Origin of the sequence: Gordonia sp. UBA7860 (assembly GCF_002500165.1) — a bacterium.
Lineage (GTDB): Bacteria > Actinomycetota > Actinomycetes > Mycobacteriales > Mycobacteriaceae > Gordonia > Gordonia sputi.
The window spans coordinates 1-57,671 of sequence record NZ_DLSO01000031.1 but is presented as its reverse complement, the minus strand read 5'-3'; the positions used below and the strand labels follow the sequence as shown (position 1 = coordinate 57,671).

At 65.4% G+C, this 57,671-nt stretch carries 42 protein-coding genes and 2 pseudogenes; 28 read left to right on the top strand and 16 right to left on the bottom strand.

Going from position 1 to position 57,671, the window contains the following annotated elements; all coding sequences use genetic code 11:
• Positions 1–402: 402 nt before the first annotated feature.
• On the bottom strand, positions 403–753 hold the full coding sequence (locus B3T59_RS04855) for a metallopeptidase family protein (protein WP_005206192.1): 351 nt from the start codon (positions 751–753) through the stop codon (positions 403–405).
• 14 nt (positions 754–767) lie between these two features.
• The gene (locus tag B3T59_RS04850) at positions 768–2,060 is read right to left on the bottom strand and encodes a septum formation family protein (protein ID WP_039855690.1); all 1,293 of its coding nucleotides are present in this window, start codon (positions 2,058–2,060) and stop codon (positions 768–770) included.
• Positions 2,061–2,124: 64 nt separating this feature from the next.
• Here B3T59_RS04850 and B3T59_RS04845 point away from each other — a divergent pair, with 64 nt between their 5' ends.
• From B3T59_RS04845 to B3T59_RS04830, 4 genes are all read left to right on the top strand, one after another.
• Positions 2,125–2,520 carry an ankyrin repeat domain-containing protein gene (locus tag B3T59_RS04845; RefSeq protein WP_039855714.1) on the top strand — a complete coding sequence of 132 codons (396 nt, stop codon included), beginning with the start codon at positions 2,125–2,127 and terminating at the stop codon, positions 2,518–2,520.
• A 54-nt stretch (positions 2,521–2,574) separates the two neighbouring features.
• Positions 2,575–3,843: a serine--tRNA ligase gene (gene serS / locus B3T59_RS04840; RefSeq protein ID WP_287001605.1), complete on the top strand. Its 1,269-nt coding sequence runs from the start codon at positions 2,575–2,577 to the stop codon at positions 3,841–3,843.
• A 56-nt stretch (positions 3,844–3,899) separates the two neighbouring features.
• Positions 3,900–4,814, top strand: coding sequence for an EamA/RhaT family transporter (locus tag B3T59_RS04835; RefSeq protein WP_287001604.1), 915 nt, complete (start codon positions 3,900–3,902; stop codon positions 4,812–4,814).
• Between the two features lie 66 nt (positions 4,815–4,880).
• Positions 4,881–5,735 (top strand): DMT family transporter, encoded by an 855-nt coding sequence (locus tag B3T59_RS04830; RefSeq protein ID WP_064861559.1) that lies wholly within the window; start codon positions 4,881–4,883, stop codon positions 5,733–5,735.
• A gap of 394 nt (positions 5,736–6,129) precedes the next feature.
• Here the strand turns inward: B3T59_RS04830 and B3T59_RS04825 are convergent, their stop codons facing one another.
• A complete protein-coding gene (locus tag B3T59_RS04825) occupies positions 6,130–7,857 on the bottom strand; it encodes a glycerol-3-phosphate dehydrogenase/oxidase (RefSeq protein WP_005206210.1) in 1,728 nt (575 codons plus the stop codon).
• Positions 7,858–7,942: 85 nt separating this feature from the next.
• Between B3T59_RS04825 and B3T59_RS04820 the strand changes: the two genes are divergently transcribed.
• Positions 7,943–8,941, top strand: coding sequence for a sugar-binding transcriptional regulator (locus B3T59_RS04820; RefSeq protein WP_064861558.1), 999 nt, complete (start codon positions 7,943–7,945; stop codon positions 8,939–8,941).
• 26 nt (positions 8,942–8,967) lie between these two features.
• On the opposite strand, the gene glpK (B3T59_RS04815) is transcribed toward B3T59_RS04820, so the two are convergent.
• A complete protein-coding gene (glpK, locus tag B3T59_RS04815) occupies positions 8,968–10,485 on the bottom strand; it encodes a glycerol kinase GlpK (RefSeq protein ID WP_064861557.1) in 1,518 nt (505 codons plus the stop codon).
• Positions 10,486–10,536: 51 nt separating this feature from the next.
• Positions 10,537–11,382 (bottom strand): MIP/aquaporin family protein, encoded by an 846-nt coding sequence (locus B3T59_RS04810; protein ID WP_287001603.1) that lies wholly within the window; start codon positions 11,380–11,382, stop codon positions 10,537–10,539.
• A gap of 229 nt (positions 11,383–11,611) precedes the next feature.
• Between B3T59_RS04810 and B3T59_RS04805 the strand changes: the two genes are divergently transcribed.
• The 6 genes and pseudogenes from B3T59_RS04805 to B3T59_RS04775 all read left to right on the top strand — a co-directional run bounded on the left by B3T59_RS04805 (position 11,612) and on the right by B3T59_RS04775 (position 18,765).
• On the top strand, positions 11,612–12,238 hold the full coding sequence (locus B3T59_RS04805; RefSeq protein WP_287001602.1) for an IclR family transcriptional regulator: 627 nt from the start codon (positions 11,612–11,614) through the stop codon (positions 12,236–12,238).
• The gene (locus B3T59_RS04800; protein WP_287001601.1) at positions 12,147–12,371 is read left to right on the top strand and encodes an IclR family transcriptional regulator domain-containing protein; all 225 of its coding nucleotides are present in this window, start codon (positions 12,147–12,149) and stop codon (positions 12,369–12,371) included. The genes B3T59_RS04805 and B3T59_RS04800 overlap by 92 nt, the downstream gene beginning before the upstream one ends.
• A complete protein-coding gene (gene glpK, locus B3T59_RS04795) occupies positions 12,368–13,873 on the top strand; it encodes a glycerol kinase GlpK (RefSeq protein ID WP_005206219.1) in 1,506 nt (501 codons plus the stop codon). The genes B3T59_RS04800 and glpK (B3T59_RS04795) overlap by 4 nt, the downstream gene beginning before the upstream one ends.
• 273 nt (positions 13,874–14,146) lie before the next feature.
• Positions 14,147–16,731: pseudogene (locus B3T59_RS04790) on the top strand (ATP-dependent Clp protease ATP-binding subunit).
• Between the two features lie 5 nt (positions 16,732–16,736).
• Complete coding sequence (locus tag B3T59_RS04785; RefSeq protein WP_251721559.1) at positions 16,737–17,405, top strand: hypothetical protein; 669 nt, start codon at positions 16,737–16,739, stop codon at positions 17,403–17,405.
• Positions 17,406–17,521: 116 nt separating this feature from the next.
• Positions 17,522–18,765 (top strand): annotated as a pseudogene (locus tag B3T59_RS04775) (lipase family protein).
• Positions 18,766–18,768: 3 nt separating this feature from the next.
• On the opposite strand, the gene B3T59_RS04770 reads toward B3T59_RS04775, so the two are convergent.
• The 3 genes from B3T59_RS04770 to B3T59_RS04760 form a co-directional block, all read right to left on the bottom strand.
• Positions 18,769–20,142: a lipase family protein gene (locus tag B3T59_RS04770; RefSeq protein WP_085941938.1), complete on the bottom strand. Its 1,374-nt coding sequence runs from the start codon at positions 20,140–20,142 to the stop codon at positions 18,769–18,771.
• A 196-nt stretch (positions 20,143–20,338) separates the two neighbouring features.
• A complete protein-coding gene (locus B3T59_RS04765) occupies positions 20,339–20,962 on the bottom strand; it encodes a TetR/AcrR family transcriptional regulator (protein WP_005206229.1) in 624 nt (207 codons plus the stop codon).
• Between the two features lie 53 nt (positions 20,963–21,015).
• Complete coding sequence (locus tag B3T59_RS04760; RefSeq protein ID WP_005206231.1) at positions 21,016–22,659, bottom strand: Rieske 2Fe-2S domain-containing protein; 1,644 nt, start codon at positions 22,657–22,659, stop codon at positions 21,016–21,018.
• A 208-nt stretch (positions 22,660–22,867) separates the two neighbouring features.
• Between B3T59_RS04760 and B3T59_RS04755 the strand changes: the two genes are divergently transcribed.
• The 3 genes from B3T59_RS04755 to B3T59_RS04745 are packed head-to-tail and all read left to right on the top strand — an operon-like array spanning position 22,868 to position 25,366.
• Positions 22,868–23,635 carry a lysophospholipid acyltransferase family protein gene (locus tag B3T59_RS04755; RefSeq protein ID WP_005206233.1) on the top strand — a complete coding sequence of 256 codons (768 nt, stop codon included), beginning with the start codon at positions 22,868–22,870 and terminating at the stop codon, positions 23,633–23,635.
• Positions 23,636–23,691: 56 nt separating this feature from the next.
• Positions 23,692–24,498: a lysophospholipid acyltransferase family protein gene (locus B3T59_RS04750; RefSeq protein ID WP_005206235.1), complete on the top strand. Its 807-nt coding sequence runs from the start codon at positions 23,692–23,694 to the stop codon at positions 24,496–24,498.
• Entirely contained in the window at positions 24,491–25,366 is an 876-nt protein-coding gene (locus B3T59_RS04745) for an HAD family hydrolase (RefSeq protein ID WP_005206237.1), read from the top strand. Before B3T59_RS04750 ends, B3T59_RS04745 begins: the two co-directional genes overlap by 8 nt.
• Positions 25,367–25,390: 24 nt before the next feature.
• Here B3T59_RS04745 and B3T59_RS04740 read toward each other — a convergent pair whose 3' ends face one another.
• Together B3T59_RS04740 and B3T59_RS04735 are read right to left on the bottom strand one after the other, a co-directional pair.
• Complete coding sequence (locus B3T59_RS04740; protein ID WP_005206239.1) at positions 25,391–26,563, bottom strand: acyl-CoA dehydrogenase family protein; 1,173 nt, start codon at positions 26,561–26,563, stop codon at positions 25,391–25,393.
• 75 nt (positions 26,564–26,638) lie between these two features.
• Positions 26,639–27,226 carry a peroxidase-related enzyme gene (locus B3T59_RS04735; RefSeq protein WP_005206242.1) on the bottom strand — a complete coding sequence of 196 codons (588 nt, stop codon included), beginning with the start codon at positions 27,224–27,226 and terminating at the stop codon, positions 26,639–26,641.
• Between the two features lie 434 nt (positions 27,227–27,660).
• Here B3T59_RS04735 and B3T59_RS04730 point away from each other — a divergent pair, with 434 nt between their 5' ends.
• A complete protein-coding gene (locus B3T59_RS04730; RefSeq protein WP_287001600.1) occupies positions 27,661–29,235 on the top strand; it encodes a SpoIID/LytB domain-containing protein in 1,575 nt (524 codons plus the stop codon).
• A gap of 5 nt (positions 29,236–29,240) precedes the next feature.
• Here B3T59_RS04730 and B3T59_RS04725 read toward each other — a convergent pair whose 3' ends face one another.
• Together B3T59_RS04725 and B3T59_RS04720 are read right to left on the bottom strand one after the other, a co-directional pair.
• A complete protein-coding gene (locus B3T59_RS04725) occupies positions 29,241–29,963 on the bottom strand; it encodes a GAF and ANTAR domain-containing protein (RefSeq protein ID WP_005206248.1) in 723 nt (240 codons plus the stop codon).
• A gap of 86 nt (positions 29,964–30,049) precedes the next feature.
• On the bottom strand, positions 30,050–30,898 hold the full coding sequence (locus B3T59_RS04720; RefSeq protein ID WP_005206250.1) for a PIG-L deacetylase family protein: 849 nt from the start codon (positions 30,896–30,898) through the stop codon (positions 30,050–30,052).
• Between the two features lie 299 nt (positions 30,899–31,197).
• Between B3T59_RS04720 and glf the strand changes: the two genes are divergently transcribed.
• The 13 genes from glf (at position 31,198) to B3T59_RS04655 (ending at position 54,251) form a co-directional block, all read left to right on the top strand.
• Positions 31,198–32,412: a UDP-galactopyranose mutase gene (glf, locus tag B3T59_RS04715; protein WP_287001599.1), complete on the top strand. Its 1,215-nt coding sequence runs from the start codon at positions 31,198–31,200 to the stop codon at positions 32,410–32,412.
• Positions 32,413–34,389 carry a glycosyltransferase gene (locus tag B3T59_RS04710; RefSeq protein WP_005206253.1) on the top strand — a complete coding sequence of 659 codons (1,977 nt, stop codon included), beginning with the start codon at positions 32,413–32,415 and terminating at the stop codon, positions 34,387–34,389. It abuts the gene before it with no gap.
• Positions 34,370–35,110, top strand: coding sequence for a phosphatase PAP2 family protein (locus tag B3T59_RS04705; protein ID WP_049700196.1), 741 nt, complete (start codon positions 34,370–34,372; stop codon positions 35,108–35,110). The genes B3T59_RS04710 and B3T59_RS04705 overlap by 20 nt, the downstream gene beginning before the upstream one ends.
• Positions 35,107–36,024 carry a decaprenyl-phosphate phosphoribosyltransferase gene (locus B3T59_RS04700; protein ID WP_287001598.1) on the top strand — a complete coding sequence of 306 codons (918 nt, stop codon included), beginning with the start codon at positions 35,107–35,109 and terminating at the stop codon, positions 36,022–36,024. Before B3T59_RS04705 ends, B3T59_RS04700 begins: the two co-directional genes overlap by 4 nt.
• Positions 36,014–38,347 carry a flagellar motor control protein ZomB gene (gene zomB, locus B3T59_RS04695; RefSeq protein WP_287001597.1) on the top strand — a complete coding sequence of 778 codons (2,334 nt, stop codon included), beginning with the start codon at positions 36,014–36,016 and terminating at the stop codon, positions 38,345–38,347. Before B3T59_RS04700 ends, zomB begins: the two co-directional genes overlap by 11 nt.
• A gap of 472 nt (positions 38,348–38,819) precedes the next feature.
• Positions 38,820–39,836, top strand: coding sequence for an alpha/beta hydrolase (locus tag B3T59_RS04690; protein ID WP_287001596.1), 1,017 nt, complete (start codon positions 38,820–38,822; stop codon positions 39,834–39,836).
• A 286-nt stretch (positions 39,837–40,122) separates the two neighbouring features.
• Entirely contained in the window at positions 40,123–41,643 is a 1,521-nt protein-coding gene (locus B3T59_RS04685) for an alpha/beta hydrolase-fold protein (protein ID WP_376782660.1), read from the top strand.
• 202 nt (positions 41,644–41,845) lie between these two features.
• Complete coding sequence (locus tag B3T59_RS04680; RefSeq protein ID WP_270485310.1) at positions 41,846–42,391, top strand: DUF732 domain-containing protein; 546 nt, start codon at positions 41,846–41,848, stop codon at positions 42,389–42,391.
• Positions 42,392–43,402, top strand: coding sequence for a cutinase family protein (locus B3T59_RS04675; RefSeq protein ID WP_287001595.1), 1,011 nt, complete (start codon positions 42,392–42,394; stop codon positions 43,400–43,402). It begins immediately after the preceding gene.
• A gap of 210 nt (positions 43,403–43,612) precedes the next feature.
• Positions 43,613–44,599 carry an LLM class F420-dependent oxidoreductase gene (locus B3T59_RS04670; RefSeq protein WP_287001594.1) on the top strand — a complete coding sequence of 329 codons (987 nt, stop codon included), beginning with the start codon at positions 43,613–43,615 and terminating at the stop codon, positions 44,597–44,599.
• Positions 44,600–44,873: 274 nt separating this feature from the next.
• On the top strand, positions 44,874–46,793 hold the full coding sequence (gene fadD32, locus B3T59_RS04665) for a long-chain-fatty-acid--AMP ligase FadD32 (protein WP_287001593.1): 1,920 nt from the start codon (positions 44,874–44,876) through the stop codon (positions 46,791–46,793).
• 372 nt (positions 46,794–47,165) lie between these two features.
• Complete coding sequence (gene pks13, locus B3T59_RS04660) at positions 47,166–52,616, top strand: polyketide synthase Pks13 (protein ID WP_287001592.1); 5,451 nt, start codon at positions 47,166–47,168, stop codon at positions 52,614–52,616.
• Positions 52,617–52,700: 84 nt separating this feature from the next.
• Positions 52,701–54,251 (top strand): acyl-CoA carboxylase subunit beta, encoded by a 1,551-nt coding sequence (locus tag B3T59_RS04655; RefSeq protein WP_005208211.1) that lies wholly within the window; start codon positions 52,701–52,703, stop codon positions 54,249–54,251.
• A 25-nt stretch (positions 54,252–54,276) separates the two neighbouring features.
• Here the strand turns inward: B3T59_RS04655 and B3T59_RS04650 are convergent, their stop codons facing one another.
• From B3T59_RS04650 to B3T59_RS04635, 4 genes are all read right to left on the bottom strand, one after another.
• Positions 54,277–55,500 (bottom strand): DICT sensory domain-containing protein, encoded by a 1,224-nt coding sequence (locus B3T59_RS04650; RefSeq protein ID WP_287001591.1) that lies wholly within the window; start codon positions 55,498–55,500, stop codon positions 54,277–54,279.
• 62 nt (positions 55,501–55,562) lie between these two features.
• Positions 55,563–55,925, bottom strand: a complete 363-nt coding sequence (locus B3T59_RS04645; RefSeq protein ID WP_287001590.1) for a hypothetical protein — start codon at positions 55,923–55,925, stop codon at positions 55,563–55,565.
• A 338-nt stretch (positions 55,926–56,263) separates the two neighbouring features.
• Positions 56,264–57,127 (bottom strand): VIT1/CCC1 transporter family protein, encoded by an 864-nt coding sequence (locus tag B3T59_RS04640; RefSeq protein WP_287001618.1) that lies wholly within the window; start codon positions 57,125–57,127, stop codon positions 56,264–56,266.
• A gap of 222 nt (positions 57,128–57,349) precedes the next feature.
• A partial coding sequence (locus B3T59_RS04635; protein ID WP_287001589.1) for an arabinosyltransferase C-terminal domain-containing protein occupies positions 57,350–57,671 on the bottom strand: 322 nt, incomplete at its 5' end.

Here is a 57,671-nt window from a genome sequence, read left to right as displayed (position 1 = left end):
TAGGGGTGCGGGAAGTAGGGGTGCGGGAAGTAGGGGTGCGGGAAGTAGGGGAAGGGTTCTTTCCTCGGGTTGTGTACGTTTCCGTGAGAAACAACGCGAGCAAAGGCACGAGAGTCGGGGAAAGAATCTTTCCCCTAGTTTCTGCGCGGCGCGGTGCACCCACCGCCGGGTTCAGCGCTGCGCCGTGCAGGTCGGCGGGGTTCTGCGCGACGTCGCGCAACTCTTCCCCTAGTTCCAGCGCGCTGGCGTGGCTCTTCCCCGGGTCCCGTGCCCTTGCGCGAGAAACAACTCGAGCAAAGGCACAAGAGTCGGGGAAAGGTTCTTTCCCCTAGTTTCTGCGCGACGCGGCGCGACCTCCGCGCCCCGGCCCGCGCCCAACTCCGACGCGCCGCGCTCCTACCCTCAGCCCCAGCCGTGCGCGTGGAGCCAGGCGTCGTCGATGCCGAAGTGGTGGGCGATTTCGTGGATCACCGTGACCGCGACCTCGTGGACGACCTGCTCGCGGGTGTGGCACATCCAGAGGATCGGCTCGCGGTAGATGGTGATGGTGTCGGGTAGGAAGCCGCCGTAGTCGTGGTCGCGGCTGGTGAGCGCGACGCCCGAGTACAGCCCGAGAATGTTCGGCAACTCGGGGTTGTTCGGCTCGACGAGGATCACCACGTTGTCGATGGCGTCGGTCAGTTCCTTCGGGATGGTGTCGAGTGCATCGGACACCAGGCCCTCGAACTCGTCGTCGGACATGGCGACGGGCATGGGTGTACTCCTGATCAGCCCGCGGGGGCGGGGACCTCTTCGGGGTTCGGTTGGATGCCGGGCGGTAGTGGGACCGGTGTGGGCAGGACTCGGCCGGGGGGTGCCTGCGGCGGCGGTGCCGGGAGCTTGCCGTTGATCAGGAGTGTCTGGCGCGCGTCGCCGACGAGCGTCGCGAATCCGCCGCGGTCGGGCAACCCGATGTAGCAGACCACCTTGCGGCTGCCCGCGAGCCAGCTCGGCTCGCTGATCACCGACCACTGCGTGTTGAGCGTGGTGGCGTCGAGCTTCTCCTTGCCGCCGAGGAATCGCTGCGCCTGCGCGGGGCAGATTCCGGCCAAGAACTTGTTCTGCTCGTCGATCTGCGGCCACGGCTTGCCCGACGTCCGGTTGCCGAAACGTGCAGACAGGTCGACGATGCCGGTCGTCTGGAACGCGTGCGGCTCACTGCAGCCGACGACCGTGGCGGGCACCGTGGGGCGTCGAGTCTGCTGATCGATACCGATGCACGTGCCCGGTGGCCACGAGAACGATTGGTCGTTGTCGACGACGCGGCCGGTCACCTGGTCGGGCTGACCACCCTTGCCGGTCTGCTGCAGTCCGCAGCGTAGTTCGCGAGCGCCCTTGTCCCACTGCGCTTGTGAGGGGAACATCATGCCGACGGAGAAGCGCCCCTGGGGATCGAGTTTGCCCTGCAGATAGTCGTCGACGATGACCGGGCATTGCTCGTCGCGGATCGCGGCGAATCGCTCGGCGCCGGGCCACGCCGCGGAGTCGCCGAATTCCGATCCGGGAAGGACCGCGGTGTTGAGCGGACCGGCAACCTCGAAGCGATGCGGTTGGTCGCACCCCACCTTCGACGGCTGGCCGGGCTGCCCGTCGGGCCAATCGAGGCAGTCGCCCGCGACCGACCGAGTGAACGCGTTCTGTGTCAGGCGCTCGTTCTCGCCGATGTCGGTGCTTCCGACGTTCCCGTTGTCGGTGAACGAGCCGAGCGCAAACGCGATGCCGCCCGCGACGATCGCACCGATCACGATCGCCGCCAGCACCACCCGCATCGGGTTCGCGGCGAGCGCTCCAGTCACCCCGCGTCGACGCGTGGGTTCTGCGGTGGCGGCGTCGTCGGCGACGGGTCGCTCGGCCTCCGGTCGGTCACTCTCACCGGCCCCAGCCTCAACACCCGCTTCGTCGGCGATGGGTTCGAACTCTTCGGTGACCGGCTCGAGCTGCTCGGTGACCGGTTCGACGTGGTCGGTCGCCGAGGGGTCGGGCGTCTCGTCGTCGGACACCTTGTCGGGATCGTCGTTCATCGGCATCCATCATGCACTTTCCGAGCGTCCGGGTGCGCCGATACCTGTGCTTAGACTCGGACGGGTGAGCGCAGACGACCCCGAACCGAGTGCCGACGTCCAGGAACTGGCCGGACGACTCTTCGACATGGCCCGCTCGGGCGACGCCGCATCGCTTGCCGCCTACCTCGACGCCGGAGTGCCCGTTGACCTGCGCAATCAGTCGGGTGACTCGCTGCTGATGCTCGCCGCCTACCACGGGAACGTCGAGGCGGTGACCGCTCTCGCCGAGCGCGGCGCCGACGCCGACCTCGCCAACGACAAGGGCCAGACGCCCCTTGCGGGTGCCGTGTTCAAGGGATTCGACGACGTCGTCGCGGCATTGGTGAAGGCCGGAGCCGACCCTTTCGCGGGAACCCCGAGCGCCGACGACGCGGCGTCGATGTTCGGCCGAGCCGACTATCGCGGGCACTGGCAGTAGGCGCGGCAACGTCCGACGATCCGCCCGCCGGGCGCTCCAGTATCGTTGACAGGCGTGATCGACCTCAAAATCGTCCGCGACGACCCCGACCTCGTCCGCGCCTCGCAGCGCGTCCGCGGAGAAGACCCCGGCCTCGTCGACGTTCTGCTCGACGCCGACTCGACGCGTCGATCAGCCATCGTCGAAGCCGACTCGCTGCGCTCCGAGCAGAAGGCGCTCGGTAAGCAGGTCGGCAAGGCGTCCGGCGACGAGAAGGCAGCGCTGCTGGCCAAGGGCAAAGAGCTCGCCGATCAGGTCAAGGCTGCGGTCGCGCGGCAGAACGAGGCAGACGAGGCCGCGTCGAATGCGCAGCGCGCGATCTCCAACATCGTCGAGGGCGCGCCTCCCGGAGGCGAGGACGACTACGTCGTTCTCGAGCACGTCGGTCAGCCGCGGGAGATCGAGAATCCCAAGGACCACCTCGAACTCGGTGAGTCGCTCGGCCTCATCGACATGGAGCGTGGCGCGAAGGTCTCCGGCTCGCGGTTCTACTTCCTGACCGGTCAGGGCGCGATGTTGCAGCTGGGACTGCTCACGATGGCCGCGCAGAAGGCCACGGCCAATGGATTCACGCTGATGATCCCGCCGGTGCTGGTCCGCCCGGAAGTGATGGGCGGAACCGGCTTCCTCGGCGCACACGCCGATGAGGTCTACCACCTCGACAAGGACGACGATCTCTACCTCGTCGGAACGTCGGAGGTGCCGCTCGCCGGCTACCACATGGACGAGATCATCGACCTCTCCGACGGCCCGAAGCGCTACGCCGGATGGTCGACGTGTTTCCGACGCGAGGCGGGTAGCTACGGCAAGGACACGCGCGGCATCATCCGCGTGCACCAGTTCGACAAGGTCGAGGGCTTCGTCTACTGCAAGCCCGAGGACGCCGCCGCCGAGCACCAGAAACTGCTCGGCTGGGAGAAGGAGATGCTCGCCGCGATCGACGTCCCATATCGGGTCATCGACGTTGCCGGAGGCGACCTCGGGTCGTCGGCCGCACGCAAATTCGACTGTGAGGCATGGGTTCCCACGCAGCAGACGTATCGCGAGCTGACCTCGACGTCGAATTGCACGACGTTCCAGGCGCGTCGCCTGTCTATTCGGTACCGCGATGAGTCGGGTAAGCCGCAGGTCGCCGCGACGCTGAACGGAACGCTCGCGACGACGCGGTGGATCGTCGCGATCCTGGAGAACCATCAGCAGGCCGACGGTTCGGTTGTGTTGCCCGACGAACTCGCGCGGTTCGTCGGTACCGACGTACTCAAGCCCCACGCCAAGACTCAGTAGCGCGGTATGACGCGTGGTGTGACGGCGACCTGGTCGCGGTGTGTGCTGGTGTCGCGATGACAATGGGAATCATCATCGCGGTGATCGGTGCGCTCTCGTTCGCGGCGGCATCTGTCCTGCAGGCGCTCGGCGCGGAGCGGGTGGCGCAGCGTGCTCAGCACAGGTCCGAATTGCGTTCGAACACACCACATCCGACGCTGCGCTCGACCGCTGCGACGATGCTGACGGTGCCGTTCCTCATCGGGTTTGCGTTTGACATCGTCGGTTTCATCGCGACGATCGTGTCCGCGCGACTGATCCCACTGTTCCTCTCGCAGACCATCATCTCCGCGCGCATGGTCGCGACCGCGGTGCTCGCCGCGATCGTGCTGAAGGTGACTCTCACTTGGAGAGAATGGGTTTCGGGTGCGGTGGTCATCCTCTCGCTGATCCTGCTCGCGATATCTGCCGGGCGCGAGGGCACCGACTACGACGCCTGGATGGGCTGGGCGACGCTGGTAGCCGGACCGTTGCTGATCGTGATCGGCATCGTGGGAGCGCGCGTGCTCAAGCGTCGAATCGCGGCTTTCGCGGGGCTCATCGCGGGCGCGATCTTCGGGGTCATGGCCGTGGCTTCCCGTGTGCTGACGGGTGTTTCACCGTTGCAGCCGGGAGTGCTTTTCACCGACCCCGCGCTCTATGCGCTCCTCATTAGTGGCATCGGCGGTTTCTATCTGTTCACCGTTGCGCTGCAGACGGGTTCGGTCAATGGCGCGGCCGCGGCGCTCGTCGTCGGACAAACGGTGCTGCCGGGCGCTGTTGGCATCATCTTTCTCGGCGACGTCACCCGCTCGGGCTGGGGGCCTGCCGCGATCGTCGCCTTCGTGGCCGCGGTCGTCGGCGGTGTGATCCTGGCATCGTCGGGCGCCGTGACCGCCGTCGAGAAAGCGGAATCGGTCAACCTGCCCGCCGGCTACGGGCACGGCAGCTGATACGTCGGGCCGTTGCGTTGCCATGAGGTCCCGTTCTCTCCACGCGGATGATGAATACTGAACCGCATGGTCATCGGCATCGTTGCTGCGATCCTCGCGGCGTTGGCGTACGGCACGGCGTCGGTGCTGCAGGCGCGCGGTGCGCAGAGTGTAGAGGACGGCACGGTCGGGGCAGCGCCGTCGTTGCGTTCGACGATCACGGCCATGCTCACGGTGTCGTTTCTGCTCGGACTGGTGCTCGATGTGGTCGGCTTCGCTGGAAACCTGGTCGCGGACAGGCTCACTCCGCTCTTCCTCGCGCAGCCCATCGTGAGTGCGAACCTGGTTGTCACCGCGGTGTTGGCGACGGTGGTCCTCGATGCCCGACTCAGCCGTCGAGAGTGGACCGCGGTGGCCGTCGTGGTGATCGCGCTCGTTGTGCTCGGTATCGGCGCTGGCGAAGAGGGGCACCGCGACCACAATTGGCTGCACTGGGCGCTACTCGGGGTAGGTGTCGGGCTCTTCGTGGCGGTCACTGCCGTGACCAGGGTGATTCCGAGGGGAGTCGCCGTTGTCGCGGGACTCGGCGGCGGTGCACTGTTCGGTCTGATGGCCGTGGCGATCAGGATTCTCGACGGCGTCGACCCGTTCGACGTCGGCGCGATACTCACCGACCCGGCCGCATACGCGGTGGCGATCTGCGGCGTCGGCGGGTTCTATCTGTTCACCGTCGCGCTGCAGACCGGGGCCGTCAGCGCCGCGGCGGCGTCGATCGTGGTCGGCGAAACGGTGGTTCCCAGCGCGCTGGGGATTGCGCTGCTCGGCGACAGCACACGTCCCGGCTGGGCGGTGCCGACGCTGATCGCGTTCGCCGCCGCGGTGAGCGGCGCGATCGTCGTCGCGACATCGTCCGCCGTCGAGGCGACGGAGTCCGCGGCCTGACGACGCAGGCCGCGGATGGAGCTGTGGCGCTGGACCACCGCTGATCGAGCTTGTCGAGATCACCAGCGGGGGCCCACCGCTGATCGAGCTGGACTACCGCTGATCGAGCTGAACTACCGCTGATCGAGCTTGTCGAGATCACTCGCCGCGCGGGGGTGGTTTCGACTCGGGTGTTCGCTGCGCTCACGCCCGCTCAACCAGCGGGGGTCAGCCGCCACCGCTGATCGGGCTGGACTACCGCTGATCGAGCTGAACTTCCGCTGATCGAGCTTGTCGAGATCACTTGCCGCAGCGGGTGTGGTTTCGACTTGGGTGTTCGCTGCGCTCACGCCCGCTCAACCAGCGGGGGCCTCCACCGCTGATCGAGCTTGTCGAGATCACCAGCGCCCGGCGGTCAGACGCTCGCCGCGCTGGCGGTCACCTGCACGCGGTGGGCGTCGTTGAGGTTCTCGACGGCCGCCTCGATTTCGGCGGCGCGCTGCTGGCCGTCCCAGCCGAGGATCTCGGCCATCGCGTCGCCGAGTTCGGTGAGTACGGCCGCGGTCACTCCGCCGACGAAGGCCAGATCTGTTCTGCGCAGCAGGATGTCGCTGATGTGGACGGCCTGCTCCGTCTCGATCATGTAGCGCAGCTCCGCCGTCGAGAGACCGCTGGCGGGCAGCGGTGCGTCGGGGCCGGCGGTGATCGCTGCGATGACCTCGCTGGCGCGGGTGCCGTAGCGGGTGAGCAACTCGTCGGCGCGGTCGGCGGGAACGTCGCCGCGTCGACTTGCCACCCATGCCCGACGTTGCGCGTCGGTGGTCGGGTAATCGCGGCCGCCGCCGATGGGCAGGCCGACGGTCGAGACCTGTCGGGCCGCGCCGAGCAGCTCCATGATGCGATCCGACAACTGCTCGCCGAGGGCGCGGAAGGTGGTCCACTTGCCGCCGACCAAGCTCAGCACGGGAACCGAAACCCCGGGCAGCTCAGTACGTTCGACGTTGTAGTCGCGCGAGACGAAGCCCGGCGTCGTGTCGTCGTGGCGGGGCAGCGGGCGGATGCCGGAGAACGAGTACACGATGTCGTCGCGGGAGACGGCGATATCGGGGAACACGTGCCTGATGAGGTCGAAGAAGTAGTCGATCTCGTCGTCGGTGCATCGCGTCGGCTTGCTCGGGTCGGCGTCGATGTCGGTGGTGCCCACCAGAACTCGATCCTTGAGCGGGTAGATCAGCACGATACGACCGTCGGAGTGCTCGAAAAAGATCTCGCGTCCACGAGTGGCCTCGACGAGGTCGGGGTGATCGAGAACGATGTGAGATCCCTTGGTGCCGCCCATGTATCGGGTGTCGCCGCCGAGCGCGTCGTTGGTGAGATCGGTCCACGGACCACTCGCGTTCACGATGACCTCGGCAGACACGGTGAACTGTTCACCGCTGACACGATCGGCGAGCACCACCTCGCCGTCGCGAATCGCGATGGCTTCGACGTGGTTGGTCGCACGGGCGTGCGGGCCGGTGGCCAGACCGTCCTTGAGGACGTCGAGTGCCAGACGCTCGGGATCGTGCACCGATGCGTCGAAATAGGTTGCGGTGTAACGAATGCCGGAGTTCAGTCGCGGCATGTCGGCGCGGGCCTTGTCGCCTGCGCGGAACTTGTGACGCGGCACCCGGCGCTTGCCCGCACCGGAGAAGGCGTCGTACATGACCAGTCCGGCCTTGATCAACGCCGCGCCCCGCTCGTTGGGTTTGCCGGTGTTGTGGGTGAGAAAACGCCTCGGCGCGTTGAGGATTCCGCTGAACGTCGAGAAGATCGGGACGGTGGTCTCGAGAGGCTTCACATAGTGGGGTGCGATCTCGAGGAGTCCGTTGCGCTCGTGCACCGACTCACGGACGAGTCGGAACTCGCCGTTCTCCAGGTAACGGATGCCGCCGTGGATCATGTGGCTCGACGCCGACGACGCGCCGCTGACCCAGTCGTCGCGCTCGACGAGCACGACGTCGATGCCCTGCAGTGCGAGGTCGCGGAAGGTGGAGATGCCGTTGATGCCGCCACCGATGATGAGGACCTGTGCCGACGGGCGCTCGGTGAGCGTCGCGACGCCTGGCCGGAGCGGTGCGGTCGAGGTGGTGTTTTCGGTCATGATTCCATCCTGATGGTCACTGCACATAAGAGCAATACTTCTGAACATATGTGCACGGGTGGGTTTTGCTGGTAGAACGTGTGGGGTGGAACGAGTCGCGGCCGACGATCCGAAGCGCACTGCACTCGCGGTGCGTGCGGCGCATCTGTACTACATGCAAGACCTCGACATGGCCGCCATCGGTCGCGAGATGGGCATGAGCCGCTCGTCGGTGTCGCGACTGCTGAGCTTCGCCCGCGCCACCGGCCTCGTCGACATCACGATCCACGCGCCGGCGGGTAGAACCGGCGAGGTTGCTGACGAGTTCGGCCGACGCTTCGGTGTCAACGCATCGGTCGTCCCGACGACCGCGCAGATGTCCGACGCCGACAGACTCGAGCGCGTCGGCCAAGAAGCCGCGCGTTCGCTGGGCAGGGCGCTGGAGGCCAATACGACGCTCGGCGTGGCCTGGGGTGCGACGATCAGCGTCGTCAGCAGACACGTTGTGCCCAAGGAACTGTGGAACACGCAGATCGTGCAACTCAACGGCGCGGGCAACCCGACGAGTTCGGGAATCGACTACGCCAGCGAGATCCTCCGCCGGTTCGCCACGGCGTATTCGGCTCGCGTGGAACAGTTTCCGGTGCCCGCGTTCTTCGACGACCCGAACACCAAGGTCGCACTGTGGCATGAGCGGAGTACCAAGCGAGTCCTCGACGTCCAGCAGATGATGAACGTGGCGCTCTTCGGACTCGGCGCCCCCGACGCCGACGTCCCCAGCCACGTCTACGCCGGTGGCTACCTCGAGCCCGCCGACTTCGCGTCGCTGCGCTCCGAGCGAGTCGTCGGCGACGTCGCGACGGTGTTCTACCGTCACGACGGCAGCGACGAGGGAATCGAGTTGAACAAGCGATCCTCCGGCCCGGACCTCGATGTGATCCGGGCCGTCCCCCGTCGTATATGTGTGGTGTCGGGAGAGTCGAAAGCCGCTGCGACAGAAGGTGCTTTCGCAGCGGGACTGATCACGGACATCGTGCTCGACGAGAACCTCGCCCGACTGCTCATCCACCGCGACACGACGCACCATGCGCGACGTGGCGGGTGAATGGCAGCCCGGCAACGGTGACATCGTCAGTCCACATCGACCCAGTCGAGCGTGCGCTCAACGGCCTTGCGCCACTGTTTGTAACCGGCTTCGCGCTGGTTCTTGTCCCACTCCGGCTCCCACCGGCGGGCTTCGTTCCAGTTCTCGCGCAGTTCGTCGGTGTTCTTCCAGACTCCGACGGCCAGCCCCGCCGCGTACGCTGCGCCGAGTGCGGTGGTCTCGGCCACGACCGGTCGGCTGACCGGGACGCCGAGCACATCGGCCTGGATCTGCATACACAGTTCGTTGGCGGTGACGCCGCCGTCGACCTTCAGAACATCAAGCGTCACACCGGAATCGGCGGTCATCGCCTCGGTGACGTCGCGCGTCTGATAGCAGATCGACTCCAGGGTGGCACGCGCGAGGTGCGCGTTGGTGTTGAACCGCGAGAGTCCGACGATCGCGCCGCGCGCATCCGACCGCCAGTACGGAGCGAACAGGCCGGAGAATGCGGGCACGAAGTAGACGCCGCCGTTGTCGTCGACCTGACGGGCCAGCGCTTCGGATTGTGATGCGCCGCTGATGATTCCGAGCTGATCGCGCAGCCACTGGACGGCGGAGCCGGTCACCGCGATCGAGCCCTCGAGTGCGTAGACGGGCTTGTCGTCGCCGAGCTGGTACGCGACGGTGGTCAGCAGACCTGACTTGCTGCGCACGATGTCGTTACCGGTGTTGAGCAACATGAAGTTGCCTGTGCCGTAGGTGTTCTTGGCCTCGCCGGGCGCGAAGCAGACCTGGCCGACGGTCGCTGCCTGCTGGTCGCCGAGCACACCGGTGATAGGAACCTCACCCGCAAGCGGTCCGGTCGACTCTGTGACACCGAAAGCCTTGGGGCTCGACGACGGCAGGATGTCGGGAAGCATCGCGCGCGGAATGTTGAACAGGGCCAACAGTTCGTCGTCCCAGTCGAGGGTCTCGAGGTTCATCAGCATGGTGCGGCTCGCGTTGGTCACGTCGGTGACGTGTTCGCCGCCGCGATAGCCGCCGGTGAGATGCCAGGTGAGCCAGGTGTCGGTGGTGCCGAAGATGGCGTCGCCGCTTTCTGCCGCCTCACGGACGCCCGGCACGTTCTCGAGGATCCACTGGATCTTGCCGCCGGCGAAGTAGGTGGCGGGCGGCAGTCCCGCTTTGTGTCGGATGGTGTCGCCGTGGCCGTTTCGTTCCAGGGCGCTGGCGATCTTGTCGGTGCGGGTGTCCTGCCACACGATCGCGTTGTAGTACGGACGTCCCGTTCGACGGTCCCAGACGACGGTGGTCTCACGCTGGTTGGTGATACCGAGGGCGGCCAGGTCGCTGGCCGTCAGTCCTGCTTTGCCGAGCGCTGTCTGGATGACGGCAGATGTCCGCTCCCAGATCTCGACCGGGTTGTGCTCGACCCAGCCGGCGCGGGGAAGGATCTGCTCGTGTTCGAGTTGATGGCGGGCGACCTCGTTACCTGCGTGGTCGAAGATCATGAATCGGGTGCTGGTGGTTCCCTGGTCGACGGAACCGACGAAATCTGGCATGGGTATGTCTCTCGTTCTCGATGAAGTCTGGGATCGGGGTGATGAGTGTGTTCAGTGTCGCGCGCTGACGTGCTCGGGTTCAGTGGGTTCGGAAACACCGATCTCCTGGCTGTCGTCGCCCTCGGTCGGCAGGAAGCGCTCGATGCCGAAGACGAAGATCGCGCCACCGATGAGCCCACCGATGATAGGCGCGACGATCGGTATCCAGAAGTAGAGTTCCGGACCGTTCGCGGAGTACATCGCGTCGCCGTAGCCGGTGATCAATGAGGCAAGTCGCGGACCGAAGTCACGCGCGGGGTTGATGGCGTAACCGGCGTTGGTGCCCCATGCCATGCCGATCGCGACGACGAGGATGCCGATGATGAGCGGCGCCATGTTGCCCAGCGGAGGATTGTTCACCACGCAGGTGAGGGCAAAGATCACGGCGACGAGGATCGCGGTGCCGACGATCTGGTCGATGAATGCGGTGGTCAGGGAGATGCCGCTGCCCGGGGACGTCGAGAAGATGCCCTGGGTCGCCTTGGTGTGGTCGGGGTCGATTGCCCTGATCTGATCGGCGTAGGTGTAGCGGACGATCAGCGCTCCGATGAACGCGCCGACCATCTGCGCGGCGATGAACGGCAAGACCTTGCGGCGGTCGAAGCCCTTGAACGCGGCCAGGGCGATGGTGACAGCGGGATTGAGGTGAGCGCCGCTGAGACGACCCGCGACGTAGACGGCGAGCGTGACGCCGAAGCCCCACGCAAACGCGATCGAGTTGTGGTCGCCCGCACCGAGCGCCTTGGGAAAGCCTCCGCAGCCGACCTGGGCGACCACGCCGCAGCCGAACAGGATGAGGATCATCGTGCCCAGACATTCGGCGGAGAGTTCACCCACCAGCGGGATTTTCTTCGTCATGGTTTCACTCCTTTGTGACCGGCTCGATGTCCTGATGGTGTCGTCGGTACCTGCCGGATGGAACAAAAACTAGGCCGACGGTGTGACCCAGATCAATGATTGCCGTTCGACAATGTCGAACGAAGGTCGGCCATTCTCGATCGCGGGGGCTGTAGACGGCCGTAAAGTCGAGCATCGACACACGTTCACAAGGCTCATAGGACCAGTGGGATCCGAGGGAGGAGGCAAGGTGCCGGGACCAATCCAGTCGATCCAGCGCGCCGCCGCCGCGCTCGACCTGCTCGAGCGCAGTCCGCGGTCGTTGTCGTTACGAGAAATCGCGACTGAGCTGGGCTTACCGAAGGCAACCGTGCACGGCATCCTCAGCACCCTCCTCGACATCGGCTACGTCGATCAGGACGAGGACGGCTCCTACCTCACCGGTGCGCACCACAACGGCGCGCCGTCGAATCTCGACGGCAACGTGTTGCGGTCGGCGGCGATGGGGTGGTGCGACACCCTGGCGGCAATGCTCGACATGCAGGTCTGGCTCGAGGTGCTCGACACCGACGCCGCAGTTGTGGTGCATCACGTCTTCAGGCCCGACGACTCGCCCCAGCGGATGCGCGTCGGCGAGCGCGTGCCGCTACATGCGTCGGCAGGCGGGAAGTTGCTCCTCGCCTACTCGCAGAATCGGGATCGATTGTTGCGCAACATGATTCTGGACAGGTTCACCTCGGACACGGTTGTCTCGCGCCACCGATCTCGCAGCCGAGATCGCCACCGTGCGTCAAACCGGATTGGCCACCGAACATGGCGAGTACGAACGCGGCAGTGCTGCGACGGCCATTCCCGTGCACGGGCGCAGGCCCGGTGAGATCGGCGCGCTCGTCGTGGTCGGACCACCGTCGACGATCTTTCGGTCGGGCACGCTGCCGCGCAACGTCGTGATCGATCAGATGCGACAGGCTGCGACGTCGATCGACCGGGAGTTGGGTGCTGCGCGGTGAGCGCGAAGGCCACCGACGGCTCGGTCGTCGCGGCGATCGATGTCGGGACGACGTCGTCACGCTGCATGCTCTTCGATAGGCACGGCCGCATGGTGTCGATCGCCCAACTCGAGCAGAAACAGACGTTCCCGCGGCCGGGTTGGGTGGAACAGAACGCGCACGAGCTGTGGGTCAACGTGCAGAAGGTCGTGCCCAAGGCGCTGGCCCTCGCCGGCCGGACGCCGTCGGACGTCGTGGCGCTCGGTGTTGCCAATCAGCGCGAGACGACGGTCATCTGGGATCGACGCACCGGACGCCCCCTCGCCCCTGCGATCACCTGGCAGGACACGCGCACCGGGCCGATGGTCGACCAGCTCGGCGAGCACGCCAGCGAGATCCGCGACGTGACAGGACTCGACCCGGCGACCTACTTCGCCGCGCCACGTCTGCGCTGGCTGCTCGACAACATCGGCGGCGCTGAAGCGTCGGCCCAGCACGGCGAGGTCTTGTTCGGGACGCTGGAGACCTGGCTCATCTGGAACCTGACCGGTGGCCCCAAGGGCGGTATCCACATCACCGACGTGACCAACGCCAGTCGCACCCTGTTGCTCGATCTTCGACGACGCGACTGGAGTTCACGGATGCTTCGTCTCCTCGACATCCCGGAGGCGATGATGCCGAGGGTCGTCGGCAGTAGTGAGGTGTACGCCAAGTGTGCTCGCGTGCTGCCGGGTGTGCCGATCGCGAGTGCGCTCGGCGATCAGCAGTCGGCGCTGTTCGGCCAGACCTGCTTCACTCCCGGCGACGTCAAATGTACCTATGGCACAGGCGCTTTCGTGCTGATGAACGTGGGAACGTCGATCGTTCCGTCGGCGCGTGGTCTCGTGCCGACCATCGCCTACAGCCTGCCGGGTGAGGCCCCGGTGTACGCACTCGAGGGTCCGATCGCGATGACGGGTTCGCTGGTGAGCTGGTGTCGGGATCAACTCGGCCTGATCGACACCGCGCCGGAGATCGAGACTCTCGCACGGACCGTCGACGACAACGGAGGCTGCTACGTGGTCCCTGCCTTCTCCGGACTCTATGCGCCGCACTGGAATTCGGAAGCCCGCGGGATCGTGACCGGGCTGACGTCGTATGTCACAAAAGGTCATCTTGCCCGCGCGGTGCTCGAGGCAACCGCGTGGCAGACAGCCGACGTCGTCGAAGCGATGCGCGACGTCGCCGGTATTCAACTGCAGCGGCTGGCTGTCGACGGCGGGATGACGGCGAACAACCTGCTCATGCAGCACGTCGCCGACGTCCTCGACGTCCCCGTCATCAGGCCCTTCGTCTCCGAGACAGTGTCACTGGGGGCGGCATACGCCGCGGGACTGGCCGTCGGCTACTGGGACGATCTCGATTCGCTGCGGGAGAACCGGCACGTCGCGGCCTCGTGGACGCCGTCGATGGATCCGCAGCGCAGACGCCGTGAAGCCGCGGGCTGGCAATCGGCGGTGCGTCGAGCTCTCGCCGACGTCTGAGCGTCGAGACCCGATCGAGATGCCGCGGGGTCGGGCGCATTGCAGATCTCGTGGCGAAGCTTCGACATAGCGGCTAACATCGGAACAGAGGTTCCTCTTCGCGTGACCGGGACGGACTAGCGACGTCCCGGGAGTTTGGTTGTTTCGGCACCGGCCGCGCCGCTGCTGCCGACACTTCCGCATGACTACCCGAAAACTGCGCGTGCCCACCTGAATTCGTGCCCACCCGAATTCGGACTCAGTGGCGTCGCGCCCGAGCGAAGTGAGGAAGCTTTGTCCGAGTCATGGTTTGGTAGCGACCCTTTCAGCAGCAACGACGCCTTCGGCGACATCTTCAACAGGTTCTTCGGCAGCAGCGGCACCCGTCCGCAGGTGCAGCGCGTCGACGTCAACCGATTGTTCAGTGACGACACCAAGCGACTGGTCTCGGCGGCCGCGCAGGCAGCCGTAGAGTGGGGGAACTCCGAGATCACACCCGAGCATCTCCTGTACGGTGCCACGCAGGTCGAGCCGTCGCGTTCGATCATCGAGCAGACCGGCCTCGACCCGGAAACCGTTGCCTCACAGATGCAGGCGATCTCGTCGGTCGACGGCGGGGGACCAGCGACGAGAACCCCGGTCTGAGTCCGGCGGCCCGGCAGGCGCTGCGCAACGCACAACAGCAGGCGGCGCGTGCGAACGTCGGATACGTGGGGCCCGAGCACGTACTCCTCGGCATCGCGATGTTGCCGTCCGACATCCCGGCCGCGCGAGTGTTGAAGGGCGGGGCGGGAATCGACGAGGGGCGCAAGGCGGAGGCCAAGCCCGCAGCGCAGTCGGACACCCCGACGCTCGACGAGTACGGGCGCGATCTGACCGAACAGGCCAGGGAGGGCAACGTCGATCCCGTGGTGGGTCGCAACGACGAGATCGAGGAGACCATCGAGATCCTCTCGCGGCGTCGTAAGAACAATCCGGTGCTGATCGGCGACCCCGGCGTCGGAAAGACGGCGATCGTCGAAGGTCTGGCGCAACGCATCGTCAACGGCGACGTGCCGTCGACGCTCGCCGGGCGACGCGTGATCGCGCTCGACATGAGTTCGATGGTCGCGGGCGCAAAGTATCGCGGCGAGTTCGAGGAGCGGCTCACCAAGGTGCTCGACGAGGTGCGCGAGCACTCCGACGAGCTCGTCCTGTTCATCGACGAGCTGCACACCATCGTCGGTGCAGGATCCGGCGGCGAGGGTTCGATGGACGCGGGCAACATGCTCAAGCCCGCGCTCGCCCGAGGTGAGTTGCACACCATCGGCGCAACGACGATCGACGAATACCGCAAGTACATCGAGAAGGATGCGGCGCTCGAACGTCGCTTCCAGCCGGTGATGATCTCCGAACCCTCCGTCGACGACACGATCCAGATTCTCGAGGGCCTCGCCGATGTCTACGAAGAACATCACCAGGTGCGATACACGAAGGAATCTCTCGTCGCCGCAGCGGAATTGACCGACCGCTACGTCACCGACAGGTTCATGCCGGACAAAGCGATCGACGTGATCGACCAGGCGGGTGCGCGGGTTCGGTTGCGTACCAAGACTCCCGACCCTGAGACACGGGAGTTCGAGGAGGAGGTCGCGCGTCTCGAACGGGAGAAGGAATCGGCCGTCGCCAACGAGGACTACGAGCGCGCGAACCAACTCAAGACCGAGATCGACGAGAAGCGCGCGAGTGCCGGTGCCGCGGGTCAGTCACCTACACCAGAGGTGACAGTCATGGACATCGCCGAGGTGGTGTCGAGGCAGACCGGAATCCCGGTGTCGGAGTTGACCACCGAGGAACGCGAGAAGTTGCTCGGTCTCGAGAACACGCTGCACGACAGGGTGATCGGCCAGGACAAGGCCGTGACCGCGGTGGCCGAGGCCGTGCGTCGGGCGCGGGCAGGACTCTCCGATCCCAACAGGCCGATCGGATCGTTCCTCTTCCTCGGACCGACCGGCGTCGGCAAGACGGAACTCGCGAAAGCCCTTGCCGCAGCGGTCTTCGGCGATGAGGACCGCATGATCCGCTTCGACATGAGCGAGTTCCAGGAGAAGCACAACGTCGCACGACTCGTCGGTGCACCTCCCGGATACGTCGGATACGACGACGCCGGTCAGCTCACCGACAAGGTTCGCCGTCAGCCGTATTCGGTGATCCTGTTCGACGAGATCGAGAAGGCGCACCCGGATGTGTTCAACGTGCTGCTGCAGTTGCTCGACGACGGTCGGGTGACCGACGGTCAGGGTCGCACAGTCGATTTCAAGAACACGCTGGTGATCATGACGAGCAACATCGGATCGGATCTCATCCTCAACGCACCCGACGGTGACGTGGAGAAGGTGGTCCCCGACGTGATGGATCTGCTGCGGCAACGATTCCGTCCCGAATTCCTCAACCGCATCGATGAGACCGTCGTATTCGATCGACTCGACAAGACGCAGCTACGCCAGATCGTCGACCTGACTCTCGACGGAACTCGACGCATGCTGAAGTCGCAGAGCATCGGGCTCGACGTGACCGACGCGGCGAAAGATCAACTCGCCGAAGAGGGTTATCAGCCGGAGTTCGGTGCGCGCCCACTGCGCAGGCTGATTCAGAAGCAGCTCGACAACGAGCTGTCGAACCTCGTGCTCAAGGGTTCGGTCGAACCCGGCGACACCGTCGTCGTCGATGCGGGCGAGCCGAGGCTCACCCTGTCGGTGAAGAAGGACGCAGCGGCCCAGGCGCCTGCCGACGAGCTCGCCGAGGCGCCCGCGAAGTCGGCAGAACCGGCGACGACTGATACGTCCGCTACAAAGGAATCCCAACAACCAGCCGCATCCGGTGCGGCACAGGAGAACTGACACACGTGAACGCTCACAACCGCAAGACACGCGACGCCATCCTCGGACATCCCGCTCCGCGCGACATCGAATGGACGCAGTTCATCAACATGTGGGAAGACGTCGCGGATGAGGTCGAGCAGGAGCACGGCGACCGCCTGTCGGTATCGCTCAACGGGCATCGCGAGGTCTTCCACCGACCGCACGACGGGCGGGTGTCGATCAAGGACATCGAACTCGCTCGCCACCTGCTGGCCGCCAAGCCGGAGGACCAGGGTGAGGGAGATCTGGCCGTGGTCACCGTCGACGCCAAGGGAGCGCGGATTCTGTCCTACGACCTCGACGAGGTGAAGGTCACCGACGCCGCGAAACAGGTGCGCGACAAGCAGTCCGTTGCGCGTCACCTGCGGACCGTCGAACGCGCAACCGGCCGCGACGACGAGAAGGGGCTCGACGCGTTCTTCAAGGAATTGTCCGGATCGATCAAGCTCGATCTGAAAGACCGCTCGTTCGTTCTCCTCGGGCACGGGAAGGGCAAGGCCGACGTCGCGGAGCAGTTCGCGAAGTGGTTGTCAGAACACGACAAATCAGTCTATGACCGCATTATGGGCGTGGCTGCGATCGACCTGAGCGCGGCCACCGACGCCGATATCGAGCAGCGCGCACTCGAGGTGACCCGCGGGGGCGTCGTCTGATTGACGGCTTGGTGGATCGCGCTGCGCGGATGGTGGCGCTGTTCTAGTTTGAGCGGGTGCGCAGAGTAGATGTGAGTCGACGGTCGGTGTTCGTACGAGCGGTCGTCGTCGCGCTTGTGTTGTCCTTGTCGCTGCTGGGGTACTCGGGGGGTTCGGCGGGCTCGGCGTCGGCGGCACCCCCGGCGGCACCCCAGTCGTCGACCGGGCAGGCCGCGAGTCCCGCTGCGGCGCCAACGGTTACGCCTGCGAACGATCCGTTCTACACCCCGAGCGTGCCGATCGGTGGGCTGCGGCCCGGTGCGGTGATCTCGTCTCGTGTCGTGACGCTCGGCACGAACGGCACCAGCCTGCCCGCGACGGGCACGCAACTGCTGTACCGGACCAACGACGCCTTCGGGCGCCGTCGTCGACGGTCACCACGATCATCTCGCCGCCAGGCAGCAGGCCGGGCACGCCGCGGCGCATGATCTCGTATCACGAGTTCTACGACGCGCTCGGCAGTCAGTGCGACCCGTCGTACACGCTGCGCGGTGGCAAGTCGTCGTCGAGTGCGGTCGATGTCACGATGATCGCGTCGATGGTCTCAGCCGGCTACACGGTGGTGGTCCCCGACTACGAGGGTCCCAACATGCGGTGGACCATCGGCAAGGAATCGGCGCACGCCGCGCTCGACGGAATCCGTGCGGCACAACGGTTTCTGCGCGCCCCCGCCTCGACGCCGGTCGGCCTCTACGGATACTCGGGCGGGTCCATCCCGACAGGATTCGGTGCCGAGTTGGCGCCGTCGTATGCACCTGAGTTGAACCTGGTCGGTGCGACGGCCGGCGGCGTGCTGGTCAACCCGGCACACAACCTCGCCTATGTGAACGGGACCACGCGGTGGTCGGCGGTGATCCCCGCACTCATGAGCGTCTACGACGAGACGTACGGCATCGGTATCGATAAGTACCTGTCGCCCAAGGGTGTTCAGGTTCTCGGCGACATTCGTGGTGAGTGCATCAACAACTTCCTCGGCAAGTACCCGAATCTGACCGATTCGTCGTTGCTGCTCCCGCAGTATCCTTCGCTCCTCGACGTTCCGGGTATCCCCGCAGCGATCAAGGCGAACGTGATGGGTTCCCTCGGCACACCTCGAACACCGATGATGCTCGGCGTCGGAGACAAGGACGGTCGAGGTGACGGGGTGATGCTCACCGCCGATGTGGTCGGGCTGAGCAGAAGCTACTGTGCGCGTGGACTTTCCACGTCGATCCATGTGTACCAGGGACTCGACCACGCCGAGGCGCTCGCGCCGTGGACCGGCGACGCGTTGGCCTACCTCAACGACAGGTTCGCCGGTCGGCCGGCGCCGCGCTGCTGACGGTCAGGGGTGCACCGGGTTTCGGCCGAGTTGCTGCCCCACGAGCGCCGCGAGGTTGTTGCCGACGAGGTTGACGAAAGCGGGCCAGGTGTCGGGGTTGAGTGCCATCGTTCCCTGGTCGCTCGTAGAACATCCGCGTCGAACGGGCTTGCCGTCCAGGCGATCTGCCATCCAGACGACTGCAGGAGCGAAGCCCTCGACGGCCAGCGTGATGTGCTCGCTGAAGTGGTCGCGCGTGTACTGTATGTCGGCTCCCGGCGTTGCGCAGTAGGTCTTCACGAGGGTGTTGACCGGACCGACCGGGGCTATCCAGTCGGGATTCGATTGGTAGATGAACATCGGGAAGGTCGGAGTGTTGCGCCCCATCTTCAACTCGTTCAGCACTTTTCGTGGTGCCGGGTAGTCCAGTGGGTCACCGGGGACGTCGATCAGTCCCTTGATGTTGAGGAACGGGGCGAGCGCCGCCTGGTAGGAGAGGCACAGCGGATTCTTGCCCTCGATGAGCGCCTTGCCCAGCGGGTTGGTATGTGCGCGTAGGAAAGCCGCGAGCTCTGGGTACTCGCGACTGACACCGATCACCCCGGCGAGGATGAGGCCGGACGCCGCGTTGTTGTTGGCGAGGTCGACGAGCGCGCGGATGTTCGCGGGCACACCACCTTCGGCTGCCCCGACGATCGGCAGCTCGGGAGCATAGGACTCGTGAAGCTCCGACGCCCAGCCGGTCGCGATGGCACCACCGGAGTAACCCATCAGACCAACTCGCAGGTCGCGCTTGAGGCCCAACGGCGTGAAGTTCCGTGCACCCCGAATCGCATCAAGGGTGATACGCCCGGCGAGAGGGCCTGCGGCGAAAGCGGAATCGGGTCCCTGATGGTCGGGGATCACCACCGAGTAGCCGGCCGCGACGAGCGACGTGATCTGGAGCAGTTCGAATGTGGAATCGACCGAGCCGGTCAGGGTTCCCGGAATCGAGGCCTGCTGCAGTGCATACGACGGCGCGCAGTACTGCGCCGTCGAATCCTCGGCCGACTGCCACGAGACCAGCTTGGACGGACCGGGTTTCGCTTTGCCGCGGGGTTTGAGCACAGTGGCGACGGAGGCGATCGGCTCGCCGCGAGTGTTGGTCGAGCGGAAGGAGTACTGCCAACTGTCGACGTTCAACGGAAAGATCGAGAGCGCGGCCAGGTTGACCCGTCGAGCCGCGATGAGTTCACCGGGATGCTTGGTGGCCACGGTCTGCGCGGGTGGCGAGTAGAAACTCTTGTCGAACTCGGGGATCGCCGGCGGAACGGGGAAGGGGAGCGCCGGCGCGACCGGCACCGCCGACGCCTGCCCCGCGCCGGAGATCAACGCTCCCGCAATCATTCCGAGCGCCATCAGTGCCGCAACCCCGACCGTCCACACGCGCATGACTGCGTGACCTGTTCCCCGACTCACCTGCATGACTCCTCGCTGCCAATGAGTGAGACACCAACGTCTCACTGTGGGGAGAAGCTACTCCAGTGTGGTGTGGCACACAAGATCGGCGCGGAGTTGGTCAGGTCTCGACAGGCTGGTCGGAACGTCAGAGGGGTCAGATCTCAGCGAACGCCAGGAGGACGTCGGCGAGGAGTTCGACGACGTCGTCGATCGACTCGGGATCGGGGGAGAGGCTCCAGCGGTGCACGATCGCGGTGAGTGCGCCGACGAAGGCGATTCCGAGCTGATCAGTGCGTGAGTCGGTGGGCCTTCCCGCGAAGGCCGACATCGCGGCAACGAAGTACGACACCCACTCGTCGCGTCCGTCGAGTCTGTGCTGTTCGACGCGCGGACTGACTCCGACGATCTGTGCGAATGACACCTCGGCACGCCGGGGATCGGTGCCCACAGAGCTCATGTAGGCGCGCATCGCAGCGGTTGCCAAGACGTGCGTGTCACGAGAAGTGCTCTCCGACAACGCCGTTGCGACGGCATCTCGGGCGGCACCCTGGATCTCGTCGTAGAGCGCGACGAGGAGTTCCTCGCGGTCGGAGAACAGCTCGTAGAACTGTCGACGCGACAGACCCGCTTCTCGGCAGATCGACGTCACCGACGACTTGGCGTAGCCGACGGAGGCGAATTCGCCCAGTGCCGCGTCGAAAAAGCGTCGACGCCTCTCTGCCAGCCGGTCGGCGACAGGACGTCCGGCGTACGTGCGCTGGCCCGGTTCGATTGTCACAGTTCTGTTGTCACGGTTCGCTTGTCACGGTTGGGTTGTCACGCTGAGGACTGTCACGGCGCGTCAATGTGCTTGGAGCGCAACTCGTGTCCCTTCGACGTCAGGCAGCGCCCCGACGGAAGGTCCCACTGCCAGCCGTGCAGATTGCAGGTGAGCTTCTCGCCCTCGACCACACCGAACTTGGAGAGGTCGGCCTTGAGGTGCGGGCAGCGGCGCTGAATCTCCCAGCCGTCCTTGACGATCGACGCCGAGTCGTCGTGCGCTTCGGAGAACCAGCCGTCGGCGTAGGCGATCCGCTCGTCGGTGAGGCATTTGAAGAAGGTGTAGAGGTACTCGTTGTAGCCGCCGATGCGCCACGTGGTGAACCGCGTCGACAAGAAGATGGTATTGACCCAGTCGGGTTCTTGATCGCGCAGCACCGTGCGCACCAGTTCGGGTGCGATGCGAAAACCGTAGCGGTACTTGCCTTCTCCGTCTTTCGGCTCGCGCACGATGCGGTTGGGGAAGTCGAGGACGACGGTCTGTGCCTGCGGGTGGTCGGCGCCGTCTTTGCTGTGGAAGTCCGGGGTGATGACCAGGCCGACCGGGTAGCCGATGCCGTCGCAGATCAGGTCCGACTGCACCATGATCGGCTCGAACAATTCGCGGAGAGGCTCGAGGAGCGATTCACCGTCGTCGACCGCCCACGTTTCCTTCTGTGCGGCGATGACCGGTGCGAACTTCTCCTTCATCCGCTCGAGGTACGCCTGCTTGTTCTCGCCGAACACGTCGTGCGGGGCGTACGGGTGGCTGACCTCGTCGAGCGTCGAACCGGTGAAGCGGGCCGTCGAACCCGACACCATCATCAGGCCGCGGTGATGCTCGCCGTCGTCGGTGCCGTGGATGACCATCTGCTCGAGGAAGGTCTCCTGGTCGGGGAAGATCGACGTCACGTCGCCCGGGCGTGCGTTCTGTGATGGGTCGTCGATCCCGGACCCGAAGTCGTTCAGTTCGAACAGGTCGTCGTCGAGGAACATCGGCGGGCCTGCCGACGGGATGACCCACGTAGCCCCGACCTGTTCGATGTACGAGCGGGCGCGGTCCATGCCGCGCTGACGCTTCTGCGCGGCGAAGTTGGCCTTGGAGCGCTTCGGGATGTCGTAGACCATCGGGTACCAGATGGCGCCCGAGTACTGCAGCATGTGGACGTCGATGTGGCCGAACTGCTCGAAGATGACGTCGAGGTCGATCGGCCGGGAGTCGTTCATGTTGAACACTGTTGTCTCGCCGTCGGAGACGACGAGGCCGGAGTCGCCGATCGGACCGTCGGCGGGCGCGCGCAACGCGACGATCATGATGTCGAGGTCGCCCTTGGGGCCGCTGACCGTGGTCTTGACCGAGTCGGTTGTCTCGACGAACTTGGTGAACCCGAGCTTCTCGAGCTCGCGCTTGAGGTCGGGGACCGGGTAGTCGGGGAGCAGGACCGTCGCGTCCTTGCTGATGTTCTCGCGCAGGTTGCGCTCGTCGAAGTGGTCGAGGTGCAGGTGTGAGACGTAGAGGTAGTCGCACTGGCCGAGCGCTTTCCAGTCCAGCTCGGAGTTGTCGGGGAAGGGCACCCACGACGCGAAGTACGTCGGATTGGTCCAGGGATCGCAGAGGATCGAGCCTGCGTTGGTCTGGAGGTGGAAACCGGCGTGTCCGATGCTGGTGATCTGCACGTGGGGCCTTTCGTGTTCGCGCGGGGGCTGAGGTTCTACGGGTCGCGCGGTGGAGCTCTCGACCATCCAATCTATCGACTGCGTGCAACTCGCGTCATGGGGCTTCGGTACCGTTCTCGATCGCTGTGATGGGGCGCACTCCCTCGCGTGTGCGCACGGGTGGAGATGAGTCGCTGTGGGGTGTTGCGGCACTGGCTAAGCTCGACACATGGAACCCGTGTACGCCTCTGTGATCACAACCGCGCGACTGTTGTGGCTGGCCGAAGGCTTGAAGTTCGAGATCTCCGGCGTCGAGAACGTCCCCAAGACCGGGCCGGGCGTGGTTGCGCTCAATCACACGGGCTACATGGACTTCACCTACGCGGGCATCCCCGCGTATCTCCAGGGCAAGCGATACGTGCGGTTCATGGCGAAGAAAGAGGTCTTCGACAACAAGGTCTCGGGGCCGATCATGCGAGCGCTCAAGCACATCCCGGTCGACCGGGCCAACGGCGCCGACAGCTATCACCAGGCGGTCGAGTACCTCAAGCAGGGCGAGCTGGTCGGGGTGTACCCGGAGGCGACGATCAGCCGGAGCTTCGAGCTCAAGGACTTCAAGAACGGTGCCGCACGGATGGCACTCGAGGCCGGGGCGCCGCTGCTCCCGACCGTGATCTGGGGAGCGCAGCGCGTCTGGACCAAGGGGTTCCTCAAGCAACTCGGCCGCACCGGCTACAAGATCATGGTCGGCGTGGCCGAGCCGATCGAGCCCGTCGGCGATCCCGAGACCTTGACCGCGCAGCTGCACAAGTCGATGAGCGAGAAACTGCTCGAACTACAGGACGCCTACGGTGAGCACCCCAAGGGCGAGTTCTGGGTGCCCGCACGACTGGGAGGGTCGGCGCCGACGTTGGAGGAAGCCAACCGCCTGGACGCCGAGGAACAAGCGGCCAGGGAGGCGCGCAGGGCGGCGCGTGACGAGTCGTCGCCCGAGTAGGTGCCCCCGGGTGGTTGCTTTCGGGTGGTCGGCAGGCTGCCCGATAGGCTGGTCAGGTGAGTTCTGAGTCGAGAGGTGAGTTCGGCGACTCGTCGCGTCGGGAGCCGGTGTTCCGTGCTCTCGAACTGATTGCCACCGGGATCGTCCGCGGGCAGAAGATGGATCTGCGATTCGACGGTCTCGACAACATCCCCGCCGACGGTGGTGCTGTCCTGGTGATCAACCACACGAGCTACGTCGACTTTCTGCCCGCGGCGTACGGCGTGTATCAGGCGGGGCGTCGAACGCGGTTCATGATCAAGTCCGAGATGATGGATATCGCCATCATGCGGTTCTTGATCACCCGCACGCGCTCTGTGCCGGTTGATCGATCGCAGGGCGTTGAGGCTTATCGTGGCGCGGTCTCGGCGCTGCGAGAGGGTCGGATCGTCGCGGTGTATCCGGAGGCGACGATCAGTCGCAGCTTTGAGCTCAAGGACTTCAAGACCGGTGCGGTGCGCATGGCCGCTGAGGCTGGGGTGCCGTTGATCCCGACGATTGTCTGGGGTGCGCAGCGACAGTGGACCAAGGGCGGCACACGTGACATGGGGCGCAGTCGGATTCCGGTCCGCGTGCGCTACGGCAGTCCGATAACGGTTGCGCCCGAGAGCAATTCGGAGCAGGAGACATCGCGGTTACGAGATGTGATGCACGAGCAGCTCCTGCGTGTTCAGGATGACTACGGGTCGCATCCGGAGGGCGAGTTCTGGGTGCCCCACCGACTCGGGGGTTCGGCGCCCACGCCCGAGGAGGCTGCTGTCATCGAGAAAGACGAGGCCGAGCGCAAGGCCGCAGCCCGCGAGCGAAAGGCCAATGGTGAGTGACGCATCCGCGGCGTCGACCGGCGAGAGCACCGTCGGATTCGACGGCCCGCCGACACTGATCGCCAGCGACGTCGACGGAACTCTGATCGACGACCAGAACACCGTGTCGCCCTTCACGATCGGCGTACTCGGGGCAGCGTGTGATGCCGGCACCGAGTTCGTCCTGGCGACGGGCAGGCCACCGCGCTGGATCGCCGAGATCACCGACCAATTCCCGGGTTCCGCGGTCAACGTGCGATATGCGGTGTGCGCCAACGGCGCGATCATCTACGACGTCGCGAACGACAAGATCGTGTACTCGTCGCTGCTGCAGACGGATCGGCTCGCGGTGCTCCGCGAGGTGATCGCGCGGTGTCTACCCGACGCCGGGGTTGCCGGAGAGCGAGTCGGCTCGTCGGAATTCGACGCTGCCACACCGCCGTTCGTGGCGACGGCCGGCTACCGGCACGCCTGGCTGAACCCCGATCACATCGAGGTCGGCGATGACGAGGTCTACGCGGAGCCGGTGGTGAAACTTCTTGTGCGACAGCCTGATCTGGCCAGCGGTGAGATGGCTCGGCGGCTTCTGCCGGAGGTCGACGGCATTGCGCAGGTCACCTTCTCCACCGACAACGGATTGATCGAGCTCTCGGTGCCCGACACGCACAAGGCGTCGGGTCTGGACAAACTCATCGATCTTGCAGGACTTTCCGGCGAGCGCACCGTCGCGTTCGGTGACATGCCGAACGACGTCGAGATGCTCACCTGGGCCGGGCACGGAGTTGCGATGGGACACGCGCATCCGGCTGCGATCGCCGCCGCCGACGAAGTGACGGTCGGCAACAACGAGGACGGCGTCGCGCGGGTGCTCGCGCGGTGGTTCGGCTAGAACCACCGCGCAAGCCAAGAGGTTTCAGGCAAGCCCGAGCGCGAACGCCCCGACGAAGGCGCGCACCGCGTCGGAGTTCGGTGGGTGGAAGCTGCCCGCGCGTACGTCGCGGTAGAGCCGCTCCAACTCGTTACGACGATGCAGCGCACCGGCTCCCGCGATCTCGAGTGCAAGATCGGTGACCTGCCGGGCGACCCGGGTGCTGTTCTCCTTCGCGGCGAACAGGCGCAGAAGGGCGCGGTCGCCGAGATCTTCACCGGCGGTGAGCGACTTGGTGAGATCGTCCAAGGCGCCGGTCACGGCTTCGAGTGCCAGCTCGGCCTCCGCGACGTGATACTGCGTGAACGGCTTGTGTGCGACGGTCTCCCCGTCGAGGCTGAGCGCGCTGCGCGACGTCGCCGAGGCGATGGCGAGATCGAGTGCGCGGCGGGCGATTCCGACGTAGATGTTGCCGAGCGCTGGAAGCACCCACGGGAAGATGCCCGCGACGTATCCGGTGGGTTGCTCGCCGAGTTCGACGACGCCGACGGTGCGTTCGTGTGGAACGAAGACGTTGTCGAGCAGCGTGTCGTGGCTTGCTGTTGCCCGCACGCTCAGGGTGTCCCAGGTCTCGACGGTGGTGACGCCTTCTTCTCCGCGAGGACTGAAGGTGTGCACGATCTTTGGGTGTTCGGGGTCGGAGTTGTCGCGGGCGTGCACGCCGAGCCAATCCCATGCCGGTGACAGCGAGGTGAAGATCTTTCGACCGGTGATGCGGTAGCCACCCTCGACCGGCGTCGCGATGGTCGTCGAATCGTCGATGACGAGGTCGTTGCCTGGTTCGCCGTGCCCGGCGGCGATCACCTTGCCCGTGGCGACTTCGTCGGCGAGCCATGAGACATCCGAATTACCCTGTGCGAGTTGATCGGTGATCGGACCGACCCAGTACAGGTGCATGTTGATCCCGAGCGCGGTGGCCGGCGCGAACGTGGCAAGGCGACGCTGCTCGGCGTTGAGCTGGTGCAGCGTCAGGCCGAGGCCGCCGCGTTCGACGGGCAGCGTGGCGCGCAGGTAGCCGAGTTCGGAGAGGTCGGCGAGGTCGTCGGCGAAGAAGGTGTTGTCGCGATCGTGGGTGACGGCGCGCTCGCGGAAGCGTTCGAGGGTGTCCTCCGGGATCACCCATTCGGTGGTGGTGGGTTGAATTATTGTCTCTGTCATGGCGTTTCCCCTGTGGAGTTGTGGCGGTGGAGTTTCGGCTGTGGGGTTTTGTTGTCGGGGTGCTGGGGGGAGGTGTCAGTCGAAGAACTGGTCGTCGGGGCGTACCTGCAGCGCGATGCTGAACCGGTTCGCTGCGGCAAAAGCTGCGACGACCTGGATCGCCTCGTAGATTGCAGCGTCGTCGAGTCCGAGGTCGCGCAGGGCGTCGAGGTCGTCGTCGGAGACCTCGCCGGGGCGGACCGAGAGTGTGGCCGCGAAGTCGGCGAGCGTGCGCTGACGCGCGGTGAGTTCACGGACCTCGCGGTAGTCGACGGCGATTCGGGTTCCGAGCTTCTTGTCGCCGAGTGCGTCGCCGAGGCTGACGGCGTGGTTGAGACGGCAATAGGAGCAACCGTTTTCGGCGGAACTGACGGTCGCGATCAGTTCACGATCGGCGTAGGGGAGCAGGCCGGCGTTGGGGTCGAGCAGCCCGAGGATGTACTCGTTGAACCGCGCGGCATGTGCGCCACCGAGCGCGAAAGCGCGCACCCAGTTGGGGATGTAGCCCAATTGACGTTCGATGGAACGGATCTGGCGTTGAAGATCGTCGGGCAAGTCGTCGATCTCGGGCACCGTGAGGCGCGAGATCTGGGTCTCCGGAGCGGCGTCGAGCGTGTTTGTCATGAGGTGTCCCCTGAAGGTGGAAGTCGGTGCAGTTCTGATGTCGGTGAGTCGTCGATCTGCGTGATGCCGTGCGGCGGACGGGCCGCGGTGGTGCGTCGAACGATAGGAAGCGTCGTGAGCGACCGACAGGTTAAGAACTGCGACGATCCGAAATGTGGGCATGCCCAGTCGGCTTTATGAAGCGCCCAGTCGCCGCGAGGAGGCGCCCAGTCGGCCGTACGGAACGCCCAGTCGGCACGATGCAGCGCCCAGTCGGGGTGGATGCGCGGCGGTCGGTGCGTTGGGGGCTATTCAACTCGTGACGCGGTTGTTATGCCCTGAGGTTGGTATTTGGAAGAAGAATCACTATGGTCACATAAGTCCCATTAGTCACATCTGTAACAGTCCTCGATGGGGATTGCCTGACCAACTGCGTGCTGGAGGTGCGGACAGCCGTGAAACTCCGACTGTCGAATCCGTTCGTCTCCCGGGCGCGTCCGGGGAGTCGACGTCGTCGAACATCATCTGCGGTCATCTGTGCCGTTGCCCCTGCGCTGCTGGTCGGAGGGGTCATCGCGGGCGACGGCTACTCGTCGCGCTCCGACATCGGTCTCGCGGCCGACGCCGGCGTGGTCCTGATCGGACACGGACACGGTCACGGCCGCGGAATGGGCCAGTGGGGTGCATACGGGTACGCCAAGAAGGGCTGGTCGTCGTCGAAGATCCTCCAGCACTTCTACGGCGGTACGACGCTGAGCAAGGCCGACCGGCCCGACATCACCGTCGGACTCAGTAAGCAATCCGCGGTCAACGTGCGGGCGGATGCTGGTGCACGCGTCGGGAGCGTGCAGGTGCAGCCGGGGCAGGCGGTCAGCATCTCGGGCGGAACCGCGACCATCACCAGCGGCTGCGGCGGTGGCGCACTGCAATCGGTGCCCGCGACCTTCGTCGATCCGATCAACCCGGCCACCAATCGTCCCGGAAACGAGTTGCTGAAGTTCTGCGGATCGAACGCGGCGTATCGCGGTTCGCTCGGGCTCGACGGCGGACGCGTGGTCAACAAACTGAACCTCGACGACTACGTCAAGGGTGTGATCGCCAAGGAGAGCATTCCCGGCTGGGGCGATTCGGGCGGCATGGAAGCGCTCAAGGCGCAGGCCGTCGTCGCGCGCAGCTACGCGCTCTCGGCCATCGCGGGCGGTAAGAAGATCGACGACACGCAGAACTCGCAGATGTACGGCGGCGTGGCGGGTGAGGACTCGCGCACCAACCGTGCGGCCGACGCGACGTCGGGACAGATCCTGCGGCAGAACGGCCAGCCCGCGTTCACCGAGTTCTCCGCGTCGACCGGTGGCTACACTGCGGGTGGACGTTTCCCGGCCGTCGTCGACGAGGGCGATTCGATTGCGCCGGAACACAATTGGACTGCCAACGTGAGTGGGGCGAGCATCGCTTCCGCTTTCGGGGTCGGTGCGCTGCGTAGTTTCGAGGTGATCGAGGCCAACGGACTCGGGCCCGAGAACGGTCGAGCGTTGCGGGTCCGGGTCTCCGGCTCGGGTGGCACCGTCGAGGCGACCGGCGAGGACGTTCGGACCAAGCTGCAGCTCAAGTCGTCGTGGTTCTCGGTGAAGGGCCAGACGAGTAAGCCGAAGATCGTGACCCCGCCGACGGGGCCGGGTGCGGGCGCCGGGCTGGGTTCCGCCGATCTCGGCTCGCTGATCCCCGACTCGCTGACCGGGCTGGCTGACAACCTCGTGCCGGGGTCGTCGAAGCTCCTCGGCATCGCGACCGACGCTCTCAACGGCAAGCTCGGTGATCTCGGTGGCGTCACCGGGCCGCTCGGCCAGGCGGTCGGGGTACCGACGCTGACGCCCGACGGCGCAGGGGTCACGCAGCTCTTCCAGAAGGGCATGATGTTCTTCAGCCAGCCGACCGGCGCCCACGCGCTCGCGGGCAAGGGGCTGGCCGACTTCCAGCAGCGCGGCGGCGTCCCGGTGCTCGGCTTCCCGCGCGCCGACCGACTGCGCTGAGCGGACTACTCCGGGCCGGCGTCGACGACCTGTGCGGCGATGTCGACGAGTTTGGTGTTCGAGTCCTGGGAGAGCCGCGCGAGGAGGCTGAACGCCTGGTCGGGGCTGAGTCGGTACCGTTCCATCAGCATCCCCTTGGCCTGGCCGATCAGGTCGCGTGAACTCAGTGCCGTGCGGAGCTGCTCCTTCTCGCGCACCGCGGAGAACGCAGTCGCGGTGTGGGCGGCGAACAACTGGCCGAGGGCCCGCGCCTCGTCGTCGAAGGCGTTCGGAACAGTGCTGTGCAGGTTGAGTGCGCCGCGCTCTTCGCCCGCGATGTAGAGGCAGAAGCACGCCATCGACCCGATGCCGAGGTCGGCGGCCGCCGCGCAGAACGTCGGCCAGCGCGTTTCTCGACGCATGTCGTCGATCCAGATCGTGGTGTCGTCGGTGGCCGAGCGGATGCACGGTCCCTCGCCGAGTTCCTGTTGAAGCGCGTCCGATTGTGCCGCGATCTCGCCGATCATCACGGGTGTCTCGATCCGGCCTTCGGTGACGATGGTGATGCTGGCATAGTCCGAGCCGATCGCCTCGGCGGCGGCTTTGGTGAACAGGCGCAGCAGCATGTCGCTGTCGGTGCTCTCCGATTGCAGTTGCGCGACAATGCGGGCGATCTCCGAGCTCTTCTCAGCGATCTCGGTGCCCGTCCATGTGGTCGGCGCGGTTGTCCGCGAGGTGAGGTCAGTCAACGGTTACTCCTTCCGCACAGCATCCACACAGCACTTCGCCGCATGCGCGCGTTTGGGGTTGCGCACGGACGTACTGCCTGGACCTATCAGCCGAAAACATACTCCGTACCTCGCAGGAGATGCGATGTGATCGAACCACCGAGCACGGGCTGGGGGTTGTCGTCCGGGGTGCGCGGGCGCTTCTGCTCCGCAAAGGAGCGTGCGGCGGCGTTCTTCACGGCCATCACGGTCGGCGAGACGCCGACGGTCTGCACTCGATGCCACGGCACGTTCACGTCGCCGGGCCGCGCCCAATACCACAGCCAGATCGGGTACATCCACAGTTGGATACCCAGTGGTTTGGCGATACGCATGGCAGCCTGGCCGACGGCTTCGTGGTCGGACTCGCCGTCGTGATCCCACACGGCCAACAGGCCGTTGCGGGCGCCCGGCCGGGCGTCGAGGATGTTTCTGATCATCGCGTCGAGGCGGTCGGGGTACTGCTGGAGCGTCCCCGAATGGAGGCCACCCCATCGTGGGAGGTCGAGGCCGAGCAGCATCGACGCGGTGTCGAGTTCGAGATGCCGACGGTTTGCCAATTGCTCGGGCGATCCGGGGTGCGTCGCGTGGCCGTCGGACGCGCAGATCGTGACCACCTCGATGCCCTGCGACGCCGCGGTGTGCACGAGACCGCCGGCTCCCAGGATCTCGTCGTCGGGATGAGCTGCGACGACGACGAGGCGATCGATGTCGAACACAACCTGTGGCCAGGTCTGCGAGGCCAGCCAGGTGAGCCACTCCGGTTCGGGGGTACCGAACGACTTCGGCGACTGATTGCGCGTCGGCGCGGGAAAGAAGCGGGTCATCGGCGTGCGAGGCGGAATCGGGACGTCAGGCGACGAATCGTGTGCGTGTGTGGGCGACAGTATTGGTGGAGTGACGTGCTGGGAGGTCATTGGCGGACTCCTACGGGGAGTTGCGCAATCCGCAGTACACAAACAGCGGTACACGAGCTGCGATGCACAGTCTTCGGTGAGCCGATTTCTACAGCCCAATGAACCGAGTATACGAGTCCTGGCCAGCCCCGATTGCGTAGTCGGCGCACATCACAACTCGACGCGGCGCTCTCGCCGTCGTCGCGGCGTGTTCGCGCGTGTCCATCACCTCGCGCGTCCGTCGTCCCCGCGCGGCTGGCCGGCCCCGACCCCTGCGTGTGTGGACGACTACTTTGTCGGGTCCGTTACCCTGAACACCCGTGGCCACCAATAGCACCGTCGCGTCGAACTCATCCTTTGATCTGATCATCGTCGGATCCGGGTTCTTCGGTCTCACCATCGCCGAGCGCGCGGCGACCCAACTCGACAAGCGGGTTCTGGTGGTCGAGCGCAGGTCGCACATCGGTGGCAATGCTTACTCAGAGGCCGAGCCCGAAACCGGCATCGAGGTGCACAAATACGGCGCCCATCTTTTCCACACGTCGAACAAGAAGGTGTGGGACTACGTCAACAAGTTCACCGACTTCACCGGCTATCAGCACCGGGTGTTCGCCATGCACGACGGCCAGGCGTACCAGTTCCCGATGGGACTGGGGCTGGTGTCGCAGTTCTTCGGTCGGTACTACAGCCCCGACGAGGCGCGGGAACTGATCGCCGAGCAGTCCAGCGAGATCGACACCAAGGACGCCAAGAACCTCGAGGAGAAGGCGATCAGCCTGATCGGGCGCCCGTTGTACGAGGCGTTCATCAAGGCCTACACGGCCAAGCAGTGGCAGACCGACCCCAAGAATCTGCCTGCGTCGAACATCACGCGACTGCCGGTGCGCTACACCTTCGACAACCGCTACTTCAACGACACCTACGAGGGGCTGCCGGTCGACGGCTACACCGCGTGGCTGGAGAACATGGCGGCCGACGAGCGCATCGAGGTGCGCACCGACACCGACTGGTTCGCCGTCCGTGACGAGATCCGGGCCGCCAACCCCGACGCCCCGGTGGTCTACACCGGCCCGCTCGACCGGTACTTCGACTACTCGGCGGGACGCCTGGGCTGGCGCACCCTCGATTTCGAGACCGAGGTACTGGCCACTGGCGACTTCCAGGGCACTCCGGTGATGAACTACAACGACGCCGACGTCCCGTTCACGCGCATCCACGAGTTCCGCCACTTCCACCCCGAGCGCAAGAACTATCCGGCGGACAAGACCGTCATCATGCGCGAGTTCAGCCGATTCGCCAACAACGACGACGAGCCGTACTACCCGATCAACACCCCGGAAGACCGCGACAAGCTCGCCGCCTACCGCGAACTCGCCAAGACCGAGACCGCGGACGCCAAGGTGTTGTTCGGCGGCCGGTTGGGCACCTACCAATACCTGGACATGCACATGGCGATCGCGAGTGCGCTCACCATGTTCGAGAACACGCTGGCGCCGCACCTGAGTGATGGTGCGCCGCTCGCGGAGGCGGAGTAGATGAGTGTGACTGTTTCCAACACGACGACGTCCGACGAGACGACCGCGACCACCGGGGCGCAGCCCGCGGCTGCGCCGAGCGTTCCCGAGTCGAAGGCCGTCGAACTGCTGCAGCGGGTCATCTTCCCGCGGCCGGGTGAGCCCATCGACGTGCGCTCGCTCTATCAGGTGGAGTCCGACAACAACACTCGTCGTGCCCACGCGCCGACCCGGACGTCGGTGTTGCTGGCAGGCGAGTCGGAGGTCAGCTTCGAGACCTACTTCAACGCGTTCGCGGCGTCGTATTGGCGACGCTGGTCGGTTCTGAAGTCGGTCGTACTGCGCGTCGAGGTCCGCGGCACGTGCCGCGTGGACCTGTACCGCTCCAAGGTCGACGGCTCGCGAATCGGTATCGGCGGCGACCTGGTACCCACCGACGAACACGGTTACGGCGTCATCGAATTCGAGCTCGACCTCGGGCCGTTCGAAGACGGCGGATGGATCTGGTTCGACGTCACCACCGACACCGATACCGAAATCGTCTCGGCGGGTTGGTATTCGGCGATTGCAGCGTCGACAGGTCCGGACACCAAGCGCGTCACCGTCGGCATCCCGACGTTCAACAGGCCGACGGACGCGGTCAACGCACTGGCGGCGCTCACGTCGGATCCGTTGGTGGACGCGGTGATCGACGCCGTGCTGATGCCCGACCAGGGCACGCGCAATGTGGTCGACGAGCCGGGCTACGAGGAAGCGGCCGCAGCGCTCGGCGATCGGTTGCACATCTTCGACCAGGGCAATCTCGGCGGCTCCGGCGGCTACGCGCGCATCATGTACGAGGCGCTGCGGCTCACCGACAGCCCGTACATCCTCTATATGGACGACGACATCGCAATCGAGCCGGATTCCATCCTGCGCGCGCTCGCGATGTCGCGATTTGCCTCCTCGCCCATGCTCGTTGGCGGTCAGATGCTCAACCTGCAGGACCGCAGTCACCTGCATTCGATGGGTGAGGTGATCAATCACCACAATTTCATGTGGACGGCCGCGCCCTTCGTCGAGTACGACCACGACTTCGCTCAGTACCCGTTGCGCGACAGGGAGAATTCCAAGAACCTGCACCGTCGGATCGACGTCGAGGGCAACGGCTGGTGGATGTGCATGATCCCGCGCGAGTGCGCGGAGCAGATCGGCCTACCGATGCCGTTGTTCATCAAGTGGGACGACTGGGAGTACGCCCTGCGCGCCGCGAAAGCGGGCTACCCGACGGCGACGATCCCGGGAATCGCCATCTGGCACATGGCCTGGAGTGACAAGGACGACGCCATCGACTGGCAGGCGTACTTCCACTTGCGCAACAGGCTCGTCGTCGCCTCGATCCACCACGACGGTCCGATCAAGGGAATTCTCCAGTCGATGGTCAAGGCGACGGCCAAACATCTTCTGAGCCTTGAATATTCGACGGTCGCGATTCAGAACGAAGCGATCCGCGACTTCCTCGCGGGGCCCGATCACATCCGCGACCTGTTGCCGACCGCGCTTCCCAAGATCGCAGAGATGCGCAAGCAGTACCCCGACGCGGTGGTGTTGCCCTCGGCAACCGAACTGCCCCGAACCAGCGGGGAGGCAACGCATCTCGGTGTCAACGTGCCGACCAACCCGGTGAGCAAACTCAGAGCGCTCGCGGCGTCGGTGGTCAACAACCTGCGCCCGGCAGACCCTCGTCATCACGAGGTGCCGCAAGCCAACTACCCGCCGATCGAGGCCCGGTGGTTCTCGCTTGGACGGGTCGACGGCGTCACTGTCACCACGGCCGACGGTCGGGGAGTGGTGTATCGCCAGCGAGACCGCGACAAGATGATCGCGCTCGCACGCGAATCCGCTGCCCTGGTGCGTGAACTCAACGAGAGGTTTCCTGAGATGGCGCAGCGCTACCGCGCCGCCCATCAGGACTTGACCAGTAAGGAGAGCTGGGCGGGTGTCTTCGGAATCGAATGATCGGGATGTCGCGGAACGCGACGAATCGTCGAACGATGCGGTCAGTCGCGGTGAGAGCCGCGAGGTCGACGCGCTGATCGCCATTCAGGATGCGCTCTACGACCGTCCCGGTGTGCTCCCGACAGCGCGGGCCCTCTCGCATTTCGGCGAGCATTCGCTCGGTTGGCTGGCCATCTCGGGACTCGGGTACGCCGCCGCTCGTCGTCGAGGCGACGCCACGGCGCAGCGGCGATGGGTCGAGGCCGGAGTCGGTGCATTCGGTACGCACGCGGCGTCGGTGATCATCAAACGCATCGTCCGACGCCCCCGCCCGCACGACCCCAGAATCCGTATCGGGGTGTCGACGCCGAGCAAGCTGAGCTTTCCGTCGTCGCACGCGACGTCGACCACCGCGGCGTCGATTCTGATCGGTCGGGCCGCCGGTTTGCCGCCCTACCTGCTACCGGCACTTCTGGTGCCACCTATGCTCACGTCGCGGCTTGTGCTCGGGGTTCACTATCCGAGCGACGTCGCCGCGGGAGCCGCACTCGGCGCGCTGGGTGCTGGAGCCGTCATCGGTGCTGACACGCTGTTCGAGCAGGCATCGCGGACGGCCGCAGGGCATCCGCGCGCCACGCGCACCGCGCGTGTGGCGGCCCGAGCCGGTGCGCTTGCGCTGGTGCCCGGGCAGACCGCACGGACAGCGGCCGCGTGGGCGATCAGGAACCGAGGAGAGGCATGAGCGAGGAGCCCATCGAGAGCGGCAAGAAGGCCGGGCCGCCGAAGAACCGGGCCGACGGCCTGATCAAGGCGCTCCGCCCACGGCAGTGGGTGAAGAACGTCCTGGTGCTGGCAGCTCCGCTGGCCGCGGGCAGCATCACCGACGCACACGTTCTCGGCCGCGCCGGGATCGCCTTCGTGGCGTTCTGTCTCGCGTCGTCGTGCATCTACCTGATCAACGACGCGATCGACGTCGAATCCGATCGCAACCACCCGACCAAGCGGTATCGGCCGATCGCCGCGGGCGTCGTGCCCGTCAAGCTCGCGTATGTGCTGGCAGTGGTGCTCGGCGTTGCGTCGCTGCTGATCGCCTATTCGGCGAACTGGCAGACCGCGGTGGTCATCGCGGTGTACCTGGTGATCCAGCTCGGCTACTGTTTCGGGCTCAAGAACCAGCCGGTCATCGACATCTGCATCGTCTCGTCCGGGTTCCTGCTGCGAGCGATCGCCGGTGGTACCGCGACCGACATCAAGCTGTCGCAGTGGTTCCTGCTGGTGATGGCCTTCGGATCGCTGTTCATGGCGGCAGGTAAGCGCTACGCCGAGTTGGTGCTTGCCGAGCACACGGGCGCAAAGATCCGTAAGTCGCTGCAGTACTACACCACGAGCTACCTGCGCTTTGTCTGGACGCTCTCGGCCACGCTCGTCGTCGCGTTCTACGGCCTGTGGGCGTTCGACAAGAACTCCGGCCACGACACCAACGTGTGGTACGCCGTCTCGATGGTGCCGTTCACCATCGCGATTCTGCGCTACGCCGTCGTCGTCGACGGCGGTACCGCGGGCGAACCCGAAGAGATCGCCTTCGGCGACCGCATTCTGCAGATCCTGGCGCTGGCATGGATCGTCTGTGTTGGTGTCGCGGTCTATGCCGTCTGACGTTCGTGACGAGCCCGCTCGCGCGGGGCGGCACAGACTTCGAGAGACCGCCGACACTGTCCGAGATTTCGACTCCGACGTCACGATGGTGATTCCCGTCGTCGGTGAGAGGTCAGGCGCCGCAGCGCAGGAACCCGGTCCAGTCGGCGGGGAACCTGGCGATGTTGACGACGACGTTGCCGTCGGCTCTGATGACCCGGCTGACGATGAAGACTCGGCCGACGGGCGCGACACGGCTGACGGGGGCGACGAGGATGCGGCCGCCGGCCCCCCGCCGGGAGCGGGACGTCGGCGATTTCTGTCGTCGTGGGGACCGCGTGAGTGGACGGCGACGATCAGTTTCCTGATCGGGGCCATCGGGGTCACAACATTCTTCGCGATCGGAGCGTGGCAGCGCCGGTGGATTGCCGACGACGGCCTGATCGTGCTGCGCACCCTGCGAAACCTCTTCGCGGGCAACGGCCCGGTGTTCAATGCCGGCGAGCGTGTCGAGGCAAACACCTCGACAGCGTGGACCTACCTGCTGTGGTTCTGGGCCTGGGTCACCGACGGCCAGCTCGAGTACGTCGCGCTCTGGGTCGCGTTGGTGCTCTCGGTGTCGGCGATCCCGATCGCGATGTACGGCACGGCACGACTGCTCGGACCGCGCATCAGCGGTCCCGCTGCAACCGGGATCACGTTGCTGTTGCCACTGGGTGCGATCGTCTACGTCGCGATCCCGCCCGCGCGTGACTTCGCCACGAGTGGTCTGGAAAACGGCCTGTGCATCTTCTGGGTCGCGGTGCTCTGGTGTCTGCTGATCGCGTGGTCCCGGAGACGGGCGAAGGGCGACGTCCCGCAGAACGCGGGTGCGCGACGAACCGCGGGTTACCGAGGAGCCGCGGCGACGCTGTTCCTCGCGTTCTGGGCGGGGCTCGCGCCGTTGATCCGACCGGAACTCACCGTGGTCGGTGGGATTGCACTGCTGTTGGTCTTCCTGGCGCCGCTGTCGTGGAAGATGCGCGTCGGTGTGGTGGTCTGCGCTGCGGTGCTGCCGGTGGGCTACCAGATCTTCCGGATGGGCTACTACGCACTGCTCGTGCCCAACCCCGCTGTCGCGAAGGATGCGAGCGGGTCCAAGTGGCATCAGGGCTTCATCTACCTCGGCAACCTCTTCGGGCCCTACACGCTTGTCCTTCCCGTCATCCTGGCGATCGTCGCGGGGGTCTTGATCGTCATCGGCACCCGGATGAACAGCGCGCGCACACACGACGACTCGAGCGCCGAGGCGTCGTCGAAGGAGAAAGAACGTCCGACGGTGCGCGAGCGACTGTCGCGCTGGTCGCGCAACCTGCAGACGCCGACGACCGTCACCGTTGCCATCGTGGTCGCGGGACTGATCGACGGCGTCTACTGGCTGCGCCAGGGTGGCGACTTCATGCACGGCCGTGTGCTGCTGACATCGATGTTCACGATTCTGCTCCCGGTCATGGTCGTACCGCTCTCGCTGCCCGCCCTCGCCGATGTCCGCGCGGTATTGCGACGCGGCGTCGACGCTGCGAAGGACCGGAATCGACGCCGTCGCGTGCTGGTGCAACTCGGCGGCGCGACCGTGATGGCGGCACTGTGGATCACGACGCTGGTGTGGGCGATCGTCTGCCACGAGAAGGTGTTGCCCAACGCGGGCATCGACATCGGACGCAGCGGCATCGTCGACGAACGTCGGTTCTACGTCACCAACATGGGTAACGAGAACCCGGTCACCGCTGCCGACTATCTCGACTACCCGCGCATGCGCGCCATGGTCGAGCGGATCGACGAGTACCGCACGCAGGGCGGAGTGATCCTGCCATCGAACAACTACGACGAGTGGTACGTGGCCAAGCTGCCGGACAACACCCCGCAGGACAAGCGCAAGGCGACCGTCTACTTCCTCAACCTCGGAATGACGAGTATGAACGCGCCACTCGACGTCCGCGTGATCGATCAGATGGGACTCGCGTACCCGATCGCCGCGCACACCGAACGCCTCGAGGACGGCCGCATCGGGCACGACAAGAACCTGCCTGCCGAGTGGGTGATCGCGGAGTCGGGTGCTTATGGCAAGTGGCCGGTGCTGCCGAACTTCCTCGACGAGGACATGGTGGCGCAGGCGAAGGAAGCGCTGACGTGCTCGCAGACCGTCGACCGGATCGAGTCGTACAAGGACACCTGGTCCTTCGCGCGATTCAAGAAGAATCTGTCTGCATCGTTCGGCTTCTCCGATTACCGAATTCAGCGCAATCCGGAGTACGAACTCCAGCGCTGCGGACTGCCGGTGCCGCCCCGACTGCACCCGAGATGAGCGTCACATTTTCGACGGTCCGACCGATGAACCGCGCAGGTCAAACGCCATGGAGATGGCTGAGGCGGCGAGAGACTTGTCCTGTTATGTATCGGATAGGTAACGTCGAAGCCTGATAAAGCGATGAGAGATAAGACCGAGCGGTACTGGTCGATCGACACCACGTCGACGTCGTAAGGCGGCGGATGTGGCGCCGGTCACACTGATTGTCAGTGTGTTGGACGATGCAATAGGCTCCCGAATCGTTGTGCATTGCACATGAAGTAGTGGTGCATCGCACTCGGGGCCGTGTCTCGCACGGTTCGTGTGGAGGCCGCAAGCGACGAGCAAGGGTGTCGTCCATGGGTGGCCAAGCCGGTCGGGTTGATATCGCGCACGTAACGATCTGGTGCCTGGTGTGTCCTGTGGGGCGCATGGGGACTGGTAACAGAGGAGAGTTTGGTCGATGGGAGTAGCGGTGAGGTCAGGAGCGATGACACCCGGTAAGCGTGGTGGGTTCCGGTTGCGCAGCCGGTTGGTTGCGGTGACAGTCGCACTGATGACGATCGCGGGTCTAGCGTCGGTCATCACGGGCGCCGGTACGGCAGATGCACGTATCAACGGGACCCCAGCGGGCAAGAGCGAGTGGTGGATCGATGCCTGCGGCATGCCGACCAACGGCGCGTTCGGCAACAAGTCGATGGCTCCGGGCAAGGTCAAGGTGCGCTCCTGGTTCAAGCCGGGCAATACCCGCACCGTGATCCTTCTCGACGGCATGCGCGCCCAGTACGACTTCTCGGGCTGGGAGATCAACACCAACGTCCAGGAACTGGTCAACCGCGGCGTCAACGTCGTCGAGCCGATCGGCGGGCCTGCCAGCTTCTACACTGACTGGAACGCACCCAGCAACTTCAACGGCCAGCAGCGTCGTTACATGTGGGAGTGCGTGATCCAGAACCGCCTCGCGCCGGCTCTGCGTCAGAAGGGCTTCAAGGGCAAGGGTGGCAAGTACGCCATCATGGGCATCTCGTCCGGTGGTAACGCGGCTCTGGTTCTCGCGGCCAAGCGCCCCGATCTCTACTACGCGGCAGGCTCGCTCTCGGGCTACGACTTCCTGAGCGCGCCGGGCATGCACACCATGCTTCGACTGGCCATGCTCGACGTCGATCCCAAGCCGTGGAACGTCGACGCCATGTGGGGTCCCCCGTGGGATCAGCGTTGGTACGACAACGACCCGTTCATGCTGATCAACCGCATGCATCACCTCAAGGTCTTCACCGGATCGGGTAACGGACTCTTCGGCCGCTACAACGCGCTGCCGAACGTCTTCGACGACCTGTTCAAGGGTTCGACGCTCGAGGTGCTGGCGCTGGCACAGCGCAAGGCATTCGAGGTCGCAGCCTTCACGCAGGGCATCAACCTGATGACCTACGACGCCAATGGCACCCACGCGTGGGGCTACTGGCAGGACATGGTGTGGAGCGCCTACCAGCGAGGCTTCTTCCGCTGATCTGATCAGTAATGCTCTACTCGTACGCGACCCCGACCGGGACTCCCGGTCGGGGTCGCGTCGTTTGTGGCCGACCTCGAAAGCGCCACGCTGGCTGACCCCATCTGCATCACAAGTCACAGAAATCTCATCCGCCTCAGCGCGTCGCGCGTGGATTCATCGTCGGGACAGGGTAAGAAACACCTGAGGCAAAATGTGGCTAGTGGGATGTGTGTGATTTCTGAGGTGTGCGCAGACGCGTACACAGCGGAGTTCCGCCCCACCGGTGCGAAGGAGTGGGAATCGAATGCGTCGAGCGGTACGCGCTGATCGCGCGAAGGGGGATCGGGTGACGAACGAGCAGGGGTGGCGACGAGGACGTCGGATCACGCGTCTCGCAGCCACGGTGTCGGCGACGATCGCCGTGGCGGTCGGTATGACGATGGCGGGCCAGGCATCTGCGCCCGCCGATCCGCCCGCCGCACCTCCGGCCCAACCGGTAGCTCCGGCCCAGCCGGCTCCGGCTCAACCGGCGGCTCCGGCCCAACCGGCGGCGCCTGCTGAGCAGGCAGCGCCCGCGCAGCCTGCAGCGGCGCCCGCGCAGCCCGCACGCGTCACGAAGGTGTTCTGGTACACCGACCGCCGCGTCGCGCTGTGGGTGCACTCGCCCGCGATGAACACCGACATCCAGGTGCAGATCCTGCTGGCGCGCGACTGGTGGGCCCGCCCGGACGCCAAGTTCCCGCAACTGACGATGCTCGACGGCCTGCGTGCGCAGGACGACCAGAGCGGGTGGGTCCTGAACACCAACATCGTCGACTTCTACAAGGACAAGAACGTCAACGTCGTCCTGCCGATCGGCGGTGAGTCGAGCTTCTACACCGACTGGAAGCAGCCCGACCGCGGCAAGACCTACAAGTGGGAGACGTTCCTCATCCACGAGTTGCCCCCGATCATCGAAGGCGACTGGCGTTCGACGGACGTCCGCGGCATCGAAGGCCTCTCCATGGGTGGCACCGGTGCGATGATGCTGGCCGCGCGCAATCCGGGCTTCTACAAGTTCGCGGCGTCGTTCTCGGGCATTCTGCAGTTGACGTCGACGGGTATGCCGCAGGCAATCCAGTTCGCTCAGCGCGATGGCGGTGGCTACAACTCGATGAACATGTTCGGACCGCCGAGCGATCCGGCATGGAAGGAACACGACCCGTTCCTGATCGCCGACAAGCTTCGCGGAACGAGCCTCTACGTCTCGTCGGGCAACGGACTCGTCGGACCACACGACAAGCCGTCGGATATCCCGCTGCTCGCCACGAACTACTCGGGCGTCGGCCTGGAACTGCTCAGCCGTGTCACGTCGCAACAGTTCGCGATCAAGCTCAACCAGCTCGGCATCCCGGGGCAGGCGGTGTACCGACCGTCCGGAACCCACACCTGGGCCTACTGGGAGTTCGAGATGGCGCAGGCGTGGCCGCAGGCTGCGGCGGCGCTCGGACTCGGCGGAGACAAGGTCGCGTGCCGTGCGTCGGCGGCGTTCAAGAAGGTCGCCGACGCCAACAAACTGGGCGGTTGCCTCACACCCGAGTACGCGGTACCGGGTGGACGCGCACAGGACTTCTACAAGGGTCGCGTGATCACGGGTCCCAAGGGGCCCAAGGAGGTCGCGGGCGCGATCGGTGGGGCATACGCCTCGATCGGTGGTCCCGGCGGCAAACTGGGTCTGCCGACCAGTGACGAACTGCCAACCAGGGACGGCAAGGGACGCTTCAACACGTTCGAGCGCGGCAAGATCTCCTGGACCGCCAACGGCGGAACGGTCATCGGTAAATGACCGCACGCAGCCTCACCCGGTGCCGAGTGTGTTCGATTGATCGGCACAGCCTCGGCGCCGGGTGTGGGTGCGCTGAGATCTCGCTGAGGAATCGCGGCGTTTTCGCAGGTGACGTCGTTGTGGTGGTCTGTGACGTCTTGCGTTCGGAGTAGCCTGGCACGGTGCCGACAACGACCGGTCGGGTTGTGATGAGGAAGTGATGATGAGGAAGTTCTTCGGGTTGGGTGTGATGGTGGCCGGACTCGCTCTGGCAGGCGGATTGACCGCGTGCTCGGACGACTCGACAGCAAGTGCTCCGATCACGAGTGACCCCGTCACGACGACGTCGATGTACTCGTCTCCGTCGTCGTCGGCCGCGAAGTCGTCGGAATCAGAGACCGAGTCGTCGAAAGCCGCGTCGGACGGCACCAAGGTGTCGGGTTCGACGACGCTGCCCGCGACCGCACCGAACAGCGGCACCAAGGTGCCTGAGAACTTTCCCGGCCCCGGCGGCGAGCCGGTGAGCAACAAGGGCAAGAAGTACCTGCAGGCGCTCAAGGACCAGAACATCAGCTTCGCAGGCGACTCCGACAACTCCGTCGCGCTCAACAGCGCCGAGTACGTCTGTGCGCAGCAGTCCAAGGGAGCCGATCCGACGACCGTGAAGGCTTTCGTGACCGCGATGATCGGCCCGAGTTCGAAGAACGTCGCAGAGGCGAACTCGAAGGCGGACAAGGTCATCAAAGCCGCACGTGACAATTACTGCTAGGTGACGGCCAAGCGAGGTGCCACCGGTCGACGTAAGGGTCGTCGACTCGGTCGTATTGCACTGCTCCTAGCCCTTCTCGCCGTCATCGCGATCGTGTTGATCGTGATCTTGGTGATCACTCTGCTCAAACCCGGACCGCCGAGTATTCCCGGCGGCGAGGGGCCGTCGACCAGCGCTCCACCGTCGCCCGGACGTCCGGAGGCACAATCCGCCGACTGTCCGGACGTGTTGACACTGGTCATACCGGGTACGTGGGAATCGTCGGCCGACGACGACCCGATGAATCCGACGGCCAACAAGGCGTCGCTGATGCGACGGGTGTCCACGGCGCTGCAGAACGAGTACCCGACCTCGCGCACCGAGGTCTACACCGTTCCCTACATCGCGCAATTCCGTAACCCGACCAATCTCAACGACCGTCAGGTCGACTACAACGTGTCCCGACAGCAGGGCTACAACCGCGCGGCGGCAAAACTGCGTGACACCAACAAGAAGTGTCCGCTGACGCGCTACGTGATCATGGGCTTCTCGCAGGGTGCGGTCATCGGAGGCGACCTCGCGAGCAATATCGGCAACGGTCGCGGCCCGATCGCTGCGTCGGATCAGGATCTGGTGCTCGGCGTCGGGCTCATCGCCGACGGCCGACGCGAGAAGGGGCAGCAGAACGACATCGGCCCCGCACCCGACGGTGTCGGTGCCGAGGTCGCGCTCAGCGGGATAGGCAAGCTCGTGCCGGGGATCACGATGACCGGACCACGAAGCGGTGGCTTCGGCGATCTCCGAGACCGCGTCCAATCTATTTGTGCGCCAGGCGATCTCATCTGCGATTCGCCGACCGTCGCCAATCCGGTCGCTGCGGTCGGTCAGCTCGCGGGCGCGATCAACAATCCCGTTCACGCCATGTACGCGACCAAGCGCTACTGGCAGCTCGACGGCGTCAGCGCCACGCAATGGATGTACGGCTGGTCGAATCAAGTGATCGCCGACGCCCCGCGTCCCGCACACAACTGACGTATCTCCGACGTCGCGCCCGTCACGCGGCGTCGGATCGTGCCGTTCGCAGTCATGCCCGCGCTCGACTAGGTCGTATGTCCCGTCGAGCCGTGTTTGGGCAGCGCCGTCGACCTGCATTACCTTTGGACGGTCGGGCATATACGCCCACCAGACCAACCGGCAACGCGACCGGTAACCGCAGTGATGCGTGAGGAGAAGCAGGCGACGATGAGTGACCCCGGTGAACTGCGCAAGTTCCGGTTCGGAGCCGGCGGCGAGGGCAACAAGGACGAGGGCGGAGCCCGCAAGTTCGTGAAGCTGGCGCAGACCGCGGAAGAGTACGGCTACGACACGTTCGCGGTACCCGACCACCTGGGCAATCAGGTCGGACCGCTCGCAGCCCTCGGCGCGCTCAGCCAGGCGACGAGCACCATCCGTCTCGGAACCTCTGTGCTCGCCAACGGCTTCCGTCATCCGGCGATCCTGGCCAAGGAGGCCAACACGATCGACGTCCTGAGCAAGGGCCGACTCGAGCTCGGCATCGGCGCGGGATGGATGAAGGAAGAGTTCGACAAGGCGGGGATCGAGTTCGAGTCGCCGGGTGTGCGCATCAGGAAGCTCGACGAATCGCTGACCATCCTGGACAAGCTGATGCGCGGCGAGACCGTCGACTTCGACGGCGAGTTCTATCAGATCCACGGCCTGGAGGGCAGTCCTCGGCCTCGTCAGGGACCGCGACCGCCGATCGCAGTCGGCGGCGGTGGACCGAAGATGCTCGCCCTGGCCGCCAAGCACGCCGACATCATCTCCGTCGCTCCGGGCACCACGCCCGACGGCACGATGAAGCTGTCGGACATGACCATCGAGAGGACGGCGGCGCGCGTCGACCGCATCCGCGAGGTCGCGGGCGACCGGTTCGCCGACATCGAGCTCAACTGGACCATCGCGGTCATCGTCATCACCGACGACCGCGAGGCCACTGCGGAAATGGCACTCAAGGCGCTTGCGCAGGGGTACCCGCCTAACATTGCCCACGACACCGAGTTCACCGTCGACGACGTGTTGACGTCGCCCTATATCGCGATCGGATCGTTCGAGGAGATCGCCGACCAGATCCGCGAGGTGCGTCGACGCACGACGATGTCGTACGTGGGCGTCTTCCCCACTCAGATGGATGCGTTTGCGCCTGTGCTTTCACAATTGAAGGGGGAGTAACATCATCGACGGCCCATTTCGCATTCGTCGGAATGGGCTGACGTGAATTCGCCTGCGAATGACGCTCGGGATGTGTCGGAATTCCGACGTCGTAAAGGTGCAATCCACCAAAAGCCAAGAATTCGGGTGAGTAGCCGAGTGTGGGCTACCGTGTCACGCGTTATAGATGCGGACGCGACGCCCAAAAGACGTGGTACCTGCGGGGAGTGCCACGACACCGCGCCGACGAGGCGCACGGACGTGGCGTCCCACGAGGGGGCCACAGGAGTAATGGATGCTGAACACAGAATTTGAGCAGTTCCTCGATGAGAGCGGCAACCTGCATTTCAACGAGGACGCGACGCTGGTCGACTACGTCGAGCGGAACGTGCGCGATCAGGCTGACACGCTGGCGTACCGCTTCATCGACTACAGCCGCGAACGCGATGGGGAGGCGCAAGACCTGACCTGGGCGCAGTTCGGCAAGCGGCTGCGCGCGGTCGCCGCCCGGCTGCAGCAGGTCACCAAGCCCGGTGATCGTGTTGCGATTCTTGCTCCGCAATCGGTGGAGTACGTGATCGGCTTCTTCTCCGCGCTCTACGCGAGCAACATCGCCGTGCCGCTCTTCAGCCCCGACGAGCCCGGCCACACCGACCGCCTGACCGCGGTGCTCGCCGACTGCAAGCCGACGGCAATCCTCACCTCCACCAAGTCGGCCGAGGCCGTGCGCGACTTCTTCGCGGGAGTGCCCGCGAAGGAACGTCCCCGCGTGATCGCCGTCGACGCCGTCCCCGACTCGGTCGGATCGAGCTGGGTGGCCCCGGTCGCGGGCAAGGACCACAACCGCGACACAGTCGCATACCTCCAGTACACCTCCGGCTCGACCCGCGTGCCCGCAGGCGTGGAGATCACCTACGAGGCCGTCGCAGCCAACTGCCTGCAGATCTACGACTGCATCGAGATCGATCGCAACGCGCGCGGCGTCACCTGGCTGCCGATGTTCCACGACATGGGCCTGCTCACGGTGATCCTCCCGGCGCTCGGCGGCCGCTACATCACGATCATGAGCCCGCAGGCATTCGTCCGCAGGCCGGGACGCTGGATCAAAGAACTCGCGGCGGCCAGCGACGGCGCCGAGACATACGCGGCAGCCCCGAACTTCGCCTACGAGCACGCCGCAGCACGCGGTCTGCCCAAGGACGGCGAACACCTCGACCTGTCGAACGTGATCGGACTGATCAACGGCTCCGAGCCCGTCACCGTCAGCTCGATGAAGAAGTTCAACGACGCATTCGGTCCGTACGGACTGCCCAAGACCGCGATCAAGCCCTGCTACGGCATGGCGGAGGCCACGCTGTTCGTCTCCGCGACGCAGCGCAACAACGAGGCCAAGGTTGTCTACGTCGACCGCGACGAACTCAACGCCGGACACATGAAGGTCGTCGACCAGCACGCACCCAACGCCGTCGCACAGGTCTCCTGTGGACAGGTCGCGTTGAGCCAGTGGGCCACCATCGTCGACGCCGCCGAATACGACGAGACCGGAAAGGCCGTCGAGAAAGCCGACGGCGAGGTCGGCGAGATCTGGCTGCACGGACTCAACATCGGCGCCGGCTACTGGAACAAGCCCGACGAGAGCGATGCGACGTTCCACAACACCATCGACACGCCGCTCGAACAGGGCAGCCATACCGACGGCGCACCCGCTGACGCCCAGTGGATGCGCACCGGCGACTACGGCGTGTGGCTCGATGGCGAGCTGTACATCACCGGCCGTGTCAAGGACCTCGTGATCGTCGACGGCCGCAACCACTACCCGCAGGATCTCGAGTTCAGCGCACAGGAGGCCAGCACCGCGCTGCGTCCCGGCTTCGTGGCCGCCTTCGCCGTCCCCGCCAATCAGCTGCCGAGCGTCGTCTTCGAGAACGCCGCGAGCGGATTGAAATTCGACGCCGACGACGCGTCGGAGCAGTTGGTGATCGTGGCCGAGCGCGGACCGGGCAAGAAGACCGATCCACAGGAGATCGCCGACACCGTCCGCGCCGCGGTGGCACAGCGCCACGGCGTCATGGCCCGCGACGTACTGCTCGTGCCCGCGGGTTCGATCCCCCGCACCAGCAGCGGCAAGATCGCCCGCCGCGCCACCAAGACCGCATATGTCGACGGCCGACTCCGCGGCGGATACAAGCAGGATGCGTTCCCAGATTCGGTGTGATTTGGGCGCACGGCGCCTGCGCTTTCAGCGCCGCTCTTCGTCGGCGGCGGCGTCGTCGCTTCGCTCCGATGCCGCCTCCTCCTGCATCGCGGCGCGCGCAGGCACCGTGCGCCGGTCCTCGGCGCGTCGCTTCGCTCCTCGCCTGCGGCGCCGCCCGCTGGTCGAGCGCCCCGCGCCGCTGGTCGAGCTTGTCGAGACCACCCGCCGGTCGAGCCCTACCCCGCTGGTCGAGCCCTATTCCGCTGGTCGAGCTTGTCGAGACCACCCCGCCTCGCCGGTCGAGCGCGCCATCCCGCTGGTCGAGCTTGTCGAGACCACTTCTGCCCACAACCTGCGCAGCCCTGGCTGCGCTGCCAAGTAGTCTGGTGACCGATGTCTGAACTGAACAACGAGCCGAACATCGAGCCTGCGGCCGATCCCGAGACCACCAACAGCGAGAGCACCGACGGCGAGACCGCCGGCGGACTGACGGTCTCGGAACTGCGCGACTGGCTGCGGGAGTGGGTCGCGACGTCGACCGGAATCTCCGCCGACCAGATCTCCGACGACCGCCCGATGGAGGAGTTTGGCCTGTCGTCCCGCGATGCTGTGGCGCTTGCGGCCGACATCGAGGACAAGACCGGCGTCGTACTGACCGCGACGGTCGCCTACAATCACCCCACCATCGCGATGCTCGCCAAGCGCATCATCGAGGGCGACCCCGACGAGGGCCTCGACCTCGACGCCGAGACCTTCTGGATCCGCGAGCGCAACGCCGACGACGACATCGCGATCGTCGGCCTTTCGACACGCTTCCCCAAAGCCGGACAGACCCCGGACTCCACCTGGGAAGCCCTGATCTCCGGCCGCGACGGCATCTCCGACCTTCCCGACGACCGCTGGGCCGAGTTCAAATCCGACCCACGCCTCGCAAAGGTCATCGACGAGTCCAACGTCAAGGGCGGCTACCTCGACGACGTCAAGAGCTTCGACGCCGACTTCTTCCAGATGAGTCCGCGCGAGGTCGAGATGGTCGATCCGCAGCAGCGCCTCGCACTCGAACTGGCATGGGAGGCGCTCGAAGACGCCCACATCCCGGCCAGCGACCTCAAGGGCGCGCCGGTCGGCGTCTTCATCGGCACGTCGACCAACGACTACCAGCTTCTCGCGGCCATGGGCCTCGACGACGGCGCTCACGACACCGCCGCGTACGCGCTCACCGGAACGTCGACGTCGATCGTCGCCAACCGCGTCTCCTACTTCTTCGACTTCCACGGTCCGTCGGTCGCGATGGATACCGCGTGCTCGTCGTCGCTGGTCGCCGTGCATCAGGCTGTGCGCAGCCTGCGCTCGGGTGAATCCGACGTCGCGCTCGCCGGTGGCGTCAACATGATCATCACGCCTGCGGCGACACTCGGCTTCGACAGCATCGGCGCGCAGGCCAAGGACGGTCACATCAAGGCGTTCTCGGCCGACGCCGACGGCATGATCCGCGCCGAGGGCGGCGGACTCTTCGTCCTCAAGCGCATTGCCGACGCCAGACGCGACGGCGACACCGTGCTCGCGGTCGTCGCGGGTTCGGCGGTCAACTCCGACGGACGCTCCAACGGTCTGCCCGCTCCGAATCCCGAGGCCCAGGTCGAGGTGCTGCGCTCGGCGTACACCGACGCCGCTGTCGATCCGCGCGGCGTCGACTACATCGAAGCGCACGGAACCGGCACGGTGCTCGGCGATCCCATCGAAGCCGACGCCCTCGGACGCGTCGTCGGGCGCGGTCGACAGGCCGATGCGCCGGCGCTCCTCGGCTCTGCCAAGACGAACTTCGGGCACATGGAGTCCGCCGCGGGCGCAGGCGCGCTCGCCAAGGTGGTTCTCGCGATGCAGCACAACAAGCTGCCTGCATCGCTCAACTACTCCGGCCCCAACCCCTACATCCAGTTCGACGCCGGCCACCTGAAGGTGGTCGAGGAGCCGACGGACTGGCCGCGCTACTCGGGCCACGCTGTCGCGGGTGTGTCGGGCTTCGGCTTCGGCGGCACCAACGCGCACGTCGTCGTCCGCGAGGTGCTCCCGAGCGATCTGTCGGGCGTGGTCTCGACCAGCGGAGACAGCTCGACCAGCGGAGACAGCTCGACCAGCGGAGACAGCTCGACCAGCGGGGACGCTGAGTCGTCCTCGCTGGTTGAGCCTGTCGAAACCGACGACGACGAGGACTTCCTCACCGACGCCGAGCGGGCCGTCCTGGCCGCGCAGGCGAAGAAGGACGACGCGCCCGCCGAGGTCGTCGAGGTCGATCCCGCCGACGGCTTCGCCCCGTGCGCGGTCGAGGGATCGGTTGTGCCGCTGGTGCTTTCGGGATTCCTGCCGTCGCGGCGTCGTAAGGCTGCCGCGGACCTGCTCGAGTGGCTCGAATCCGACGAGGGTGCGGCGACGCCCCTCGGCGACATCGGACGCGCGCTCGCACACCGTAACCACGGCCGCTCGCGGTCGGTCGTCATGGCACGCACCCACGAAGACGCGGTCAAGGGTGTGCGCGCCGTCGCGGAGGGTAAAGCGAATCCGCTTGTGTACTCGGCTGATTCGCCCGACGCCGCAACGGCGGTCTGGCTGCTCTCGGGCTTCGGGTCGCAGCATCGCAAGATGGCCAAGCAGCTCTACCTCGAGAACCCGGTCTTCAAGAAGTACGTCGACCGCGTCGACGAGTACGTGCAGAACGAACTCGGGTACTCCATCGCAGAGATGTTCGTCGACGACGAGCAGACCTACGGCATCGAGACCGCGCAGGTCGGTATCTACACCATCCAGGTTGCGCTTGCCGACCTCCTGCGTCACCACGGCGCCGAACCCGGTGTGCTGGTACCGCATTCGATGGGCGAGGCGTCGGCCGCATACATCAGCGGGGGACTCTCACTCGAAGACGCCACGCGCGTGATCTGCCAGCGCTCGCGACTCATGGGCGAGGGCGAGGCGACGCTCACCGGCGATGACATCCGCCTGATGGCACTCGTCGAATACAGCGCAGACGACATCAACGACGTCCTCGTCGACTTCCCCGACCTCGAGATCTGCGTCTACGCGGCACCGACGCACACCGTCATCGGTGGTCCCGAGCCCCAGGTCGACGCGATCGTCGCGCGGGCCGAGGCCGAGGGCAAGCTGGGGCGCAAACTGCAGACCAAGGGCGCGAGCCACACGTCGCAGATGGATCCGCTGCTCGGCGAATTGTCGTACGAACTCACCGGAATCGAGCCGAAGCGTCTCGAGACGGGCTTCTACAGTTCGGTCGATCGCGAGGCCTTCTACCGTGCGGGACACGAGCCCGTGCACACCATCGACTACTTCCTCAAGGGGCTGCGCCACAGCGTGTGGTTCAGCCAGGCGATCTCGAAGTCGGTGGAGAATGGCCATCGGACCTTCCTCGAGCTCTCGCCCAACCCTGCGGTGCTGATTTCCGTTGCGGCAGTGACGTTCTCGGCTGGTCTGCACGACGCCGAGCTGATCGAGACGCTGCGCCGCAAGGAGGACGAGAGCTTCGGCGTCGTCAACGCCCTGATGAAGCTGTACGTCCACGGACATCCCGTCGACGTCGGATCGCTTTTCGGCACAGGCGATTACGCCGACATCCCGCGAACCCGGTTCGACCGCAAGCCGTTCTGGCTCACTGCGCAGATCTCCAGTGGTGGTACGGCAGGGCGGATTCCCGGTTCGCACGTCGCGCTTCCGGATGGCCGCCACGCCTGGGAGGTCAATGCTGCTGCGGTGACCGATCCGCGTGAGTTGGTTCGTGCCGCGGCCGCAGAGGTATTCGACGACGCCCGCGTCGGCGCGGCGGCTACGCACGGCGAGTTCCCGAAGACGGGCTCGTTGACCACCACGCTGAGTCCGCACCCAGGCGGTGCGTCGGTGACGGTGCACACCAAGCGGGACAAGAACTTCCACCTCCTGTTCGAGGCGGTCGTCACGGGCACGTCAGATGCTGCCGGTGGCAGCGCGGAACCTGCCGACGGCACTGCGACGTCAACCGCTGGCACAGCCGAGGGCGCCATCGATCCGGCGAAGGTCGGCTACACCGATACCTCGCTGACGGTCGAGGACGAGGTCGTCGACGACATCGGCAACAAGTGGGACCCCGAATCCGGTGAGTCCGTTGGTGATCGACTCGCGATCATCGTCGGTGAGTCGATGGGCTACGACCCCGAAGATCTACCGCGCGAGATCCCGCTGATCGAACTGGGACTCGACTCGCTCATGGCGGTGCGCATCAAGAACCGCGTCGAGTACGAATTCGACATTCCGCAACTGCAACTGCAGGCGATGCGTCAGGCAAACCTGTCCGACGTCGAGAAGTTCGTTGCGTTCGCGGTCACTCACCGCGACCAACTCGACGACCTCGCAGGCAAGGCCGCAGGCGAAGGCGAACTCGACACCGCTGCGCTCAACTCGTACATCGACGAGCAGCTCGCGAAGGATGATCTCGACAAGCTCGATCAGCGGTCGGGGGTCGATCAGCGGGGTGAGACCGATCAGCGGTCGGGGGTCGACCAGCGGGGTGATCTCGACAAGCTCGATCAGCAGTCGGGGGTCGATCAGCGGGGTGATCTCGACAAGCTCGATCAGCAGTCGGGGGTCGATCAGCAGTCGGGGGTCGATCAGCGGGATGAGGCCGACCAGCGGGCTACGACCCCTGCGGCAGCGCCGGATCTGACGAGCCAGCAGGCCGTCGCAGAGGCCGCGGGCTCCGACGTTCCGCCGCGAGATGCCGCAGAGCGCTTGACGTTCGGCGTGTATGCGGTCATCACGGGCAAGTCGGCGGGTGGCATCTTCAACAAGCTGCCCGTGCTCGAAGAGGACGTCGCGCAGAAGCTCACCGACAAGCTCAACGAGCGCACCGGCGGTGATATCGACGTCGAGGACATCCTCGATTCGGAGACGATCGAGGAGATGTCGGACTACGTCCGCAACTTCCTCGACGCCGCGGCAGACACCGACGGGTTCATCCGTTATCTGCGTCTGGTGCCGGAAGGCAAGAAGTCGTACGACCCCAGCGCGGGAGATCCGGTGCCCGCCTTGCTGTTCCACCCCGCGGGTGGCAACACCTCGGCGTACGAGGCGCTCCTCAAGCGGCTTCCCGAGGATCAGCCGGTCATCGGTTTCGACCGTGTCGAGGGCACCATCGAGGAGCGGGTCGCGCAGTACCTGCCGCGATTGCGTGAGGTCCAACCGCACGGCCCGTACGTACTGATCGGGTGGTCGCTCGGCGGCGCACTCGCGTACGGCTGCGCGAAGGTCCTGCGCGACGAGGGCGAGGACGTCGCGTTCGTCGGACTGATCGACGTGGTCCGACCGCGTCACGACGTGCCCGACACCCCGGAGAACAAGCGGGCACGCCTCGAACGCTGGAAAGACTTCGCGATTCGCAACTACGACCTCGACCCCGACGTCCCGATCCCGATGGACCGACTCGTCGACGCCGATGACGAGGGCCAGTTCGCGATCATCATGGAGATGGTCTCGATGTCGGGCACCAAGATCCCCGGCGGCATCATCGAGCACCAGCGCACGTCCTTCGTCGACAACCGCGCGCTGACCAACATCGCGCCGCAGCCCTACAGCGGCAAGGTGATCCTCTACCGCGCCGACAAGATGCACGACGGCGCAATCGAACTCGAGCCGCAGTGGGCGGAGATCGACGAGGATGGTCGATGGGGCGAGGTCGTCGACGACCTGGAGATCATCCACATCGGCGGCGATCACCTGTCGATCGTCGACGAGCCTTACATCGCCAAGATCGGCGCCGATCTGACGAAGCGTCTTGCAGCCGTGGAGGCGAAGGCCACCAACTAGCACGGCCATCGAGGCCCCGCGAGAAGCGAAATCGGCGCTCTGGCACCGACATCCGCTAGTACCGACATCGAGGAAGAAGATCACGTGACCGACACCACCGCAGCCAAACTCGCCGATCTCCGCGTCCGGTTGGAGCAGGCACGCGAACCCGGTGGCGAGAAGGCGATCGAGAAGCGCGAGCGCAAGGGGATCTGTTCTCCGCGTGAGCGTCTCGACATGCTGTTCGATCCCGGGACCTTCGTCGAGATCGGTGCGCTCGCCAAGATGCCCGGAGCAGCACACACGGGTTACGGCGACGGCGTCGTGACCGGTCACGGACTGGTGCACGGCCGTCCCGTCGCGGCCTTCAGCCACGACCAGACCGTTTTCGGCGGCACCGTCGGAGAGATGTTCGGCCGCAAGGTGTCCGCGCTCATGGAGTGGGCGGGCAAGATCGGTTGCCCGATGGTCGGCATCAACGATTCGGCCGGTGCGCGCATCCAGGATGCCGTGACCTCGCTTGCCTGGTACGCCGAGATGGGTCGTCGAAACGATCTGCTCTCCGGTCTGTCACCGCAGGTCTCGGTGATCCTCGGAAAGTGCGCAGGCGGCGCGGTGTATACGCCTGCGAACACCGACATCCTCGTCGCGGTCGAGGACAAGTCTTACATGTTCGTCACCGGTCCCGACGTCATCAAACAGACCACCGGCGAAGAGATTTCGGCAGAAGACCTCGGTAGCGCGCACAACCAGGCGCGGTGGGGCAACATTCACCACATCGCGCCGGACGAGAAGCAGGCATTCGAGTGGGTGCGTGAGTACCTGCAGTACATGCCGTCGACCAGCTTCGAAGAGCCGCCGGTCGTCAATCCGGGTCTCGAGCCGGAGATCACCGAATCCGACTTGGCTCTCAACGATTTCATGCCCGACAGCGACAACGCCGCGTACGACATGCGCGACATCATCGTGAAACTGTTCGACGACGGCGCGTTCCACGAGGTCGGTGAGTTGTTCGCACCCAACATCCTCACCGGTTATGCGCGCGTCGACGGCCATAGCGTCGGCGTCGTCGCCAACCAGCCGAGCGTGATGGCCGGAACGCTCGACACCGATTCGTCGGAGAAGGCGACGCGGTTTGTGCGTATCTGCAACGCTTTCCGTATTCCGCTCGTGTTCCTCGTCGACACCCCGGGAATCCTGCCGGGACTGGTGGAAGAGCAGAAGGGCACCATTCGACGCTCGGGCAAGTTCCTGTTCGCCTACGTCGAAGCCGATGTCCCGAAGGTCACCGTCGTGCTGCGCAAAGCGTACGGCGGAGCGTACGCGGTGATGGGTTCCAAGCAGCTCGGCGCCGACCTCAACTTCGCGTGGCCGACGGCGAAAATCGCTGTGATGGGCGCGGAGTCGGCGGCAGCGGTCCTGACTCGTCGGCAGACCGAGGGGATGTCGGCGCACGACGCCGACAAGGTGCGACGCGACTTCATCGACTTCTACAACACGATGATGGCCACGCCCTACCTCGCCGCGGAGCGCGGCTACATCGATGCCGTCATCGAGCCTGCCCAGACACGACTGCAGCTCCGTAAAGCGTTGGCGCAGTTGCGCGACAAGCAGACGATGCGCACGCCGCGTAAGCATCTGCTGATGCCGATCTGAGTTCGCACGCTCAAGAAGTAGTGCTTCAGTTGAAGCGGGACAAGATCACTCGAATCGCCTGGGTCACGATCGTCCGATCGTAGCTCTGCACAAACATGAACTCGCGACGGCCGCTGGGGCGTGGTCCGTGTATCTCACGCGCGGAAAGCAGTGCGGCGAAGTGCATTCCGAGCACGGCGACGTTCCATTCGTTGACGAGTGCGTCGTCGGAACTCAGTGGCGCGTAATGGATGTTGCCCTCACTCATGGGGCGGATTCCCTCGCCGTACACGCCGACGAGCCCCACCTTCTCCGACATCGCGCGCCAGCGTTGCGACGTCGACGATGCGAAGTGGTGTCGGTCCTGGAAGGTGCCGAGGACGACCGCGACGCTTGCCTCTGTCGCGGTCCGTTCGAGGTCTTTACTCATCTCGAGTAGCAGTCGCTGGTCGGCCGGACGCGGCGCACCCGACTTAGATGCGATGGCGTACGGGGTTTTCTCGTCGGTGGGAGGCGTCGTGCGGGCGGGCAGGGGCGGTAGTTGAGAAATCGCGCCGAGCACCCTGTCGTCGGCATCCGAGACGGGCGGGTGCAGCGCGCCCAGCCCGTATCGGGCGCCGAGGGTCTCAGCGATCCGCCGATCCGCCTCTGTGTCGACTCCCGTCGCGATGACGATCGCGCCCGTGCGCTCGATGTGTGCGGCGAGCGTGTGTGCCAGGTGGGCGGTCTCGGGTGTCGGAACCGGCGCGAGGACGTCGGGGTGCAACAACACGACGTCGGGTTCGATGAGCGTGAGCAACGTTGCCGTTCGACGATCCGCGGTGATTCCCTCGATCGCGATCAGTCGTCCATCTCGCCGGGCCTGCGCGACCTGAGCGAGCCGCGACTGCGGGCGCCGCAGCACGCTGCGCGGTTCGATCAGCAACGCCAAGGTCTCGCCAGCCGAGTATGTGCGCTGCGGATCGTAGAGGTCGATGTCGACGGCGAGGAAAAGTGGAATGGCCGCGGAGACGCGCCGGGCCGGAGCGGCGTCGGCAAATGCGAATTTCCGCGAATCGAGAGCCGTGCGCTGCTCCATGAGCGTTGCGGTTCGACGAAGAGCGCGTGGCGAGTCGAAATTGGTGCCCTTGGGACCGCTGAGCTCGAGACTCGCGGCGACGAGATTGCCGCCTGACAGTTCGAAGACAGGGCTGAACTGGGGCCTCAACTCCATACCCTGGAAGATCGACGCCGCGTCCCCGCCCCTGGTACTGGTCAGACCCTGGCTCATCCCTCACGCTCTCTGACGGAGCGTCAATGTCACCCCGACGTTTACGGCGCGGTCGGACCGCGCTATTCGCTGTCGTGAAGTGCTGATGCGACGAGCACTCCGAGCGTGAGAGTAGCAAACACTGCGACGCTGGTGGCGGTGAGCGCGAGGGAATCGAAGAGGCTGTCAACCGTGATGCCGATCCACAGACAGCCGATGGGGAGTAGCGCAGCGATGAGGAGGGTGCTGTGTTCCTCGTGGTTATCGGGGGCGGGCACGGTGTCATTCGTCGACCCGCGATCCTCCTCGAAGCCTGTATCAGGCGCGGCGCTGTGAGCGGTGTCAGCACGTAGCGCGGGGAAGTCGCCGGTGTCTGCTCGCTCGACGAACGGGTCGAGATGGTGCTCGTGGGTAAGGTCGTGTGAGGTGTTATCCAGGACGCTCATCGTCGCTCCAATGTTGAGAGTGGACCTCACCGGAGGTCTACTGCGGAAGCGGTTCAACAGAATTCGGTTCGCTGGACGTACAAGCCTGTTCTGTCGCGGTTTCTCGCGGCTTTCTTCACATGCTCGCTGCGGTTTGCATTTACGTACTCAACGGTAGGCCGCGCTTTTTGTTACGGGATGCAAACTAGTGCTTTGTTGATGGAATTGTGACCAGTTCGGAATCGGATCGCGCGCGTGTTCGGAACGGGCGATATCGTTATGAGGTAAGCCTGAACTTGCTGGTAGATGGTCAAAACCAGAGCACCGACAAGTGCCGTGCGGGGGGTCGTCGGTGACTGTCAAGTAACGGTATGGCCAACCAGATGACCGATGCCGAATGTCACGGCCATCGCGATTGCGCCACCTATTACGACGCGAATCATCGGTCGCCACGGTTTCGAGCCGCCGAGGATCGCACCGAGTGCTCCGGTTATCGCCAGTGCGATCAGGACAACGACAAACGTGACCGGAATCCGGATCGATGCGGGCGGCGCGAGGATCGCGATCAGGGGTAAAGCTGCTCCGGTCGTAAACGACACCGCTGACGAGATTGCTGCCTGCCAGGGATTGGTGAGTTCGTGCGGGTCAATGCCCAGCTCGGCTTCGACGTGCGCGTCGAACGCGTCGTGCTCGGTCAACTCACGCGCGACCTGGCACGCCGTCGAATGTGTGAGTCCCTTGGCCTCGTAAAGCCCGACCAACTCCTCGAACTCGGCTTCGGGTTGTTCGGCCAGTTCGCGCGCCTCTTTGTCGAGCAGTGCGCGTTCGGTGTCGCGCTGGGTACTGACCGAGACGTATTCGCCGAGCGCCATCGACACCGCTCCCGCTGCCAGCCCCGCGATGCCCGCGGTGAAGATCGGGGCTCGGTCGGTGGTCGCAGCGGCAACGCCGACGACGATGCCCGCCGTCGAGACGATGCCGTCGTTGGCCCCGAGCACGCCCGCCCGTAACCAGTTCAGCCGATTCGCGAGCGACCCCGCGTGTGGCTCGTCACCGTGGGCGTGGGCGTGCTCCGGATGCGCGGCGCCTTCTGACTGCGTTGCGGGTTCCGCGTGTGTTGCGTGCGCTGCGGGTTCCGCGTGCGTTGAGTTCTCCGGCTGCTCTGCGTTCGCCGAGTGTGCTGGTTGCTCTGCGTGCGAAGAGTCGTCGACGCTCATGAGCACCCATGATGCGCGCTCACAGCGTGAGCGCAAGCAAGGTGAGCATGCCCTCACCACACCGAACGGCCCGACCTGAGCCGCAAATACACGTGTTTCTGACACCTGCTCGCGAAGCTTTGCGCGCGTCTGTCAGAAACACGTGTTTCTACGACGCCGCGTCCTTCGACGCCGCGCTGGCCCCCGCCGACGACGCCCCGCCGACCCCGCGACCCGCCGAGCGCGCGGTCAGTACCCGCTCGACCGAATGGGGCCGGGGTCCCAGAGTCCGGATCGGCGCGCGGTGCCGAGTTCGAGCTGTGCCGGGGGTGCGGGGTCGACCTCGGTAAAGCGCTGCAGTCCGCCCCAGTCGCGGCCCCAGTTGTTGCGCAGGTACGTGGGGAGCAGGGTGGGAATGAGCATGGCCTCGGTGATACCGAGCGGCCCGCCAGCGGTCCCCGACATCCAGGTCTGGCTGTTCTTCTGGGTGGCCTCGGCGTCGGGCATGATGCGCCAGCGCGGCACCTGCATCACCCCGTTGCGTACCTTCATCGGCTGCTGGCACGGGAAG

Excerpts from the sequence above, each read along its gene's own strand:
- B3T59_RS04740 (WP_005206239.1), bottom strand. The coding sequence starts at position 26,563 with ATGACAGAGACAATAATTCAACCCACCACCACCGAATGGGTGATCCCG.
- B3T59_RS04650 (WP_287001591.1), bottom strand. The coding sequence starts at position 55,500 with ATGAGCCAGGGTCTGACCAGTACCAGGGGCGGGGACGCGGCGTCGATC.
- B3T59_RS04735 (WP_005206242.1), bottom strand. The coding sequence starts at position 27,226 with ATGACAAACACGCTCGACGCCGCTCCGGAGACCCAGATCTCGCGCCTC.
- glpK (WP_064861557.1), bottom strand. The coding sequence starts at position 10,485 with ATGCCAGATTTCGTCGGTTCCGTCGACCAGGGAACCACCAGCACCCGA.
- B3T59_RS04755 (WP_005206233.1), top strand. The coding sequence starts at position 22,868 with ATGGAACCCGTGTACGCCTCTGTGATCACAACCGCGCGACTGTTGTGG.
- B3T59_RS04770 (WP_085941938.1), bottom strand. The coding sequence starts at position 20,142 with ATGGCGCTCGGAATGATTGCGGGAGCGTTGATCTCCGGCGCGGGGCAG.
- B3T59_RS04680 (WP_270485310.1), top strand. The coding sequence starts at position 41,846 with ATGAGGAAGTTCTTCGGGTTGGGTGTGATGGTGGCCGGACTCGCTCTG.
- B3T59_RS04690 (WP_287001596.1), top strand. The coding sequence starts at position 38,820 with ATGACACCCGGTAAGCGTGGTGGGTTCCGGTTGCGCAGCCGGTTGGTT.
- fadD32 (WP_287001593.1), top strand. The coding sequence starts at position 44,874 with ATGCTGAACACAGAATTTGAGCAGTTCCTCGATGAGAGCGGCAACCTG.
- B3T59_RS04685 (WP_376782660.1), top strand. The coding sequence starts at position 40,123 with ATGCGTCGAGCGGTACGCGCTGATCGCGCGAAGGGGGATCGGGTGACG.
- zomB (WP_287001597.1), top strand. The coding sequence starts at position 36,014 with ATGCCGTCTGACGTTCGTGACGAGCCCGCTCGCGCGGGGCGGCACAGA.
- B3T59_RS04835 (WP_287001604.1), top strand. The coding sequence starts at position 3,900 with ATGACAATGGGAATCATCATCGCGGTGATCGGTGCGCTCTCGTTCGCG.
- B3T59_RS04810 (WP_287001603.1), bottom strand. The coding sequence starts at position 11,382 with ATGACGAAGAAAATCCCGCTGGTGGGTGAACTCTCCGCCGAATGTCTG.
- B3T59_RS04855 (WP_005206192.1), bottom strand. The coding sequence starts at position 753 with ATGCCCGTCGCCATGTCCGACGACGAGTTCGAGGGCCTGGTGTCCGAT.
- B3T59_RS04670 (WP_287001594.1), top strand. The coding sequence starts at position 43,613 with ATGAGTGACCCCGGTGAACTGCGCAAGTTCCGGTTCGGAGCCGGCGGC.
- B3T59_RS04710 (WP_005206253.1), top strand. The coding sequence starts at position 32,413 with ATGAGTGTGACTGTTTCCAACACGACGACGTCCGACGAGACGACCGCG.
- B3T59_RS04720 (WP_005206250.1), bottom strand. The coding sequence starts at position 30,898 with ATGACCTCCCAGCACGTCACTCCACCAATACTGTCGCCCACACACGCA.
- pks13 (WP_287001592.1), top strand. The coding sequence starts at position 47,166 with ATGTCTGAACTGAACAACGAGCCGAACATCGAGCCTGCGGCCGATCCC.
- B3T59_RS04830 (WP_064861559.1), top strand. The coding sequence starts at position 4,881 with ATGGTCATCGGCATCGTTGCTGCGATCCTCGCGGCGTTGGCGTACGGC.
- B3T59_RS04645 (WP_287001590.1), bottom strand. The coding sequence starts at position 55,925 with ATGAGCGTCCTGGATAACACCTCACACGACCTTACCCACGAGCACCAT.
- B3T59_RS04850 (WP_039855690.1), bottom strand. The coding sequence starts at position 2,060 with ATGAACGACGATCCCGACAAGGTGTCCGACGACGAGACGCCCGACCCC.
- B3T59_RS04700 (WP_287001598.1), top strand. The coding sequence starts at position 35,107 with ATGAGCGAGGAGCCCATCGAGAGCGGCAAGAAGGCCGGGCCGCCGAAG.
- B3T59_RS04825 (WP_005206210.1), bottom strand. The coding sequence starts at position 7,857 with ATGACCGAAAACACCACCTCGACCGCACCGCTCCGGCCAGGCGTCGCG.